Annotated in this window: 63 protein-coding genes and 1 pseudogene (1 of these 64 running past the window's edge); 2 read left to right on the forward strand and 62 right to left on the reverse strand. The window is 33.2% G+C overall.

Annotated features, from left to right (window positions below; translation table 11 throughout):
* Window positions 1-335: 335 nt before the first annotated feature.
* The 4 genes from AC3B6D_RS08660 to AC3B6D_RS08675 form a co-directional block, all read right to left on the reverse strand.
* On the reverse strand, window positions 336-683 hold the full coding sequence (locus AC3B6D_RS08660; RefSeq protein WP_489775443.1) for a type II toxin-antitoxin system PemK/MazF family toxin: 348 nt from the start codon (window positions 681-683) through the stop codon (window positions 336-338).
* 20 nt (window positions 684-703) lie between these two features.
* Complete coding sequence (locus AC3B6D_RS08665) at window positions 704-973, reverse strand: AbrB/MazE/SpoVT family DNA-binding domain-containing protein (RefSeq protein WP_489775444.1); 270 nt, start codon at window positions 971-973, stop codon at window positions 704-706.
* A gap of 313 nt (window positions 974-1,286) precedes the next feature.
* Window positions 1,287-1,976: a DUF2786 domain-containing protein gene (locus tag AC3B6D_RS08670; protein ID WP_489775445.1), complete on the reverse strand. Its 690-nt coding sequence runs from the start codon at window positions 1,974-1,976 to the stop codon at window positions 1,287-1,289.
* Between the two features lie 59 nt (window positions 1,977-2,035).
* Complete coding sequence (locus AC3B6D_RS08675; RefSeq protein WP_489775446.1) at window positions 2,036-2,662, reverse strand: hypothetical protein; 627 nt, start codon at window positions 2,660-2,662, stop codon at window positions 2,036-2,038.
* A gap of 223 nt (window positions 2,663-2,885) precedes the next feature.
* On the opposite strand from AC3B6D_RS08675, the gene AC3B6D_RS08680 reads away from it, so the two are divergent.
* Window positions 2,886-3,020 (forward strand): hypothetical protein, encoded by a 135-nt coding sequence (locus AC3B6D_RS08680; RefSeq protein ID WP_489775447.1) that lies wholly within the window; start codon window positions 2,886-2,888, stop codon window positions 3,018-3,020.
* Window positions 3,021-4,374: 1,354 nt separating this feature from the next.
* Here AC3B6D_RS08680 and AC3B6D_RS08685 read toward each other — a convergent pair.
* The 32 genes from AC3B6D_RS08685 to AC3B6D_RS08840 all read right to left on the reverse strand — a co-directional run bounded on the left by AC3B6D_RS08685 (window position 4,375) and on the right by AC3B6D_RS08840 (window position 28,006).
* The gene (locus AC3B6D_RS08685) at window positions 4,375-5,577 is read right to left on the reverse strand and encodes a helix-turn-helix domain-containing protein (protein WP_489775448.1); all 1,203 of its coding nucleotides are present in this window, start codon (window positions 5,575-5,577) and stop codon (window positions 4,375-4,377) included.
* Window positions 5,578-5,590: 13 nt separating this feature from the next.
* Window positions 5,591-6,463: a P63C domain-containing protein gene (locus AC3B6D_RS08690; RefSeq protein WP_489775449.1), complete on the reverse strand. Its 873-nt coding sequence runs from the start codon at window positions 6,461-6,463 to the stop codon at window positions 5,591-5,593.
* Window positions 6,464-7,033: 570 nt separating this feature from the next.
* Entirely contained in the window at window positions 7,034-7,504 is a 471-nt protein-coding gene (locus AC3B6D_RS08695; RefSeq protein WP_489775450.1) for an HNH endonuclease, read from the reverse strand.
* A 73-nt stretch (window positions 7,505-7,577) separates the two neighbouring features.
* Window positions 7,578-8,210 carry a KwaA family protein gene (locus AC3B6D_RS08700; RefSeq protein ID WP_489775451.1) on the reverse strand — a complete coding sequence of 211 codons (633 nt, stop codon included), beginning with the start codon at window positions 8,208-8,210 and terminating at the stop codon, window positions 7,578-7,580.
* Window positions 8,211-8,229: 19 nt separating this feature from the next.
* Entirely contained in the window at window positions 8,230-8,610 is a 381-nt protein-coding gene (locus AC3B6D_RS08705) for a hypothetical protein (protein WP_489775452.1), read from the reverse strand.
* Entirely contained in the window at window positions 8,600-8,782 is a 183-nt protein-coding gene (locus AC3B6D_RS08710) for a hypothetical protein (RefSeq protein WP_489775453.1), read from the reverse strand. The genes AC3B6D_RS08705 and AC3B6D_RS08710 overlap by 11 nt, the downstream gene beginning before the upstream one ends.
* 32 nt (window positions 8,783-8,814) lie before the next feature.
* A complete protein-coding gene (locus tag AC3B6D_RS08715; protein ID WP_489775454.1) occupies window positions 8,815-9,960 on the reverse strand; it encodes an ImmA/IrrE family metallo-endopeptidase in 1,146 nt (381 codons plus the stop codon).
* Window positions 9,961-9,969: 9 nt separating this feature from the next.
* Window positions 9,970-10,569, reverse strand: coding sequence for a hypothetical protein (locus AC3B6D_RS08720; protein ID WP_489775455.1), 600 nt, complete (start codon window positions 10,567-10,569; stop codon window positions 9,970-9,972).
* A gap of 252 nt (window positions 10,570-10,821) precedes the next feature.
* Window positions 10,822-11,742, reverse strand: coding sequence for a primosomal protein DnaI (gene dnaI, locus AC3B6D_RS08725; RefSeq protein WP_489775456.1), 921 nt, complete (start codon window positions 11,740-11,742; stop codon window positions 10,822-10,824).
* A gap of 43 nt (window positions 11,743-11,785) precedes the next feature.
* Complete coding sequence (locus AC3B6D_RS08730; protein WP_489775457.1) at window positions 11,786-11,953, reverse strand: hypothetical protein; 168 nt, start codon at window positions 11,951-11,953, stop codon at window positions 11,786-11,788.
* 37 nt (window positions 11,954-11,990) lie between these two features.
* Entirely contained in the window at window positions 11,991-12,212 is a 222-nt protein-coding gene (locus AC3B6D_RS08735; protein WP_489775458.1) for a hypothetical protein, read from the reverse strand.
* Window positions 12,213-12,296: 84 nt separating this feature from the next.
* The gene (locus AC3B6D_RS08740) at window positions 12,297-12,758 is read right to left on the reverse strand and encodes a hypothetical protein (protein WP_489775459.1); all 462 of its coding nucleotides are present in this window, start codon (window positions 12,756-12,758) and stop codon (window positions 12,297-12,299) included.
* 28 nt (window positions 12,759-12,786) lie between these two features.
* The gene (locus AC3B6D_RS08745; RefSeq protein ID WP_489775460.1) at window positions 12,787-13,377 is read right to left on the reverse strand and encodes a DUF3850 domain-containing protein; all 591 of its coding nucleotides are present in this window, start codon (window positions 13,375-13,377) and stop codon (window positions 12,787-12,789) included.
* Window positions 13,374-14,018 carry a hypothetical protein gene (locus AC3B6D_RS08750; protein ID WP_489775461.1) on the reverse strand — a complete coding sequence of 215 codons (645 nt, stop codon included), beginning with the start codon at window positions 14,016-14,018 and terminating at the stop codon, window positions 13,374-13,376. Before AC3B6D_RS08750 ends, AC3B6D_RS08745 begins: the two co-directional genes overlap by 4 nt.
* 98 nt (window positions 14,019-14,116) lie before the next feature.
* Window positions 14,117-14,524: a hypothetical protein gene (locus tag AC3B6D_RS08755; protein WP_489775462.1), complete on the reverse strand. Its 408-nt coding sequence runs from the start codon at window positions 14,522-14,524 to the stop codon at window positions 14,117-14,119.
* Between the two features lie 52 nt (window positions 14,525-14,576).
* The gene (gene ssb, locus AC3B6D_RS08760; protein ID WP_489775463.1) at window positions 14,577-15,077 is read right to left on the reverse strand and encodes a single-stranded DNA-binding protein; all 501 of its coding nucleotides are present in this window, start codon (window positions 15,075-15,077) and stop codon (window positions 14,577-14,579) included.
* Window positions 15,070-15,414: a hypothetical protein gene (locus AC3B6D_RS08765; protein WP_489775464.1), complete on the reverse strand. Its 345-nt coding sequence runs from the start codon at window positions 15,412-15,414 to the stop codon at window positions 15,070-15,072. The genes ssb and AC3B6D_RS08765 overlap by 8 nt, the downstream gene beginning before the upstream one ends.
* A 17-nt stretch (window positions 15,415-15,431) precedes the next feature.
* Window positions 15,432-15,980, reverse strand: coding sequence for a hypothetical protein (locus tag AC3B6D_RS08770; RefSeq protein WP_489775465.1), 549 nt, complete (start codon window positions 15,978-15,980; stop codon window positions 15,432-15,434).
* Window positions 15,981-16,167: 187 nt separating this feature from the next.
* On the reverse strand, window positions 16,168-16,980 hold the full coding sequence (locus AC3B6D_RS08775; protein WP_489775466.1) for a hypothetical protein: 813 nt from the start codon (window positions 16,978-16,980) through the stop codon (window positions 16,168-16,170).
* 339 nt (window positions 16,981-17,319) lie between these two features.
* On the reverse strand, window positions 17,320-17,706 hold the full coding sequence (locus AC3B6D_RS08780) for a hypothetical protein (RefSeq protein WP_489775467.1): 387 nt from the start codon (window positions 17,704-17,706) through the stop codon (window positions 17,320-17,322).
* Window positions 17,707-17,808: 102 nt separating this feature from the next.
* Window positions 17,809-18,324 (reverse strand): IbrB-like domain-containing protein, encoded by a 516-nt coding sequence (locus tag AC3B6D_RS08785; RefSeq protein ID WP_489775468.1) that lies wholly within the window; start codon window positions 18,322-18,324, stop codon window positions 17,809-17,811.
* Between the two features lie 20 nt (window positions 18,325-18,344).
* Complete coding sequence (locus tag AC3B6D_RS08790) at window positions 18,345-19,595, reverse strand: DUF3440 domain-containing protein (RefSeq protein ID WP_489775469.1); 1,251 nt, start codon at window positions 19,593-19,595, stop codon at window positions 18,345-18,347.
* Window positions 19,596-20,792, reverse strand: a complete 1,197-nt coding sequence (locus AC3B6D_RS08795) for an SNF2-related protein (protein WP_489775470.1) — start codon at window positions 20,790-20,792, stop codon at window positions 19,596-19,598.
* Window positions 20,773-21,126 (reverse strand): hypothetical protein, encoded by a 354-nt coding sequence (locus AC3B6D_RS08800; protein ID WP_489775471.1) that lies wholly within the window; start codon window positions 21,124-21,126, stop codon window positions 20,773-20,775. Before AC3B6D_RS08800 ends, AC3B6D_RS08795 begins: the two co-directional genes overlap by 20 nt.
* 12 nt (window positions 21,127-21,138) lie before the next feature.
* Window positions 21,139-21,642 (reverse strand): hypothetical protein, encoded by a 504-nt coding sequence (locus AC3B6D_RS08805; protein ID WP_489775472.1) that lies wholly within the window; start codon window positions 21,640-21,642, stop codon window positions 21,139-21,141.
* A 53-nt stretch (window positions 21,643-21,695) separates the two neighbouring features.
* Window positions 21,696-22,469, reverse strand: a complete 774-nt coding sequence (locus AC3B6D_RS08810; protein ID WP_489775473.1) for a hypothetical protein — start codon at window positions 22,467-22,469, stop codon at window positions 21,696-21,698.
* A 30-nt stretch (window positions 22,470-22,499) separates the two neighbouring features.
* Entirely contained in the window at window positions 22,500-23,981 is a 1,482-nt protein-coding gene (locus AC3B6D_RS08815) for a hypothetical protein (protein ID WP_489775474.1), read from the reverse strand.
* The gene (locus tag AC3B6D_RS08820; protein ID WP_489775475.1) at window positions 23,971-24,612 is read right to left on the reverse strand and encodes a hypothetical protein; all 642 of its coding nucleotides are present in this window, start codon (window positions 24,610-24,612) and stop codon (window positions 23,971-23,973) included. The genes AC3B6D_RS08815 and AC3B6D_RS08820 overlap by 11 nt, the downstream gene beginning before the upstream one ends.
* A gap of 34 nt (window positions 24,613-24,646) precedes the next feature.
* The gene (locus tag AC3B6D_RS08825; protein ID WP_489775477.1) at window positions 24,647-25,327 is read right to left on the reverse strand and encodes a hypothetical protein; all 681 of its coding nucleotides are present in this window, start codon (window positions 25,325-25,327) and stop codon (window positions 24,647-24,649) included.
* A 186-nt stretch (window positions 25,328-25,513) separates the two neighbouring features.
* Window positions 25,514-25,918 carry a hypothetical protein gene (locus tag AC3B6D_RS08830; RefSeq protein ID WP_489775478.1) on the reverse strand — a complete coding sequence of 135 codons (405 nt, stop codon included), beginning with the start codon at window positions 25,916-25,918 and terminating at the stop codon, window positions 25,514-25,516.
* Between the two features lie 124 nt (window positions 25,919-26,042).
* Window positions 26,043-26,816 (reverse strand): hypothetical protein, encoded by a 774-nt coding sequence (locus AC3B6D_RS08835; protein WP_489775479.1) that lies wholly within the window; start codon window positions 26,814-26,816, stop codon window positions 26,043-26,045.
* 248 nt (window positions 26,817-27,064) lie between these two features.
* A complete protein-coding gene (locus AC3B6D_RS08840) occupies window positions 27,065-28,006 on the reverse strand; it encodes a DNA/RNA non-specific endonuclease (protein ID WP_489775480.1) in 942 nt (313 codons plus the stop codon).
* Between the two features lie 671 nt (window positions 28,007-28,677).
* Here AC3B6D_RS08840 and AC3B6D_RS08845 point away from each other — a divergent pair.
* A complete protein-coding gene (locus AC3B6D_RS08845) occupies window positions 28,678-29,841 on the forward strand; it encodes an RNA-guided endonuclease TnpB family protein (protein ID WP_489775481.1) in 1,164 nt (387 codons plus the stop codon).
* A gap of 1,312 nt (window positions 29,842-31,153) precedes the next feature.
* Here AC3B6D_RS08845 and AC3B6D_RS08850 read toward each other — a convergent pair.
* The 26 genes and pseudogenes from AC3B6D_RS08850 to AC3B6D_RS08975 all read right to left on the reverse strand — a co-directional run.
* Window positions 31,154-31,504, reverse strand: a complete 351-nt coding sequence (locus tag AC3B6D_RS08850; RefSeq protein ID WP_489775482.1) for a hypothetical protein — start codon at window positions 31,502-31,504, stop codon at window positions 31,154-31,156.
* 25 nt (window positions 31,505-31,529) lie between these two features.
* Window positions 31,530-32,489, reverse strand: a complete 960-nt coding sequence (locus tag AC3B6D_RS08855; protein WP_489775483.1) for a hypothetical protein — start codon at window positions 32,487-32,489, stop codon at window positions 31,530-31,532.
* A complete protein-coding gene (locus AC3B6D_RS08860) occupies window positions 32,479-32,925 on the reverse strand; it encodes a RusA family crossover junction endodeoxyribonuclease (RefSeq protein ID WP_489775484.1) in 447 nt (148 codons plus the stop codon). The genes AC3B6D_RS08855 and AC3B6D_RS08860 overlap by 11 nt, the downstream gene beginning before the upstream one ends.
* Window positions 32,918-33,433 carry a hypothetical protein gene (locus AC3B6D_RS08865; RefSeq protein ID WP_489775485.1) on the reverse strand — a complete coding sequence of 172 codons (516 nt, stop codon included), beginning with the start codon at window positions 33,431-33,433 and terminating at the stop codon, window positions 32,918-32,920. The genes AC3B6D_RS08860 and AC3B6D_RS08865 overlap by 8 nt, the downstream gene beginning before the upstream one ends.
* 90 nt (window positions 33,434-33,523) lie before the next feature.
* A complete protein-coding gene (locus AC3B6D_RS08870) occupies window positions 33,524-33,979 on the reverse strand; it encodes a DUF5839 family protein (protein WP_489775486.1) in 456 nt (151 codons plus the stop codon).
* 82 nt (window positions 33,980-34,061) lie between these two features.
* Window positions 34,062-34,733: a CPBP family intramembrane glutamic endopeptidase gene (locus tag AC3B6D_RS08875; protein ID WP_489775487.1), complete on the reverse strand. Its 672-nt coding sequence runs from the start codon at window positions 34,731-34,733 to the stop codon at window positions 34,062-34,064.
* A gap of 922 nt (window positions 34,734-35,655) precedes the next feature.
* Window positions 35,656-35,733: a putative holin-like toxin gene (locus AC3B6D_RS08880; RefSeq protein ID WP_489775542.1), complete on the reverse strand. Its 78-nt coding sequence runs from the start codon at window positions 35,731-35,733 to the stop codon at window positions 35,656-35,658.
* A gap of 263 nt (window positions 35,734-35,996) precedes the next feature.
* Window positions 35,997-42,251 (reverse strand): isopeptide-forming domain-containing fimbrial protein, encoded by a 6,255-nt coding sequence (locus AC3B6D_RS08885; RefSeq protein WP_489775488.1) that lies wholly within the window; start codon window positions 42,249-42,251, stop codon window positions 35,997-35,999.
* Between the two features lie 171 nt (window positions 42,252-42,422).
* Window positions 42,423-43,922: a CAP domain-containing protein gene (locus tag AC3B6D_RS08890; RefSeq protein WP_489775489.1), complete on the reverse strand. Its 1,500-nt coding sequence runs from the start codon at window positions 43,920-43,922 to the stop codon at window positions 42,423-42,425.
* Window positions 43,923-43,947: 25 nt separating this feature from the next.
* A complete protein-coding gene (locus tag AC3B6D_RS08895; RefSeq protein ID WP_489775490.1) occupies window positions 43,948-44,178 on the reverse strand; it encodes a hypothetical protein in 231 nt (76 codons plus the stop codon).
* Between the two features lie 200 nt (window positions 44,179-44,378).
* On the reverse strand, window positions 44,379-44,600 hold the full coding sequence (locus AC3B6D_RS08900; protein ID WP_489775491.1) for a hypothetical protein: 222 nt from the start codon (window positions 44,598-44,600) through the stop codon (window positions 44,379-44,381).
* A gap of 14 nt (window positions 44,601-44,614) precedes the next feature.
* Complete coding sequence (locus tag AC3B6D_RS08905) at window positions 44,615-45,193, reverse strand: DUF3990 domain-containing protein (protein WP_489775492.1); 579 nt, start codon at window positions 45,191-45,193, stop codon at window positions 44,615-44,617.
* Window positions 45,194-45,720: 527 nt separating this feature from the next.
* Window positions 45,721-46,077 carry a type II toxin-antitoxin system PemK/MazF family toxin gene (locus AC3B6D_RS08910; protein ID WP_489775493.1) on the reverse strand — a complete coding sequence of 119 codons (357 nt, stop codon included), beginning with the start codon at window positions 46,075-46,077 and terminating at the stop codon, window positions 45,721-45,723.
* Entirely contained in the window at window positions 46,074-46,292 is a 219-nt protein-coding gene (locus AC3B6D_RS08915) for a type II toxin-antitoxin system PemI/MazE family antitoxin (RefSeq protein WP_489775494.1), read from the reverse strand. The genes AC3B6D_RS08910 and AC3B6D_RS08915 overlap by 4 nt, the downstream gene beginning before the upstream one ends.
* A 464-nt stretch (window positions 46,293-46,756) precedes the next feature.
* A complete protein-coding gene (locus AC3B6D_RS08920) occupies window positions 46,757-47,341 on the reverse strand; it encodes a hypothetical protein (protein ID WP_489775495.1) in 585 nt (194 codons plus the stop codon).
* 184 nt (window positions 47,342-47,525) lie between these two features.
* A complete protein-coding gene (locus AC3B6D_RS08925; RefSeq protein ID WP_489775496.1) occupies window positions 47,526-47,684 on the reverse strand; it encodes a hypothetical protein in 159 nt (52 codons plus the stop codon).
* 208 nt (window positions 47,685-47,892) lie between these two features.
* On the reverse strand, window positions 47,893-48,069 hold the full coding sequence (locus AC3B6D_RS08930) for a hypothetical protein (RefSeq protein WP_489775497.1): 177 nt from the start codon (window positions 48,067-48,069) through the stop codon (window positions 47,893-47,895).
* Between the two features lie 161 nt (window positions 48,070-48,230).
* Window positions 48,231-48,833, reverse strand: coding sequence for a DUF5052 family protein (locus AC3B6D_RS08935; protein WP_489775498.1), 603 nt, complete (start codon window positions 48,831-48,833; stop codon window positions 48,231-48,233).
* Window positions 48,834-49,310: 477 nt separating this feature from the next.
* Window positions 49,311-50,030, reverse strand: a complete 720-nt coding sequence (locus tag AC3B6D_RS08940; RefSeq protein ID WP_489775499.1) for a hypothetical protein — start codon at window positions 50,028-50,030, stop codon at window positions 49,311-49,313.
* A gap of 20 nt (window positions 50,031-50,050) precedes the next feature.
* Window positions 50,051-50,833 carry a class A sortase gene (locus tag AC3B6D_RS08945; RefSeq protein ID WP_489775500.1) on the reverse strand — a complete coding sequence of 261 codons (783 nt, stop codon included), beginning with the start codon at window positions 50,831-50,833 and terminating at the stop codon, window positions 50,051-50,053.
* A 35-nt stretch (window positions 50,834-50,868) separates the two neighbouring features.
* Window positions 50,869-51,033 carry a hypothetical protein gene (locus AC3B6D_RS08950; protein ID WP_489775501.1) on the reverse strand — a complete coding sequence of 55 codons (165 nt, stop codon included), beginning with the start codon at window positions 51,031-51,033 and terminating at the stop codon, window positions 50,869-50,871.
* Between the two features lie 463 nt (window positions 51,034-51,496).
* A pseudogene (locus AC3B6D_RS08955) lies at window positions 51,497-52,649 on the reverse strand (RNA-guided endonuclease TnpB family protein).
* Between the two features lie 178 nt (window positions 52,650-52,827).
* Window positions 52,828-53,328 carry a hypothetical protein gene (locus tag AC3B6D_RS08960; RefSeq protein WP_489775502.1) on the reverse strand — a complete coding sequence of 167 codons (501 nt, stop codon included), beginning with the start codon at window positions 53,326-53,328 and terminating at the stop codon, window positions 52,828-52,830.
* A gap of 1 nt (window position 53,329) precedes the next feature.
* A complete protein-coding gene (locus AC3B6D_RS08965) occupies window positions 53,330-54,178 on the reverse strand; it encodes a hypothetical protein (protein WP_489775503.1) in 849 nt (282 codons plus the stop codon).
* Window positions 54,179-54,181: 3 nt separating this feature from the next.
* The gene (locus AC3B6D_RS08970) at window positions 54,182-56,944 is read right to left on the reverse strand and encodes an FtsK/SpoIIIE domain-containing protein (protein WP_489775504.1); all 2,763 of its coding nucleotides are present in this window, start codon (window positions 56,942-56,944) and stop codon (window positions 54,182-54,184) included.
* Window positions 56,945-56,959: 15 nt separating this feature from the next.
* Window positions 56,960-57,671: the 3' portion of a hypothetical protein gene (locus tag AC3B6D_RS08975; protein WP_489775505.1), read on the reverse strand. 227 nt of this gene lie beyond the right edge of the window; only the last 712 of its 939 coding nucleotides appear in the window; its start codon lies off the right edge, out of view; its stop codon occupies window positions 56,960-56,962.

Here is a 57,671-nt window from a genome sequence, read left to right on the forward strand (position 1 = left end):
TAGCTCATAGGACTCTGTACGTGGGTATTATTTTGACACCTATTTTACTAATTATTTTACTGGTACTATTTTGACACTGCACATATTCGTCCTATTTCGCTATCAATTTTCAACATTTTTTTAAATTTTCCATTCAATTTTTATTACTCTTTCAAGTGGTTCAGGCGCAAGCGCCTAAATTCGCTCTAAAACCACCGTCATTTGATTTTTACTTGTTCTAATGTAATTATTCGTATTTGCAATTTAAACGGCTTAAATGCGCCATTTTTTAAGCTAAATAAAAAGCCTGCTATAAATTAGCAAGCCTTTCGTTGATAATTCTTACCATTTTTTACTTAAAACATGTCGGAAACAACACTAGAAACTTGCTCTCTAAGTTCTTCAGGCAAGTGATATAGTGCTTGAGAATGATTTCTAGCACTCAAATCTAAAGTTCTAACATGTTGTAGCAAAATAGTACCTTTTACATATTCATTTTGAGGTAATTCCAAATAAAATGGGCTATTTCTAAAGTAAAATTTTTGGTATTTTGGGGAACTTGATATTGGTGCTATTACGACAGTATTAAAATAATCATTATACAGATTATTACTTACTATAACGCAAGGTCTTGTTTTTCCCTGTTCGTGTCCTTTTACCGGATCTAGGTTAACAAACAACACGTCGCCTTGATGACAATTCATCTATCATTTAACTCCTTTAATTAATCTAAGATTTCTTCTCCAACGTCATTTCCCCAATCCACTTCAGAAGTTCCATAATTCATCGGAATATTACTTAACTCTCGTGCTTCTTTTTCTAAACTCCAAGTATCCTTACGCTCTTTTTCCAGCTTAATTTCATTGCCATCTACTTTAAATACAATTTCCGAATTAGCACTAACATTTAACAAATCTCTGATTACTTTAGGGACGGTGACTTGTCCTTTTTCACTTACCTTAGCTTTAGCTTCTAACGGCATCTTGTTAGCCATCTTCAAATTTCTCCTTTCATTTTCCTACATTTATTATACCATAAATTCATACTTTTTCTTTACTTTTTCTTTACTTTTTCTTTACTTTTTCTTTACTTTTTCTTTACTTCTGCATTACTTTCTTCAGTAACATGATACTTCTACTTTAAATATACGGTTTTCTAAATACGGTTTAAAATAGCCGTCATTCAATTCTTATTTCTTAATATGCAATTACACTCATTTATAATTTAAATAGCTAAAACCCGCCATTTTTCAAGTTAAATAAAAAGCCTGCCACTTTTAGGTGACAAACTTTACATAGTTATTCATTCTAATCAATCGAACTCTGGGTCAAATCTGTTTGGTAACCTGCTTTCTTTCCGCCGGCGTATGCTACTGCGTTTTTGACGTTTGGATCAATTCTATGCTCTTTAACATCCTTATTCTCGTCAAAATCACTTTGAACATTTTTATCAACTTTAATCATCAATTCAAACTTACTTGACTGTTCCTTAAAGCGCTTGTTCAAACCAGACAAGAACCCAATCAAATAGCTATTCTTAACTGCCATTGTTGTAGCACGATTGCGGGTTATTCCAGATTCAGCATAATATTCATCAGTGAATCTTTTAACTCTATACAGCATGATATTAACAGCCAATTGATACATACTTTTAGCCAATTCAACATCTTGTTCATATCCAAAATAAATTAAGCTAGTGTTGTAGCCAACTTTATGGTAGTAACTAATAACTTTAAAATTATCAGCTATCAAATTAGCTAATAGTTTTTTCCAGACGCTAACTCTCATGCCGCCATCAATAACAGTTTCAACAATTTTCTTAACATCTTGTTCAAGATCAGCTCCATCAACTTCTGATTTATCAATATTGTATTTAACCATTAATTTTTGCGCCATAAGAAAAGCCGACTGGCTTTCGTCATCTTGCTTCTGGTCTTTAGCAATCGCCAACAGTCCCTTAATTTTACTTACGATTTTATCATTTTTTGAATACTTCATTTTTCCTGCTCCCTTATTATTCGTTAAATTGAATTGCTAATTCGTTTTGAATTAATTATCTATTTTCTTGCTGCTTGAAACTGTTTTTGAACTGCTGCCAAGTAATCTAAAATGTCTTGAGAGTTCAAGTTATTCTTGGTTCTCTGTTGATACTCAACGTTCAACTTTTCCAACGTATTTAAAGCATTAAATTGACTATCGTTTAGATTACGTTCTGGAATATCTTGCGTAACTTTAAGAAACTCTCTCAAACTAATGCTGCTCATTGAACCATCAAAAAAATCAATCGTTGCTTTTCGAAACTCTGGTGCAAACAGATCAGTTAGTTGTCCTTGAGAATTAACCGTGTAAGTTACTAATCCAAATACTCCGACTTTGCTTTCAATAAAACTAACCACGTCTTGAATTGACTGTTCCGTAATAGCCAATGCAACTTCTTGACTGGCGGCGCTTGAAGCTATGCCGATTTTGAATTTCTTTAAACTATCTGGTGTATCAGAAACTCCTTCAATAAATTCCATACTTTGTTCAAGAGTCCCCCAATTACATACGCCAACCATCTTTGAAGTATTAGCAATATCTTGTAACACTAAATTGTTAAATTCTTGATTGTATTCGAACAAAGTTCCTGCTACATATTCTCTATCTAGTTTTACGGCTGTTGCCATCATAATTTTCTTAGTCATAATCTCAATTCTCCATTTTCTGCTTGTGTTTTATTGTTTTTATTGTTTGTTTGAATTACTTTTCATAAGGTTCATTCCAAAGCTATCAAGGGTAATCAAATAGCAAGTTCATACAAAAACTATTCAAATTAACACCACCTTTCAGTTGCTAATCAGTTGCCCGCCACGCCATGCCAAAAAGCTTTTTTCGCTTTTGACGCAAAGCATTAAACCACCAAAGAGGGTGATTGCAAGTGTTGCGCTAGCGCAAGGTTCAGTTTTTGGTGCAGCCAAAAAGTTAACCGGCACTTGCAATCACTTGGAACCCGTTGCTGGCTTTGCTTTAGGCGCGTTAGCGTGGTTCCTGAAGCAAAGATAGGCTACGGGTTCCCTTTGGTGGTTAAAGCCCAACCGCTAGGGTGGGCGTATGCGGGGCGCAAAAGTGAAAAAATGTGGGTTATGAACTTGCTTTTGAACTTGGGTTTGGGTTGATGTCCTGATTAGAATAGGAGCTTTTTTGCGTTTGAGTTTGCATTAAACAGTTAAAGAAAAAAATTGCAACGTGGGGCGCTCTAGCGCCTAGAATTAGTCTTTGTCTTGCAAAAAAGACTAATTCGCCACTTGTAATTTATTTAGAAGCTGTTGATGTCCGTATTTTCCGTATTTGCGGGTTTCAAATAAGGATATTTACAGCTTCTCTTTAACTATTTAGCCCGCTGTAGCGGGGGCGTAATGCTTACTCAATGCAAAAAAGGATACTTAAACTAATGAAGCAGCAAAGTTCGACAACTCGGTGATGCAAGCGGGGTGATGCTAGTAAGCCAACAAATGCTGGCTAAAAATAACAACAGAAAGCAAAACTATATGTACTGGAGCAAGCTAAAACTAAATAACAGAAAAAACCAAAGATAGTAAATTCGGCATTGTTGATGTCTTTTGTTGCGTTGATGCTAGCTAGTTAATGTACGTAAACTAAACAATAATATTGGCTAAGCGGGTGAGAAGCTTCGACTTAATGTCGGGCTTTTTCATTTGGAATTAATTAGCTTGATTGCTTTATATTTACGAACATTATTTTTTGGCCAGCATTAAATTGTTAGCTTTTATATTTTTAAATAGCCTTGCCCAAACTTAAAATCTACGTTATTTAACGTATTTTGCTAACATTTATCATCTCCTACTAAATTGTTAAAATATTTAGTTGCCACGCCAGAACCAAAAGAGCAGTTTTTTCAAAAAAATCACCTGGCACTTGCATTCTGCTAGCTGCTCTTTTGTGATTAAAGCCCAACCAACAGGTTGGGCACTGCGTGGCGAAAAAGCAAAAATGATTGAACTGTTATTGCTGATGAAATGAAACTTATACTAAAAAAACCGCATGATCCTTTTAACGAAGGACATGCGGTTTATATGAATCTTTAACATTAACTTTGAGTACTATTATCAGCAAAGGAACCATGGTTCCTACTTTGAAATCAAATCAACCTTTGCTTTCTTTTCGGAACTTCATATAATTTCTTAGAACTCTCGCCGATTCCAGTATGCGATTTTTTAGGACTCTTAGAGGTTCCAGCCACATTACACCAAACACTGATTGAAAGCTAAGTTCAAATACATAGGATACTAACCAAATACTGCAAACTATGCATAATATAAAAATAAGAATAGTAATTAAAACAAACAATATATTTTGAATCAGCATCAACACGATTACCTCTTTTTAGATAACACACCTAATCCAACTTCATCTCAACGACATTATTTCTAACGTCATTCGAAAAAACTTTATGATTATTTGAAATACCACATATTGACTCTATTAAACTTATTGGATACTTTATTCCATAATTTTTCTGTATTTGATCAGCAATTTCATTTAAATTCAATACATCATTATTTTGTAAAATCATTACAGCTTGGTTTAAAGTGGCTGGTTGAATCATTTTAAAGTCTGGATCCTTTTCGTATTCCTCAATACCTTTGTTGCTCTTTTTATACTCATCTAATTGCGACATTAATTGAGTTAGGGTACTTTGTGTACTAAATTGAAAACTTCTAGAACGCAAAATAATTTTTTCAGCTGATACTTTCCATTTCTGCTTCATACGAAAGACATCATCTATTGACCTAATATTGTTCATCTCTTTTTGAACTTGAGTAGTCGGTGGTAATAACAAAGCATCTGCAAACTCCTCTGCTTGTTTTCTTAAGTCAAATAGCTCCATGCTATCTAATTCTAAAGGATTGTAATTTCCCATATGCAAGAGCATGTGTCCTAGACCTTTTGATAAAGCCCATTGCTGATCAAAAACTGAAATATTTGAGCCAGTGGCAAGTAAGTAATACTTGACTTTATTACCCAAATTAATATCTTGAACTGATCTACATGTCGCCATTCCTGAAGTATCTTTATATGGATTACTTATCCAAGATGGTAAGGTAACTACTAAGTAACCGTTATGCTGTAACTTGTACAGTAAATTATCAGCAGGATCTGAGCCTAATCCCCATTCCATTCTTAAAGCCATTGCAGCGTCAACTGGTTTCATTTCTGATAAGTAACCAAGGTCACTATTTAAGCTTGAAAAGTTTAAGTAGTTTTCGAAATAGTCTCTCAGTATACAGACTACTTTTAAGTAGAAATCAACAGGTGCCTTTACTGAAGCAACATCAACATTATTATTGGAACTATAAAATGTACTCTCATCATTGACGATCACTTTGTCAGTTCCATAAAAGAAATCCTTATCTAACCCAAGTTCTTTCATTAGCACAAATATTTTGTCCTCGTTGGGCATCAAAATATCATTCTCGTACTGACTCAATATCTTATTTGAAACTGATAGAAGACTTGCTAATTCACTAATTGTCATTCCTTTGTAATGCCTAGCTTCTGTTAACCTTTTTCCATTAAATAAACCATTGTTTTTCGACATTTCATTCATCCAATTAACAATTCTTTCTCTCTAACTCTTTGGCAAATACTTTTTTAAACTTCTTATCGAAATCTTCCTTGTTATCAGATAATTGCATAACACCTATTAGTTTAGCCAAATGCTGATCAAGTTGTGGTAGCCCTATATTTTCCGTTAAAAATTGAAAGTTTATGTGTCCCCCATAGACCGTACCATTTGAAGATGTAGTTAAAGGAGTCTTCTTTCTTATTTCTTCCACTACTTCATAAGAAAATATGCCATATAAATACTTATTAGTAAAATAACCTATCAATTGAGGGTATTTTGTATTTGTAGGATCAAATGTTTCTAAAATACCATATAATCTATATATTTCCTCATAATATTCTTTTGGGAAATATGGCATATATTTCAGTAAATCTTCCGAAACATATGATTGTAATAATTGTAAAAGAGCCTGGCTTTCACGATCGTACTGATAGTCAGTAGCTTCATCAATTAAAGCCACCATACCTACTTTAGCCAAAGATCTAACGATTATTAAAGACTTTATATACACTTTTTCTTGTGTTTTAGTTAATGAACCTTTTTCGTGTGCTTCTATATATAAATCAGCTATTTCTGGAATCACCGATACATCATATGCTTCTGATATTTTACCATTTTTAGCTTTATATTTAATTGGAAGAAGCTTTTGTCTCAAGTCTTCTGAAATAAACTGAATTAAATTTTCTGCACCTATGAAAGCCGGATAATCAGATAATAATTTACTTCCTCTTTTTGATCCACCCACAGCCCTAAATACATTAGATGCCGTAACTAGTCGTTTACCACTTTTAGTTACCATACAGTTTAAAATAACATTACCTAATTCTACTTTTCTTAAATGTGTGATTATTTCAACCATTTTAATCTCCTTATAAGGATAATAGCTACATTATAGGTATAATTTTTTCCGTATTACCAATATTCGGATAAAGCTTTGCATCATTAGAAACTAAAACACCATAGAAAAGATGATAATCAAATAAACTAACTATTAATAGTAAACTATTATTGGATAAGATCTTTGGAGCTATTTGATGCATATGATAATTGTTTGGTAATTTGTATCTCAATAAATTGGTATATTCATTGCAATTAGGTGTATCTATATTGCTAACATACTTAGAAAGATCAACTTCAATATTCTGATTCTTCTTTATTCTATTCTTACTCAAATTTAAAATATCTCTAAATTTACGACCGATAGGATCATCAAAATAAGATTCATAACATTCGTTCATAAATTCATATGCAATTTTCAAAATTTCTAAAGGAATTGTTGAAAAATCTGTTTGGAATTCTAAATAGATTTGATGTTCATCTTTTTTGTTTTTGTCTACTTTTATATGTCCCTCATTACGTCCTTTATTAAAAATTTCATTAGCCTGTTTACAAATTTGCTCCTTTGAAGTGCCTTTTGGATAATTTTTTTTTAATATTCTACATAATTTTTTTTATATTCTTTCTCCGCTGTTGGTTCATCTTTTGCATTAACACTAATATGCTGAATATCTTTTCCTTTTACTTCAGTAACAATTTTCGGATCACTATTTTTATCAAGCATATACCTATGAATAACAGTAGGCTTTTTTAACGAATTATTTTCATTAGTAAGTTCAGTAAGTTCGCTTTTATCAACGGTTACAAATTGATCAATAATAGGAGGTACTTTTCCTTTATGTCCTTTTAAGAAAAATTTTTGTCTATATTGAAGAATTTTCCTGTCATTATTAAAATTTCCATCAATTGTTTCACCAAATTGATTATTACATTCCCTGCAAACCTTATGAGTAATCAATGAACCATCTTTTCCAGGGCCACTAATAGCTTTAGGAATAATATGCTCCAAACTTGGGTCTTTTTCTTGTCCACAGAAAATACATTTAATTTTAGGTATAATCATTTAGCCTCCTATAATTAACAAAAAAATTCAGAAATCGTTTACTACGATTAGTATACAATATTCTCCGGACGAATTATTTACACTCATCTTCTCCGTAAAAGAGAACTCCTACTGTATTGTCAAAGCCAATATCTCCTAACTCAATCGCTAAAACTTCATCATCGCCATCGCCTAATTTCAACATATTGTCTATATCTTTAGTTTTTCCAAAAACATATTTGATTCCTGTCTCAGATTGAACATCAAAGAGTGAATATCCCAGCATAACCATAGCAATGTTTGGATATGCATCAGATGAATTTGAGTAAGTTAAATAAGCTAATATTTGAAATGTAATTAACAACGTTATTATTGAAAGAGGTCTTTCATCTACCAAGAATACACATATCATTGGTATCATGTACATTGATATATTCTTAATATAACCTGAATTATAAGTCCTTTTTAGTTTGCACTTTGTTGTCCCCAATGTCTTTGAAAATTTAAGTGTACCTTTAATAGCTAATATAGCCTCAAATAGTGCGGCTATTGAAGCTACAAATAGAATGATTGCTACGCAAAACGTAATATTCCATCCAGAATTTCCCAGCTTGGAATTATTTTCAAGATACGATAAACCCATATACAAAACTAGACAAAGATAAAGTGGAAGATAGGACGATAAATAATAGCATTGTCTAAACATCCTTTTTGACGATCTAAACATATAATGTAACGCCTCCCAGCTATTTTTTCTTACGTTGTTTTTCTAAAATGTAATCAACAAATACAGAAAATGCAGACAACACCAGTAGAATTAAAGTAACCATTATTCCATAAACTGAATGAATTACTCTTTCTGCAATAAGATCAAAAACAGCCGCTGCAAATAGAAGTGCTGTACTCCAAGAATTCAGAATCATCCTTGTTTTATTAGAAATTGCCTTGAATTTTGGTAAGTCAATACAAATCAAGGAAATAACCACAAATATCGTACCCATTAAATAAAAAATCATTGAAGAGTAAGTTCCATCAACATCTAGAATTTCGTGAACCAAAAAGTAAATATTAAGTACCAATATCAGTACTTGTATTAAATAAGTTAATTTCACAAATTTATGACTCATTATTTATTCCTCCATCCTTTGCATCCAATTTATCAGCAATATCTATCAACGTATTCAAAGACTTAACATAAGCTTCCTTCTTTTGCTGACTCATCTTTTCAAGAGGTGGTAAGTCAAACCAAGTACCTAATATTTCTTGTCTTTCATCATCTTGAGATTGTTCCATATTCATCTTCCCGTTACTCCCTCCAAGCGTTAAATCAATCAAAATTTATCAATCAAACTCTTAACGTTATTAAATTCAACCATCAGTTCTTCAGTAAATCCAAATAGTTCTTGAAAGAATTCTTTTTCGACCATAAATTCATCAACAAATTGATTGAAAGGCATAATACATACATTGATCATTTTCATGAGTGCTTGTATTTTTCTATTCTTAATAACAGGAATCTCTGAGTCTAATGGCTCACTGTGTGTGTAATTCTTTTCTTTCATATTAGTCCAACACTTATAGTGATCATCATTACTGATCAAACCTATATCAAACAGTCTGCGCTCAATATTTGCTATTGAAACCCGATACAGCTTCTTTCCAATATCATATTGGTCAGGATCAGTATAATCGGATATTGTCAGTGTTATTCCTTGCATTTGCTTTCTTGGAATTAAAACTGCTCTTGCAAAATCATCAGCCTCTTGATCATAAGATCTTAAATCATCTCTTGATAAAACACCAAAATTAACGTCTGAATGAAGTATCAAATGTCCTAATTCGTGTGCAACCTCAAATGCTATCTGGACAGAACTCTTATTTTTAGTGTCTAGAACGATCCATGGACGTTTTAAGGTATTATCTTGTTTTCTAGTCCAAACGCTATAAGTTCCAATATTTTCATCTTGTTGATCCAAAACATACACGCCTGCTCTTTCTACATACATCAAAAAATATCTATTTTGAGATATTTCAAATAATTTTCTGATCATTTCTGCAGTTAGCTCAATTACTTCTTTACGATCGGTTTGTTGAATTTCTATCTTTTTACGTTCTTGCAATGCAGTTTGAAAAACAATAGTCGGTATATTAAAGAAAGATTCACCTGTTTGAACTATAGAATCAGCAAAATTCAACCTCATTGATTCCCTATGACTCTGTAAGCGATTCTCTCTATTAATTACTCTGAAAGACATAAAATCTTCAGGAACAGTTTTTTGAACAAAGGATTTACTAAATAAGAAGCCATTCTTAATTTTGAATAGCTTAATTATTTTAAGTATTTCTGACATATTAGGAGTAGCAACATCCCCCTCATACAGCCTAACAGTTGCTTCTGGAACGTTTAAAATATCTCCCAACTCTTTTACAGACAATCCTTTAAACTCTCTCAAAAGCTTTATATTTTCTCCATACATGTGAATTACTTATCCTCCTGCATCATTATTACTGTTTTTAACCACATTCTTTTGACTATATATCATGTAGAAACCTATCGCTAAGATTATTAAAAAAGCAAAGGTTGCTATGATCAGCAATGGCACACTAACTAATTTTCTTACCATTCCATGAGAAACTCCCTGATTTAAATAAATAGTACCGTAAATTATAAGTACTTGAACAAGAGCGTGAAGTAAAGTTGCTAACGTTCCAATTACACCTACAGCAGATAAGCAATACCCAAATAATCTTTTACCATTTTTACCAACAGCATTGTACTTGTTAGACACAAACTCTTTATCATAAATTACATTTTCTTTAGATCTTTTATCAGTACTTTCTATTGCTTGTCTCAATGGAAAAGATGCCAAAATACATAAAATTGCAGAACCTATCAAACCAACTAATCCTTGCATCAGATTTAAAGCCACATCCGATCCATTGGTTAATAACAAAATTTTAAAAACTAAATAGAAACAGTACAATGCTGAACATAAAATTAACAGTGTCCCCAATATAGAAACAAACTTGCTGATTTTCAATAAACCCTGATCATTATTTTCGGGTACGAATTTCTTAAGGTTCAAATTAGTAACCTCCCTTTTGAATTTTTACCGAAAATACTAGTGTTTTCTGCCGCCTATCTTAACATCACTAATAATTCTTCTTTATTCACTTACTTTTCTTTTTCAAAAAAACATTTTTAATGTGTTCCTTACACTCCAAGGAATCTGTTTTCTCCTTTAAAAGACTAATATACGGATTGAGATTTTAAAGTTAGTCACTGTAATTTGATAGCCTTTGTTTAGACATACTTTCTATTCCCTTTATTTAAATAATCAATAACTACCTTTTAATCGTCTGTTGTCTCCCACCATTATTACTTCATCTGATAAATACTTAATTCGTTCCATGATTCTAGCAGCTTTGATTGGTTCAACGTCTCCACGTTGATTAACGGATAAATGTTTTTGAAGATCATTCATTTTAAAGTTAGAAGAAAAGAACGTCGTCAGCTGTTCTTGCATTCTGTACTGAAGAATAACACCTAATACTTCATCACGAATCCATGAACTCAATGATTCTGCACCAACATCATCCAACATCAATACTGGTACAGTTTTAATCTCGTCAATCTTCTTCATTACAGAATTATCACCAATTGCACTTTTCATTTGAACAGCAAAAGTTGGAAAGTGCATCATCAAAACCTGAGTATGATTTCTAACTAGTTCATTAGCGATTGCTCCTAACAAGTAAGTTTTGCCAATTCCAAAGTCTCCAGCTAAGTAAAGTCCGGGAACGAACTCATCGTTCTTGGAAAAATTCAGAATAAATTTCATGGCTGCCATTAAAGCCGACTGTCTTTTCTTAGATCCTTTACCAAAGTCTTCTAAACTAGCCGTTCTTATATCACTGGCCATGTTCATTAACTGAAATTCTTGCTGATACTGCTGCTGTTTTTGTTTGGCAATTCTACTTTCATCTGGAACATATGCTACATAAATCATCTCATTCTTAAATTCAAGCTTAGGAACATATCCTTGAGTCATCTTTTTAGTAGCTTTTTTAGCTTGAACATATTCATAAATTTCTGGCGCGGCATTAGCTATAATTGTTTTGTTCAATTTATCTTTATTAGTTCTTACAAAATATTGCACATCAGGATCATTCATCGCATTAACTAAAAGTTCTCTATATCGGACATCAACATTACGATCCTTCATAATTTTCTCAATTACTTTTCCTATTTTTTCCAATTAAATAACCCCAATATCAGTTCATTCACATTAAACACAATTCCTAAATGGCGTTATGCTTACCAGCTTTAATTTTGTTCTGAGCAGACAATTCAAAGGGTGTTTGTAAAACTTTTACGGAATTATCTTGATTATCTCTGTGTTCTTGAGAGTGCTTTTTCATTCTACGTAACTTCTTTTTAACTTCTAATCTTTTTTTCTTTCTGTGCATACCATTTCCTCCATTAACTCAGCAACTCAGCGTATAGTTAATATTTATTAATACGTGGTTGTTTCAATAAAATATCTTGTACTGCTGTTTCTTTAACATCATCAATATTTCTAATAACCTTTGGTACTTCTTCGCTGTAGTCTATCAAAACCCAATCGAAATGATCTGTTAAAACTAATTCGTAGCAAAATGGTTTTATTAAACAATTAATTGCCTTAGTAGAAGCTTTAGTATTATTTATAATTCCATCAATTCCCATTTTTATTCTCCTATATTAATCATTCATTTAAGCCCTTTAGCTTTAGAGCTTTTTTATTATGACCAGAAATACAAAAAGTACATCTTACTTAAAAGCGATCGATTGCAGTTGATCACAAGCAGACTTAGCTATACTTTCTAGGATTTGAGTCTTAGCGCTAATTGATACTTGCTTTTTAGATGGATTTCTAATGGTCTTTACAGTACTTTCTTTAAGATTGCAGGTTATTACTCCTACTCCACTAAAAACTAAAGTGTGATATTCAGGATCGCTCTGCAATTCTTCAAATAATCTTGAAGTTACAACTAAATAATTATAATCTCCCCAAAAACTCAAATTAGCTTTGCTGTGAAAATCGGATTTAGTTACTTTTATTTCATAGCAGCGAACAATTCCTCTATTATCAAAAGTCACAAAGTCTACCCGCTCTTTATTCGTTTCATAAACTGGATTTCTGAGAGTCACTTCGTTGCAACCATAAACACCCTTTTTTAGGGTATATTGCCTTAACATAAATTCAACTTTATTAGTTTCAATAGTTTTCATACTTTTACCTGATAATTAAATTACATTTTTAACTCAGTTGCTTTAAGGTTGAATGCTGATTAAAAAGACATCGCATCTTTTCATAAGTTCCAATTGCTAAAATATCACCATCATGGTGCTCATATTGTTCATCAGAAATTTTATTTGACCATTTGTTAATATTTGGTTCTTCTCTATAGCCAAATACTATATAATCCCCTACATTAATGATTTTCATCAATATAGAATCATCACTATCTGAAACAGCTACAATTGCAGAAACAGGCCCAGTATATTTTTTAAATCCTATATAGCCATAGCTGTATTCATCAAGAAAAGTTTCTTTAACCTTAAAAATGTAATTACTATCTTCAATCAACTTATTATGTTCTTTAACGTCATTAATTAATTTGATACCCATGACCACGTAATTATCACGTTGTTCAAAATTAGTAATATACGTAACTTTTGTTAAAGCAAAATTTCCCGTATACAAATTGTTTTTTGAATCAAATTCACGTAACTTCAAAGTATCTCCTACCTGAAAATTACGATCATTTCTCCTAATTTCAAACGTCTTTTTGCAACTCATTACATCTTCAAAGTATTTCTTATTTATTTTTAACTCATGAACAGTCATTCGTTACCTCCTAGGGTAAGTAGTTGAAATACATACTCACCACTTAATTTCAGAACTTTAGCAATCTCTACTGGCTTGAATCCTTCATCAAATAATTCATTTACTTGCTTGAATCGATACTTTCCCTCTGATGATTCAACTTCTTTTAATAAGGGAACAATGACATCTAATTGTTGCGAACGAGAAACATTTAAGGAACTCATATGACATTCTTCGATCTTCCAGCCTTTTACTCTCTTTTTCTTTAAGATGAAGTTATTAACGACCTTATCAGATGAACCTAAAAATTTTGCAATATCCTTAACGCCTTCACTGTAATAAATTTTGTCTCCTTTAATTATCATAAATTGATAATCTTTAGGTGGAATAGATCCATGCCTAAAATAGATACCCTCAATCTTTTGAACACCTGTCTTAAAGCGATTGGCTGCCTCTTTAAGAGAAGCATTATTTTTCTTAATATAAGAATTTATTTTCTGAAGTCGTAAACAACCTTTTGTCTGTTCATCTGGTGTAAAATCACTGGCAACATGTTTTTGGACAATTTCTAAACGAGGATCATCATCCGGAACATTAGATATATTGCCAAATTCGTAATCCAACTCCTTTAAAGTTGGTAAAACATCCTTAACTTTATCCATTATTCAATCACTTTCCCTTTAATAAAATTTTCAATTATACAAGTAACCAGAGATACTGTAATTTTTAGTTTTACTATTTTTATTTTCCATAAACTTACTCAAATAGGATTACATTCGTAATAAACTACTTGATCGACTAATTTCTTAAGTTCTTTAGTAACAAATTCAATGTTTTTGTACGTTCTATTATTAGGTAAAGAATCAATTATTTTTCTTAGCTGTTTGTCAGCAGCTGGTAAATAGTCATCAGAATGACAGCAATCAAATCCTATCTTCCAATCACCATCTGGAAAAATTTGTGAAAATGTTATTCCACCATGAACATTTAATGAACATAGTGCACCGTTCAAATCAAAAGTATCTGTTTGACCATATAAATCATTTGAACGTGTTATTGTTACATAACCGCATAGGTATCCTAACTCTTGACGAACAATCTCACATTTATATTCCTTATAATACAAGCTCTTATAATCAGGTTCTGATTTCCACTCATTCTTACCCATCAAGACTATCCTTAACATTTAAAATTTAATTAATCATCGTCATATCAAATTACTAAAATGGTAAATCATCATCTGTATGAATATCCAAGTCTAACTCTTTGGCATCTTCATTAAATGGATCACTATCTTGTATGGATTGATCCCACGTACTAGGTGATACATTAGTAGAACTGTTTTGATTCTTAGAAATATTATTTACATTCGTATTGGAATTATTAGTCGAATGACTCTTACTTTTTGATTCTAGTAACGAAAAATTCTCAACCACTAATTCAGTTACGTAAATACGTTGTCCTTGCTGATTCTCATAATTTCGGGTTTGAATTCGCCCTTCAACCCCCAACAAAGAACCCTTAGAAACAAACTTAACTAAGTTTTCAGCTGCTTTTCTCCAAATCACGCAATTGATAAAATCAGCCTCTCTCTCGCCAGACGAATTCGTGAATTGGCGATTCACTGCCAAAGTAAAGTTAGCAACTGCTGTTCCGCTTTGAGTGTATTTAACTTCAATATCCTTAGTTAGTCTGCCAACTAATATGCTTCGATTAATCATTGAAATGACCTCTATAATTTCTATAATTTATTACTGGTTCAATTGAAGTTTTATTAATGGCATTAGCTAAATTCTTTTTAAACTGATCAAAATTTTTATTGCCATAGCCAACAATAGGTGGCTCAAAAGTTACTCTAATGGTATCCGATTCCATAGTTTTCCATGCAATTTCGGACAAAAGCTGAAGATTCCCCATCAGTTTATGAAAATACTTTTCGTCTTCTTTTGAATTAGCTCGTTTAGCAGCTTGTTCTGCTTTAAATACCTGAGCTTGTAAAAAGTTTATAGAAGCCACTACTGTTTCTTTGTTAATGATTGCTTGACGTATTTCTTTCATACTATTGCACCCCTAAACTAATTTTTTCTAAAATCATCTAAATTAATTACTTTCAAAGGTTTTGTAAAAGATGATTTATCTTGAAAATTAGGACTCCTGTACTTTTTAACAGCATCTCTCACGTCAGCAGGTAACCATTCTTTTACTTTCTTAACCTCTATATCAACCTTTATGTCTACAAAGTCATAGTAAATTTTCATTACTTTGGACACTTTATAGATGGCTGCGGTTTGTTCGTGTTCTACAATCTCTCCACAATAATCTCCTATATCAAAATGAGAACTAGAAAGTTTAAAAAAGGTATCAAGATCAGGTAATTGATTATCATAGTTTTGACCAGAAATAACAGAATTTAACTGTTGGCCAACAAAATAAATTTTTTTATCATCAGCAGTAACTGGTCTTCTAACTGTTCCATCGTCGTCTATTGTGAAATCATCACTATTCAAACTTTCTACGTTACCAAGATCAATGATTAAATATTTATTATGGTTTTTACTAATAATATCGCCAATACTAAAACCATGACTGTAATTAAGATATCCGGTAAACAATTTAACCGTCATACGTTCTAAATTCTCCTTTATTACGTTCTTATAAAGAGTTTTAGCATAATTGATTCAAGACACTAATTCTTGTCATTAATTAACTGTTAGTTACTATCCATTTAGTAGCAAAAAACTTAGCATATCCTTCTACTCGTTCTCGGCACCTCACATATTCTTCAACAGTTGTAGTCAAATCACATTGATATCACCCAGTTATTAATACGCAAATAAAAAGTAGTGTCACCATTACGGTCACCATTACGCCAATAAATGTATAGCACATCTTAATTGTTCTATTGATACACGCAACTCTTTTATTTTTCACTGAAATTAAAAAAGTGTTCAAAATTTGGTAAACATCCTTATTTAAAATATTCTTATAATCTTGGGAACTATTCTTTAAATCATCATTAACTTGATTTAATCGCTTCTTTGAAACATGATACTTGTTTCTGTCAGTTTTTACGTATAGTTGATTATTGTTTTGATTGTAAACAACTAACATATGACCATCCCATGTATCATTAGAACCAAATAACTCATAAAATTCGTCATTAATATGAACTTTATTATTGTTTTTAGAACGAACCTCAAAGGCAGCACAATCGCCATAATTACTATGTCCCTTACTCAGAAGCTTTAGTAACCTTTTATTTGCTATTGCTTTAACAGCCTTTTGTTGCTTATTTAGTTTAAAGTATTTAGGAGAATTAGCATCCTTGCTATAAAACAAGTACCAAATCATATAGTTATAGGCGGGATTAACAGAACTCTTACTTTCAGAGGCTTTATTAATCTCTGCATTTGAAGGAGCATAGTAATTAATAGGTTTTGAGGCCGAAGACTGTTTGACACTTTTAGATTCTATTTCAGAATTCGTTACATCATTTGATTTAGAGACAACTACAGCATGATCACTTCTCCAAACAGAACTGTCTGCATTAACTGTCGTAATACTCTCTATAGCAAACACAGATGCAGCAGCACATATTAAAGCATTAAGTTTAAACCTGTACATAATATTCTCCTTTATCATGTCGTTTTAACATAAACTAAGGTTAAAAACACGCTCTTTGTTGTTCAAGACACTGATTTTTGTCCTTCGCCTGTTAAATTGACATCAGCCAATTCTACTTTATAAATTATGCTCACTTTTATCTCCTCTATAATGTTGTGTAAGTACTAATTTAATAGGATTCATCAAGTTACAGGCACAGTATATTGCAATCTTTATTTTAAGTCAATTAAAGATTGCAATATTACTCAAAAAAATACGTTGACACCTTGAATATCAACGTAAATTATATCGGAAGTTTAATTCGTTAAACTTTCAAAATTTCAGAGCTAATTTACCTAATTATTTTAAAAAATAAGCACTAACTTCGGTCAAGAGTAACGCAGTATTAAACCTTATATTAGTACTGTTATTTTTATACTTAATAATATTTGTTCTGGATACTCCTGTTTTCTTTGAAATATCTGTAATACTTGCTTTAGAATTAAGCATTTTTCTAATCTTTCTACTATCTGCTATATGATCTCCTTTATTTGATTTAAAGCCAACTTTATTAGCATAATTAGTGAGCTCTATAGCAGTATTAAAATGCATCATTTTGACATCAGATTTCTTAGTCTTCAAGTTAGAAATAGTTTGATTAGAAACTCTGGTATCTTTTCCTATTCTATAAACAGATAAATCAGAATCTAACAGCCTCTGAATTAACTCAACGTTCGCAATAGCCAATTTTCCTACTCCTAAATCAATGTCAAGATTATATCCAACCCGTAGTTGAGTTACATTAGTCGAACTAATTCTAACACAGCGAACATTTATACAACAATAAATTCAATCCCAGCTTCTAGAAAACTCCTTGCCCTCAAAAACTTTTGCAACACCGCCAATTTGCTTTAGTCTCAAAAGTTCATCAGCATCAACACCCAGATTCTTCATAATCCATGCATCAGTTTTACCGTCATTTATCATAGTCGATACTATTTCAGTCATGGGGGTAATTTCATGAACCCCACGTGCACGATTATGTCTAATAGTTGACGCCATTCGCTCATCTAATGGTTTATGAATTACACTAACAGGTAACAGACCTTTTTCTCTATCATATATATTCTTATGTTTCTTCATGATTAAATATCTATGATAACCATCAACAATCTCATACTTATCTTTAGATGACAAATAATAGCAAACTATAGGCATTGTATAACCATCAGCTTTAATAGACTGATAAAGCAATTTCATTTCTGAGTTTGCCACATGATTAGGATTATATGGATTAGGAATTATCTTTTTTAAAGGCACAGCTTTAACATCATACACTGGACTCTTAAAGTTACTAGATGACATGATTTCGGCATTCCTTTCATTCAAAACATTTGTTCAAATTTATCAACTGAACGTTTCTTTTTGATGGCTCTATGTTTCAAATCACTTAAGCTTAAATATTTAGCGGTGGTCTCATTTTGCAAAATAGTCTTTAGCATTTGTTTATAAATGTAATTCATATTAATTTCAGAATAAGAATTGATATTTGTTTCAGCACATGTGATTTTAATTCCCATCATATCTAAATATTCTATATCCTTAGCGGGAAAAGTAATCCCAAGAATAGACCAGCTTGAAAAAGTTTTAGAAAATAACCTTTGATACATATTTAAAGTACTTGACGGCAATGATTTCATAATTTTTTCAACATACTCTGGCCAAGTTGAATTTTGGGGCTTTTGAACAGAATTTCTAGCTACAGCTTTAGTATTTCCATAAATTTCGGCAAACTTGACCCCCGGTATTCTATTTAACATTTTGTTCCATAAATCAGGCTCAATCCTCTGGTAGTATTTCAAATCCGGTATTGCTTGATAAGTAAACGGTGAGGCTATTCGCATATCTTGAATTGGCATACCAGCTTTATAAAACTGATCATACATAGAATTATATGGATAATTAAATTTGTAATTAGCAATCCAAACGTCCCTATATTGCCAATCGTAAATAGGGTAAGCCTTAAAATATCCATCCTCTGGTACTGAATTAATATAATTAGAATTCTTATAACTGTTGACCTTACCTTGAGACTTAATAGCTTGATATCTATATAGTGATTCATCTGCCCTTAATCCTAGCAAAATAACAGTTTTACCATCATTTTTATTGGACAAACATTTGTCAAAATAAGACTCAAAAGCATGATCTAACATACCCTTAGTAAAGTCAAATGGAACGTTATCTTCGTTAATTACATAATCCATTTTAGGAATTGAACGTACCCACAATTTTTGATTATCACGATCCCACGGAATCCAATAATTGCCATTTACAGTAGTAGCTGTTCTTACTTTTATCGGTAAACAAATCCAATATTTCTTTACATTCATCCTTTCGAAAGTCGCTTGAACATAATCTATCGTATGCTGATATTGAACCTCGCAATCATTAAAGTTTATAGATACTTTGTTTAAGCAGCTACGAGCGTTTGCATACTCATAAACCATGTTAAGCAAAACGCCACTATCCTTACCACCAGAAAAAGCTACATGAATATGATCAAACTCATTAAACAAATAAGTTAACCTATTCTGTGTAGCTTCATAAACATTCATATTTAAATAATTTTTCATTTATAAAACCTTATTCCAATCAGCCTTACCATCGTTAATTAATTGTTTGAAATGTTCTAACAAATTTCCCTTTTTAAAGACATTACTGTCTATAGTTTTTTCCAAATTAACGTCACCGGTTAAATCATAAAAGTATACGTCTTTTTCTTGTCCCATACGGTAAACTCGGTGTTCGGCTTGATCTCTTTGCATATAATCAAAAGTTTTATCAAAAAAAATCACCTTATTAAATTGTTGTAAATTTAACCCTAAAGAGCCTTTTCCGTAAGTAAAAACGTGAGCATCGGGATATCTATCTTTTACTGCAGCTTTAGATTTTAAAAATTTAACAAAAACTAAAGTATTTGGATCAATTATTTTTTCAATAGCAGCTAGCTTAGACGGTTCGTCACAATAAGCTTGTTGCATCATCTGTGTGTAAGCTAGAAAAGCATTTGGAATATCTTCTTTTAAACTGCTTATAAACTGGTCTTTATAGTAATTATAGTTATCTAACCCTTTAGTTACGGAATACTCAACCGTTAGATATTGTTTATGTTTATTCAATTTAAGATCAGCATCAAATACATACGGTTCAATCAAAGAATACAAATATTCTACATTATCGTAGCTTTTTATGAACTCATGCTTTCGACCTAATTTACCATTGGCTAAATTATAGCGGTATTCTACATACTCACAAAAAGTATTTTTAAAGTTTTGATAAGACATATTCAATATTTTGGGAGACAAAAACTCCATTTGACTCCATAAATCCAACATATTTTTGGACAACGGAGTACCATTCAATATTAGTCTAAATTCAGATAATTTACCTAAACGTAAAACTCGCTGTGTTCGTTTAGCTTCAGGATTTTTAATTTTTATGGATTCATCCACAATAATGAATGACGATCTAGAATTGTCCAGTTTACTCAATAATCTAACATATAACCGATCTGAGCTAGAAAGTGATTCTACGCCAACTATGTCGTAGTCCTTACCATTATTTTCAAAATTCCACTTATCAAGTTCTTTTTGCAAATTTAATTTAGTTTGAAAGGGGACAATAAATAGTACGTAATCACAATTAGTAGAATTAATTAATTCAATAGCAGTTCTAGTCTTGCCTGTGCCGGGCTCCATAAAAAGTGCTCCAACTTTCAACTGCCGTAACTTAGTTATTGCTGAAGATTGATCATCGCTTAAGGCTATCATCAACCTTCACATCCTTAGCTTTTACTTTCTTAGGAACATGATGAGTATATTGTGCTTTACGCTTCTCAGAAAAGTCCTGTTCAAACATTTCATTCATCGGCTCAAAAGCGTCTATCACTTCTTGAGCAGTTATTCCATTTTTGATTATTTTTTTATGCTTTATTTCTAACGCAAATTTAGCCCCTTCAGGAATATATACGGTATACCCGTATCCTCGATTTTTATATACCAGCTTGTCGGAAATCCAAACGTAGGTATGCCTACCGGGTAGTTTTATTTTCGAGGAATACAATGATTCTCCTACTACTGCATCATCAACGATTTGCAATTTCATTTAGTAATCACCTCAATTTTTTAACGGTAATATTTTTATCAAATCCTCTTTGGAAACTGTTCTAACATACCCCAATCTAGAATTAAGAATGTCAAAGTAAAGACTTTTATTTGGAATTTTAATTATTACATCTCCCTTGTACTTATCTAAATTTTTTCTGGGTATCCATACTTCTTCATTATTTTTTATCGTTAAAAACAGTTTAGCTTTTTGGTTATTTGAAACACAATTTTTAGAAGATATTAGATAAACATTAACTTTCTCTCTATTTAGTAGACGTTTATACAAAGAAAAGGTATCCACTTTTGAATGTAAGTAATGATCTCCAGAATCAAAAATCTTTTCTTCTTCTTCCTCTGGCATCCATATCCTTCTTACTTTAGGATTTGATCCAGCAAAAACCCATGCTTTTGGAATAAACACGTACTGTTTTATGTGCCTTCCACGATTACTATATTTAATTCTGTACGATTTACCTCTTGATTCTAATTCCGTGATATACATTTCAAGGTTCATTTTTTAAATCCACCTAATTATTGATAAGCAACATCAAAGCAACCACACATTTTCTATTCAACTTCATATTTATATTCATCCTTTAGAATTCTTTGAACTTCATTTATATCGCTAATATTTTTTTTATTTAACAACGTATGAAGATATCTAGATGGAACCATGATAGGCAAGTCCTTCATTTCATCATAATGTATATTAAACATCATGATACTATCATCTGGATCCATATTAATTTCAATAGAATTATCTGTTTCTTTAAATTGTGCCCCATCTCGTGCAGTATTGAAGTTAAATTCAACTTGGTTACCTATAAAATGTCCAATTAAACTAATACCTCTGTAGTCATCAATTAACTCATTAGGTATTTTATTACCATTAAACAAAACGTCCTTAGTTTTACATGATTCTAATGTACCATACCCTTTTTTCAATTTATTAATGTCTTTAGTACTTTCTTGAAAAGAAGATAATCCCAGTGAAGCAAACACAGAATCACTCATGCTGAAAAAAGCCTCTGCATTTTGAACAGCTTCAGACTTATTATTGTCATTAACACTTGTATTAACATACTCTTTGTATTTAAAGATGTCTCCGTCAAAAAGATCCGTAAGTCTGTATTGGTTACCTTGATTTCCATCCAAAATATCAATTGGAAGATTTTCATGATTTGTTGTATCAAAAGATAAATTCTCAAAATCTACATAAATTTTACTTTTTGAAATACCAATTATAACAGTATCATTCAACGTTGATTGAGCACTATCAGGTGACGTCTTTACTACGGTTACTTTTTGTCCGACCTTTAGTTCACTAATTTTAGATTCCATTTTTATTTTCCCCTTTACATTTTATATAGGTTAATTTAATTTCTTTTTTGATTCCCTTAAGGATTTAACAGTCTTAGATATCCGGACTTTCAAAGATAAGTCTTTGCTATAACTTTTTACAAAATGAACATTATTTACTTTTATTCTCTTGATATCAATTTGTAATCGGCGAACACTGTCTTCACTCATAGTGTCTCTAAAAATGAAAACGATAGTAGTGTCATTAACAAAATCTTCTAAGTTGTAATCGTACATATCATTTTCAGTCATATATTGAAATGTTCCTGAATGCTGATATACGTACGATTGTAATTCCATCCGAAAATTTGTAGAAAGATTACCTATTATCAAAAAGTTTATATTCTGATATACAGATTTACGCTTGGGTGCAAACGTGTCTGCTGATTTAAAAGAATTAACAGATCTTGTTACTTGACCTTTAAAAGCATCACTTTTAATAGAATTTCTTAGAAAATATATATTACTATGGTTAAAATCAATTTGTAATTGATGTAAACTATCTTGACTGATAGTATCTTTAAAGACCAAAATTATAGTAGATTCATTAGCAATATCTTTCAGATTACAGTCATACATACTCTTTTCATCCAAATATCGAAACGTCCCTGAACGTTGGATTATATAGTTTCGTAAATCCAAAACAAGACCTTTAGAAAGGTTTCCTATAACTAAAAATTTTATATCCTGATATAAAGATTTAATTTTCTTTACACCAGTACTTTTATTTGTAGGTACCTCTTTCTTTCTGCCTGATGATTTTTTAGAGCTTAACTGCTTTTCTTTCCGAACTTTTGATAAATTATCTTTATACATATATCTATTTACGACTCGGGCGGAGCTATCATTACTCACACGTCTGATTTCTTCAACTGGTATTCTATATTTTTTGCTTACACAACCATTAACAGGATTATCAATCCAGAATGAATAGTCAATAATATCTCCTTCTTGAAGATAAAAGTCGTCAATATCATCTTGTTTTAACAAAACAGTAATCAAATCATTAGTGCTACCTTGCTCAGAGAATTCAATAACCAAATTGTCTAGATCATCTTGTTTTACAACTGATAATTTATGCTTAACTATTTTTCTTTTACCGGCAGAAGTAGCCTTTTTAACAATTTTAAAATTGTATTGTTCATTTAAAAAAGCGTCATCTTTAGGAATTGCACTTACCAAATCACCATCTTCTAATCCCAGTTTTTCAACTGAAGATTCAGTAATATATATAATCTGTTCTGAGTTTATTCGACCTCCTCTAAGCGATTGATCAAATGTGCCAGTTATGATTTTAGATTCGTTATTCGATTCAGTATCAATCATTTTATGATCCAAAGGCGCTAATTTACTGTCCATATCACTAAGTCGTTGTAAAAGATCTAATTGCTTTTGTATCAAATTCACCGAATTATCCAAGTCATCGAACGTTATTTTGCTAACTTGATCTATCAACTGTCGTTTAATCAAACCTATAGCTATTTCAGATTCCATCAAATAAACCACCTCGCCTATTGTAAAAATCAGTTAATTGAATTGCGGTTGATAAGTAGATATTTAAAATATCTGCTTTTTTACTTCTTAAATTAGCAATTGAAACTCTTGAGACACCGGTGTTCTGTTCTATTTTATTGGATGACATTTTACTGTTAAGCAGCTTTTGGATGGCCAAACTCGAAGCTCTTTTTATATCATCATCATTCAAAATGACTAATTCATTTTTACGAACAAGTTCTTGTGCATACGTTGTTAGATTTATAGCAGAATTAAAACTTAAGTTCATAATATTAGCTTCTTTATTTTTAAACCGCAGAAGCGATGTATGCATAACTCCTGTATGTTGTTCTATCCTAATTCTGGAAATATCGGAATTAATTAACGATCGAATCAAATTAACATCCGCTACCCCCAATGTTCGATTATGAATTTTATTCAATTCTAGCTGTAATTGAATAAGAAATTCCGAGTATTTAAGTTCCTGATCACTTGAAGAAGTTCTATTTTTTATCTTACGCTGCTCATTTAGCAGCTCTTCATCAACACCAGCTTTCCTTAATGAGGAAATACTATCGTCTGGTTTAACATGAACTATCTCATTACTCTTAAAATTAAAATAACTTGTCAAAATGGTCTCCCTAGTAACCAGTTAGAACGTTGGATTATCCTATTTCAGATAAAATCTGTTCTAACGTTAAGTCTTTATTATTTAACTTTTCTTTATATTCATCCAAATATCGTAAAGTTTGATCCCAAATACCCATAGCTTTAGCAATTTCGCAAACGTCATCAGATTCATTTCTTGGATAAAAATTCAGATAATACTCTGTTTCATCTCCGTAATCACATACCAATAATTGTTTTCCATATTCAAAATGCGCATCTTTTATTTTGTAATTCATTTGTAAACGAGCACGATCTAATGAGTTAGTTCCGATAAGCTTTTTTGCATCAATATCAATAGGATTGGCTTTACCAATTCCATAAAAATCAGTTCCTAACAACCCTAAACTAGCGGATAAATCTCTAATCTTATCTCTATATTTCTTGATTCCACGTTTAATTTGAATATCAAATGTATCATTATTGTGTGAAAAAAATGACGCATGATCACTAAACGAAAGTTCATATAACTGATTTTGATCATCAGAAATGGCTAAATAAACACTATTAGTAGTGTGAGATTCAGTTCGTTGAACGAGACCCGTAAAATTAACGTCTTTAAATTCGGTAACTTTTGATAAATACCCTAATACTTCTCGCTCTTCTTTGGATAAATCTCTCACATAAGAACTTAACTTAGTATTTTTAACATTATCTTGCAATTTACTTGAATATGACATTTTACGTATCCCCTTTATGCTTTAAATAATAGCACTTCAACGGCTTCTTGTAAAGATATATTGCGCAATATATCTTTACAAAAATAAAAAGGCTCATAGAGTATTTAAATAAAATTTATACCTCTGTTTAGTTTCAAAATTTCAATCTAACCCACAGTCCTTTCACTGTTTGTTACAAGATATAATTTACAGTCCTCGTAATCCATGATCTATATAATCTCTAAGCGTCTTGCCATTCACAGATTTAAATTTTCCATCAGGCAGTGCATGACCTGTCATTTCACCATCCCCAAACCAATATCCGCGAATAGTTCCGTCTAGAAAGACTAAGCATTTAATGGCTCCCAATTCTTTCTCTGCGCCCCTTTCTTTACTGTAGTACATCATATATGGACTGATCATATCGTTATCTATCATGTCATTTTCTAATCCATTTTGCTGATCGTTCATCAAAATAGTTGTGTCAACTTTTTCATAGTCATCAGTATTCTTTTTTAAAACTTCCAAGCCTTGAAACATATAATCTTTAATTTGATCTGTGGCCCAAGACCAATCGTTATTCTCTTGTTTTAAATCATTACTTAAATTCATATAATTACGTCTCCCGTCTATATTAATAGTATTTTGCTAACAAATTCATTATACCTTGTAAAGATATATTGCGCAATATATCTTTACAAAAAATCAAAAAAATAGTAGCTTTTAGTCTAAGCTACTATTTAGAAATCCTAGCAATGATTTGAGGTTTCCCATTAATATCTACTTCACTTACATAATTGGGTTCAAATGAACTTTGCCAGCCTTCATTATATAGAAAATCATTTAGCTCTTCTTCCGAATTAGAAAATATATTAGATTCATCATGATCATGATATTTTTCGTAAAATTCCATAGGCGTAACTATCTCTAAATCTTTAGCTTGGCTTCTTGATATATGTGCACGTCTGAAAATATATATTTTTGACAATTCTTCTTTTGAACAAGTTTGAGATACTGGATTATAGTTAATGTATTTCTCAATATATTTACCGTATTTACAAATCAACATTTGATTATCATAAATTAATTTGGCACCGGTAATTGTACAATGTTTTGCAACTTCGTCTGACATACTCCAAGCTCTATCAAGACTTATTTTTCTGAACAGTTTTTTAGGATCTAAGCTATACTTATTTGCTCTTTCTATTGCGAAGCCTTGTAATTGAGACTTGTTATCGCCAAAATTTTGCAAATCTAAATCAGCTAGCAACGTGTACATTTCGCTGTCGTTTAAAAACAAGGAAATATCTTCTTCTAGCTGAAAGTCTAAATAGGTGCTTAAAGACAAGATATACAACTGACCTGTACGATCAAGAACCCATATATTTGACTGATCCATACCAGAATGAATGTCGATTAAATCTGCAATTTCTACTTTTTGATTAAAACTCTTTGAGAATAGTGTGCTTAGAACTTTACAAACCATGCTACCTGATTTATTTCTTATCATTTCTCGGTCACATCCTCTGCCTCTTGTGATAGGAACAATTAAACACTTTATAACTTATAAACTAAAAATGATTCCAATAAATCTGGAAAAGTTAGTTTGATAAATATTATCTTCACAAGATAAATTTCAAAAAATAAGCGGTTAAATACAGTCATAAGCACCATGTTTCCCATGGCTTTAAGATAAAATTAACCATTTTACACATCTAAACAATTTTATTAACCTTGTGAATTATATTTCCGAGTTTTCTAAATCAAATGATGAACAACCTTGCTAACAATGCGCCGTAATGAACTACTATGCTGGTTGGAGTAGTTACTGCTGACAGCTGAAGAATTATCCGTTTGCTCGAACTGACCAGTTTGATAGTTTAATTGTAATCCATTTTGAGTGTTAAATACCCAAGCATTAATATTTAAACCTTTAGGGTTGTTCAATGATTTTACCTGAACGTGAACGCCACGTGGTACTAATTCGGTTCCAGAATATAACGGAGTAGCTTGATAATAGACAGCGTCATCAGGATTAGCTTTTAGATAATTTCTCGTTTTAGTTTCAGAATAAGCCATGCCGCCCGGCAGTTTCTGATTATTAGTTCCAACGTTCTGTGCTCTCGTTCCCCAAATGATGTTGTTACTATTCATGGATCCGCCTAAAGACCATGCTAATAAATGACTCTTATTGTAAACATAACCACGATAACCTGACAATTGAACGATACGATTATTTGAATGAGTCCCTGTCCATCGTTGCTGCTGAGTATTAAAATGTCCGTCTAAATACTCTCCTGATACTTTTGTGCTAGCCGGAAATGATGGCCGCTTCATTACAGCTGACGAATGCTTAACGACATCTTTTTCCCGAACAAAGCTACTAACTGCCTGTGTTCTACCCAAATAGTCAAATCCTTGATAATTAATAATTTGCTGATCATCAGAACTATTTTCATATGACTTTAGCGTCGCAGTTTCCCTTTGAATACTATTCGCAGTATTGGAGTTAAATACAGGCTTATTCCCATTAACAACTGCATAATTTTGTGGATACTTCCATGACTTATATTTCATTGCCAATAATTGACTATCAGAACTTGAAGATGCTTGTACCTTATCAAATTCTGTGTATCCAGACATCAAAGATACTAGTAAAACACTTAGAATTGTTAATTTGCTTTTTTGTAATTTAAACATTATCTTTCCCCCAATATGGTTATTATATTCCAATTACTATTTACTACATGCTTTCTTTTAGCAATACTTAAAAACTTCAAGTTAACAATTAACAGCTGATTCTAAATCAGCTAAAATATAATAAAAATGATACAAATATTTTTCAAAAGGTGTAGTGGATTTTCTATTCAGCATCTCTAAATATATATAGATGCTGAAATGTATCTAACATATTCTACAATTAATTTCCCTTTTAAATTAATTGTAGAATAAATGCCTTTTTCAAACGAGAGAGGATTTTATTCGTGTTAAACGAGAAAATCACTTTGCTAACACTATAGTTGAAGAAAATTATTTGAAGTTTTTTTCCAAAAGTGTAGTGGAATTTATGGCTACGTTATATAATATATTCAACACTAGAATGTATATATATCTTATTTTTATGTATAACTCCTTCTATATTTAATTGAAAAAGCATTCCTTTTTACTTAAAGGAATGTTTTTTTGTTCATTTAAGACAACGTGAAAGCGTTATAATTAATTTGATTTGTAATTTATTTATTTTTTTGAAAGTGGGCAAGGAAACACTTTCTTTTAAGGACGTGATGAATTGCCTAGTATTTAAATCTTAACTACTTTGTAAATATCTATGACTTATAATTAATTTATTAAACCAAAGGTGGTGCAAGATTGTGGTGTTCAAAGCTGTAAAACTAAAAATCTATCCGAACCAAAAACAACGACAACAAATTATTGAAAACTTTGGTGCTGTACGCTTTGTTTGGAATCAAATGTTAGTCATGCAACAAGAACGTCATGATAACGGTGGCAAGCCTGTTAAGACCTTTGGTATGAATTATTTAATCAAGCAGTTAAAGCAAGAATACCAATTCTTAAAGAGCGCTGAAGCTACTAGTTTGTTGAATACTAATAAACATTTAGGAACCGCTTATGAACGTTTCTTTCATAAGCAAGCTCGCTTCCCCAAGTTCAAATCTAAGCATTATGCCAAGCAAAGCTATACTTGCAATAATGTCAATCAAAACATTAGAGTCATGAAGCAACATTATTTAAAACTGCCTAAGCTTGGAGTTGTTAAATATCGTGGTCGTTACACCACTGCCAAGGTTAAATCGGCGACCATTAAACTTAACCCAACAGGTAAATTTTATTGTGTTTTATTGGTTGAGTGTGAAAACCAAACACCTTTCAAGAAAACAAGTCAAACTGTGGGCTTAGATATGGGAGTTGCCGATTTAATGATTAGTTCTGATGGTCAAAAGTTTAAAACGGTTCGGTTTGATAATCAGTTATCAGAGAAAAAATGTCAGTGGCAACGTAAACTAGCTCGCCGGCGTACTTTAGCTAAAACGCGTGTTGCCATGCATAATCAGTTGCATCCGGATAACAAGATTGATCTAAATGATTGTCATAACTATGTGAAAGCTAAGCAGCAAGTGGCCAAGATTTCAGAACAAATTTCCAATCAGCGCCATGATTATCTGAACAAGTTAACAACCCAATTAGTTAAAGACTATGATGTGATTGTGATTGAAGATTTGAAAACCAAAAATCTGCTGAAGAATCACCATTTAGCTAAAGCCATCGCTAATCAAGCGTGGCGGGAAATCCGCCGGCAATTATCATATAAGTGTGCTTGGTATGGTAAAAAATTGATTGTTGTGAACCCTAGAAAAACGAGTCAAATCTGTTCAAATTGTGGCTATGATGACGGGAAACATGAGTTAGATGTCAGACAGTGGCAATGTCCCCAATGTAAACAGCAACATGACCGCGATATCAACGCTGCATTAAATATAAAGCAATTAGGTTTGGAACAAGCCTTGGTAAATTAGGATAAACCGCTACTAAGTTGTCAGACAAAGCTTAGCAAGTTAAGTCTGTTCCCAGAAGCTCGGTACTTTAGTGCCGACGTAGTTCACGAAAATGAATTATCACGTTGCTTATCTATAACTATTAAGCTAATTTCGAACGATAGAAAAGACAGTAAAGAAGCATTTGTTAGTTTCCACGATTGGTCTACAACACTTTGTGCTTGTTCTACAATACTTTGAGCATTTAATCATAGATGGACTCAAAGCTTTGGCCAAATCAGCAATTTCAGGAGTATTCATAATAATACCATAATGCACAAGTACAATACACTTTCAAGACAGACCGCAAAAGACAGCATTATATAACCATTAATATTTATTAATGTACTTTTTTTTACTATTAAAATTCCCCCGATAATTAAATCAATCGCTAATATCAACTGCACTATTCCTAACACATTACTTAATTTTAAAAAAGTAGTAAATATTGTAGAAAATACTGATGACCACGGAAATAAACTACACAACCTAATAACTAAAAAACCAATTATTACCAATGATATTGGCAGGGCAACAAACCATTCAAATAAATCAAAAAAATGCTTTACCTTTTTCATCAAAAAATCCTTTCTTAATTGAGATCATATCTAGTAAACATAGCTACAACAATTACTGATAAACCTGAAGCAGTCTGGTGGTGTTGCTAGTTGTTAAGGGTTTAATTGAGCTTGCTATTAGTAGCCTTAACAATAGCGTTTTTAATATCTTCATCTTCAGTAGATATAATTCTTATAGGTATATATGTCCTTAATATTATTAATAGAGCCCAAGCATTCAAAAATCAATTTTGAAAATAAGACGAATATTTCTTACTATTCTATGAATATCATCCCTACTATAAATGAAATCATAAGCAACACTTGAATAGAGTTATTGCATAGATCCCATTGATGAAATCTATGATTAGGTGCCTTCTTATTAACTAGCATCAAACAGCTTAAAATGATTGAAATAATAACTAATATAAATGACAAAATTAAAATCAAGGCCAACTGATGATGAAACAGAAATAAAATTTGAATATTGAGAATCCAAAATATATCTGAAATCAAATAGATAATTTGAGCAATTTTTGTAGCATTCAATCAAATATCCTCCTAAGTTTTATTTTACGTATCTTCTTATTCAAACAAAACGTACCGCATCAAAGTTTTTAGTAATTTTTGCTGTTAATTTTGGATGTGATAGATTTCTTTGAACACCGTGGTCTTATTGTACTATCTTTGATTTGAAAAAATGCTTAACTTTTGCCATTAAAATCATCCTTTCTCAGCTAAGAATCCGAGCTAAACATCAAAAAAACCAAAACTAAAAAAATTACAAACGCTGAACCGAAGTAAAGAAACATACGTCCACCAAATGAACCTAACATTTTTAATATTATCCAAGCCATTTGAATAACAAGATTACATATTACTAATAGATAGACTTTTTGTTTAGAAAGTTTTATATTAACCAAAATAAAAATGCCTAAAACAACCGATATAATAATCAGTAGAAACTCCAAACTTAATATCCAAGTTAATTGATGATGTACTTTTAATAGTTTTAAAAAATTGTATAACCAAGACACTTCTGTAATTAAGTTAAAAACTTGAACGACTCTTAACACAAATATATCCAACTAATTTTCCTCCTTGATCCTAAACTTAAGGTTTTTCCCCTTCTCTGTGACCGTGATAATTTCTTGGAATGCCACCAGCCTGCGTGTAATGTGCATGATAATAGTCATTTAATGCATTAACTTTGGCAACATAATTTTGCCACGCATTATTTGTTCCTACGTATTTAGCCCGAGAGGTTAAAGCTTTTCTCAAACGCGTAAGTGCCTTATATACCGGCCGTACATAATCTAACGCTTTATATCCACGGTTCATGTACATATTCCGATTACGGATAGAGTGAATTACATCTGCAATAGGATCAGCAGCCGGCATTTTAACTTCCTTTATTTCAGAAAGTTGAGCTGGTAATAATCTCAATTCAGTTAAAACCGAACTGTCAATAGAATTTTCCTCTAATTGGCTAGTTATCATTTTGAGTTTTGAATTAATATCATCTAAATTACCCCTTTTAAACGCTGGGTAGCTTTTTAAGCTACCAATTAATAATTCATTACAATCAAGTTTAATTGCTCTTAATGCCTCAATATTGGCTAATATAGGTGATGCTAATGTACTAAGTTCTTTCAGATTGCTACTTAGTCTTTTAGTATTTAATTCTTTTTCTCTTTGCAACAGCTCAAATAACATATCTACATAATCAGGATCAGCCTTAATACTTTGCAGTTTTACCCCAACTATTTCAACCAAAATTTTTGATTGTTCTTGATGATGATCAAAGTACCGTTCGTTTAATCTCTCAGCTTGCGACTTAATCGTTCTAACAAGGTCTTCCGTTCTCTTTTGCTGCTTAGTTTCTTTTTTAATTAAGTGATTCAGTTCAGTGCTAACTTGGGACAAATAGGTTTTAGCATTTCCAATAACTGACTGTGCTTGAACTTGAGCTTCTTGCCTTTCTTTTAATTGGTTTAAGTAGTCAGGCATTAATTCTTGTAACTTAACATACCCTTTTAACAAATTAAGGATTTTATCGTTATTATTCGCCATCCGTTTCTACCCCAATCAATTTAATCTCAGTCCGTGGATAATTCTTTTCATTTAGCTTTAGCGCATTAATGCCAACTATTCGACTATCTCGTTCTTTTAAACCTTTAAATATACTATCCAAAATAGCCTTTTCTAAATTATCAATATCTGGTGCAGTTTTACGCATTAGACTCTTGATCTTTTTTTGATTTTTGGGAACTTTGATGTAAAAAACAACTTCTGCTAACACACCATAAGGAGCGTGAACGGTATCAAAGAAATCCTTATTGTATAAACCTTCCTCAGTTAAATACTTCTGTACACTTTGCATATAATCGAAATATTTTGTTGGATAGTAGGTAACTGTTCTTTTAGTACTCCCTTTAGATATTTGCTTAAATTGCGGTCTTGGTGTTGCCATCGGTGGTATTGGAATAATTGCTTGCCATTCAGCCATTTTTGACCACCGCCTTTTTATATTCCCTATAATTGGAGCGCTTTTCTTTCGACCAACTAGAAATAATTTGTTGTGCATTAGCTTGATCAGCTTCGTCTCCAGACTCTAATCGCAAACACTTAGCAAAATCTAAGTTATCTCTAGAGACACCCCAGCCTTGTTTCTTGAGCGTATTGTTTAATGTTGACTCCTGCTCTTCAAGATTTAATTTTTGTTTTGATTTATTTTTTTGTGATTTACCATTTCTAAAATCTTCCCAGTCAATGTTGGCCAAGTCAATCATGTTCCTAACATCGTCGATAGAAAATAGCTCTGTAACAGTACTTTTACCAGATTTAAGCATTTTGATATAGCGCAAAACTGTACTCTTGCTTAAGCTAGTATTTTGAACAATTTTTACACGGCTAGCCTTATAAATTATCCATTCAGTTAGATGTTTTTCTGAAATTTCAGTTAATTTAACTTGCGATATTTTTCTTGGCTTATAGCCAGAATTAGGCTCAGGCATGCCTCTAACCTACCTTTTTTTAGTATAGTTAAATTATAATACAAAAAGAGTCAAAAAGACACGATTTTTAATTAATCGTGTCTTTTTGGCTCATTCTTTCCATTCTAGATTTAATCTCTTTAAAAAGTTTTCAAAGCTTTTGATTAAATATGGGGCGTACTGTCTAATACTTGTATTTGTAACTCTCCTAACGATTCGCATCTTCTTTATCATTTTCATAGGAGCGTCGCCGATAGCCTCAAAGTTGTCAATAACAACAGCTGGCTTTCTCCCGTAATTAGTTCCAACGATAACGATATTACCAATGGGAACCATTTTTCCATAAAATTTAGAAGGTTCCTTACCTTCCAACTGCAATTTGGTATTAATACTTATCTGAAACCATTCAGGTTTTGCAGCTAATCTATACCCGCCGGTTGTTTTACTTTTCTTCAAGACAACCGCCCTTACAGCTCTTCTTACTTGTTTCTTTTTGCTACGCTTATGCTTTTTTCTTTTATGTGATGGATCATATTCCCTCTGCTTAGCTTTATTGTTTTCAACCATGTTCTTCCTCTCCTATTTTAAGACATTAGAACATGATTAATTATCAATCATTTTCCAAATTGATAAAACAAAAACAATTTAATTAAACAAACGGAAAGAATATTGGAATAACAAAAGCTGACAAATTATTAAATAAATGAACAATGATGCCAGCTTTAATGTTCCGACATTTTACATAAGTGAATCCAAATATGATTCCTAATAAGATTTTAGATATTAGATATATAGGATCAGATATACCATGGAACAATCCAAATACAATTCCGATAATCAGTACTCCAAAGTATGGATCTTTTTTGAAGAACCAATTAATTAAATATCCTCTAAATAACAATTCCTCTGTAATAGGAGAGATTACTGTTGAATACAATAAAAACATGATCGGCAAAGAACTCGACATCCGCTTCAAAGAACCAACGTTAGAATTACCAGTCGATTTCATAAGCGGAACCATTGCTAAATTAACTACAACAGTTGCTACACAAGCAAGTAAGATTAACTTCCAATTGAATTTATTTTTACTATTTTTTAACCAATCGGATCGTGTTTTGAGATAGACAAAAAGCATGAGAAACACAACTAAAACACAGACAGTAATTGGTAACCCGTAAATTATAGCTTTGTTAACGCCTAATTTATCCATGCTTATTGCCGAATCAAAAGCCATATTAGGCGTTTGTTGAACCAAATATAGTCCAACCCAACAGAATATTTCTAAAAATATTATCAATACTTTCTTTAAATTGACAGGCATTAATCATCTACATCCTTTTCTTAAATTTAAAATTTTACATCAAAAAAGAGCACCCTTTCGGGTACTCTTTAAAATAATTCTCAGGTATTAACTTTGTGGTTTGTCCTATTGATAGTCTTACAGACTAAAACAGTCTGTTAGTTAATTACCCGCTCTTAAAGTAACTAACTAACATTTATTATTATATCACACTTCTAGTATTCTTCGTATAGATCATAAGTTTCACCTTTAAGTCTAATCATCTGTTATTTCCTCCAGCTAATTGACACAACAAGAATATTTAGCTAAACTACATTCAAGCAAGAGCGGTAGTATCTCTACGGGGACTACCGCGGGAAAGGGCTCACCTTTAATTGGTGGGTCTTTTCTTTTAAGATTTAAAGTCCATGCAATAAGACTATCTATGTGGTATTATTTAGATAGAAAAAGAGCCAGCGCTCTAAACACTGACCCTTTGTAAAGTTGCTAAGACGGCAACCATCAGATTTTTTATTAAAAGCTAATAATCGCTAGCCTTGCACGGCTAAGGCGATTATTTTTATTTTTGGCCCTTTTTGATATATTCAAGAACTCACATCACAGCATCAAATATTGCTTTACTGCCTGTAATGATTAGCTCCAGAATCTCAAACAGAGACACCTTGCTACTCCTTTCCTCAGAATTGTGTTTATAGTGTGTTACACCATAAGCAACACCTCGGTTCTGAAATAGCCACCGCCTTAGCATTTAACTTTACCTACATATTTTAACACAAAACATTTTTATGAATTTCAATCAGTGCAATATCTCAGACTCTATGCTATTATTTACATAGAAAAAGAGCCAGCGCTCTAAACACTGACTCTTTTGTAAAGTTGCCAAAGCGGTAGCCAATTAAAATTATTTTAAAAGACCGTTAGCTCTGTGAAAGCTAAGACGGTCTTATTTTTTGTTGATAAACTTTACCAACTCAACAATCAACGCAATTAGGCTAATGGTAAATGTACCGAAGCCCAGCATTAATTGTAAAGCGTCTGAAACAGACACCTTGCTACTCCTTTCCTAGAATGCATGTTTACAGTTGTTACACCATAAGCAACACCTCGGTTCTGGAATAGCCACCGCCTTAGCATTTAACTTTACCTACATATTTTAACACAATTTCTATAACCAATTTTGTGTTCTCGGTGGACTGTGATTAGTCTTCATAAAGCTCTCTCCTTTCATTGAAATTTTATGTATCAAAAAAGACTGACTCTTAATCAGTCTTTTTTATTTACTAACTAAAACATCGCTGCAAAGAAACTCTTAACAGCATTCCAGACGTCGTTAAACCAAATCGGATTATTCGTTGATCCAGTTTGGGCCATCTTCTTATAGGAAGGTGCGTCTTCTGGCATGCCATCGCCTTTATCTTTGTCGTTGCCATTCTTAGTTTGCGGATTAGATTCTAATGGGTTACGAACCTGATTAGTATTTTGAGGATCGTTGCCTAAGTTAACTGTTGCAACATTAAGGATATCATCCTGTTGGCCAGAATCGTCTGCATTTGAATCAGTATCAGATGCTGAACTCTTCGTGTCTACATTGTTGTCGTCCGTATTGTCTGTAGCAGCTGACTTAGTATCTACATTAGAATCGGAATTAGTTGATGTGGAATCACTGGCTTTAGTAGAATCAGTGTCATTTGCTGACTTAGTCGTTGGTGCTGAACTATCGTCGGTAGTATCAGCTGATTTAACTAATCCGTTCGAATCAACATTTGCATCCTTATTAACTTCAACTTTAATGACTAACTCATAAGTTTCACCCTTCAGAGGCATATTCTTTAAGAAGTCACTGGAAGCAGTAAAGGAAACAGTATTGGTTGAATCATCGTAACCCATTTCACTGTCGTCACTGACTTTCTTACCAGTCGACTTGTTGACGACATAAGCATCTTCATAAGTTAAACGCTTGTCCAAAGTATCAGTGATGGTAAACTTCGGATACCGCTGACTAATATCTTTGCCTAATGTCCCGACTCTTTGATCAACATGGTAGTAAAGTGTGTCGCCGGCTTTAACTGTTTGGTTATTAATATCCTTATTGTTCTTATCAACAACAGATTTAGAAGGCTTTGGCGCTTTGCCTTGGTCTTTCAATTCATTGTCAACTACATTGGTCGAACGTGGATCATTATTCAAAGAAACAGAAGCCGTATTTTCAATAACAACTGTGTCGGTTGGACTAGTTTGATCTTCAACGTCAACTTTAGCTTCAATAACTAACTCGTAGGTTTCGCCCTTTAACGGCATCTTCTTCAAGAAGTCATCGGAAGCCTTCCAAGTTACCGTATTATCAGAAGTCGTGATTTCACTTGGATCACTAACTGTCTTACCGGTATCCTTGTTAATGACGTAAGCTTTGTTGAAGTGTAAGTTATGGTCTAGCTTATCAGTGATGCTGAATTCTTTGTAACGTTCAGCTAAGTCTTCATTTAAAGTGCCAACCTTTTGATCAACGCGATAATAAAGAGTATCACCATTAGCTACAGTGGTATGATTGATGTCTTTACCATCGTGATTGACAACAGCTTTCGTTGGATCGTTTGGTTCAGCTGGTTTGTAATGATTATCAACTGTATTGGTGTTTTGCGGTTGATTATCTAAGCTAGCTGTACCAGTATTATCAATCTCAACTGGTTGGCTCTTGTCGTCACCTTGAATGTCAACTTTCACATTGATCACTAAATCGTAGGTTTCGCCTTTCAATGGCATTTGACTTAAGAAGTTGTCGGAAGCTGTAAACTTAACCGTATTAGTATCATCGTCAAAAGTAATGTCATTCGGACTACTTACCTTCTCTTTAGAATCAGCATTTTGTACATAGGCTGATTCAAACTTCAAGTTTGGATCCAATTTATCAAACATCGTAAAGCTCGTGTAACGATGGTCTAATCCTAAGTTTAAAGTGCCAACCTTCTTAGAAACATGATAGGTTAAGCTTTGGCCATCTAACACATTCTTATGATCAATATCCTTGCCGTCAGAATTGTAAACCGTCTTTGTTGGCGCTACATCTGGTGGTGTAACTGGATTATCAACTTCATTAGTCGATTGCGGATTATTATCAATATTTACATTAGCTGTGTTCTTGATTTTATCCTTAACTTTATTAGTATCTTTCAGGTTCACCTTGGTCTTGATTTGCAACTCATAAGTTTCGCCTTTAAGATCCATATTTTGTAAGAATGCGTCTGAAGCCGTCCAAGTTACCATATTGGTATCTTTGTCAAAGGTAATTTCACTTGGATCACTAACAACTTGTTTAGTCTTCTTATTGATAACAGAAGCACTGACATAGTCTAAATCAGGATCCAATTTATCAGTCATAACAAATGATTTATAACGTGAAATTAAATCTCCGCCTAAGGTACCAACTGTTTGATCGACATTATAGTTTAGACTATCACCATTGGAAACTACCTTTTGGTCAATGTCTTTACCATTGTCGTCGGTTACGGTCTTAGTTGGTTTCGGAGCTGGTGCTTGATTCTTCAACTGATTATCAACCACATTAGTTGTCTGTGGCTTATCGTCAAAGGATACTGAAGCCTTGTTTTCAATAATGTCCGTATCGGAAGGATTGATCTGAATTTGAGCTCCTACTTTAGCTTCAATGATTAACTCGTAAGTTTCACCCTTGAGAGGCATTTGCTTTAAGAAATCGTCAGAGGCTTTCCAAGTCACTAAATTATCAGAAACAGTTACTTCGCTAGGAGAACTTACCGTCTTACCAGTATCTTTATTAATCACGTAAGCTTTAACATACTCTAATTGCTTATTCAGTTGGTCAGTAATTCCAAATTCTTTATAACGCTGAGCTAAGTCTTTATTTAATGTTCCAGCCTTTTGGTCAACATGATAATAAAGCGTATCACCAGTAGAAACTACAGTATCGTTAATGTCCGTACCGTTATCATTAACAACGGATTTTGTTGGTGAATCAGGAGAAACTGGGGTGTAATGGTTATCTGTGGTATTAGTCGATTGTGGCTTATTATCCAGCATTACATTACCAGTATTATCAATTTCAACCTTTTGATCCTTGTCAGAATCTTGAATAGCTACTTTAGCTTGTACCACTAAGTCATAAGTTTCACCATTCAATGGCATCTTGCTTAAAAAGTCGCTTGATGCATTAAACTTAACAGTATTTTTGCTACTGTCAAAAGTGATTTCACTTGGTGAACTAACTTCTTCTTTAGTATCCGCATTTTGTACATACGCTGATTCAAATTTTAAGTTAGGGTCTAATTGATCAGTAATCGCAAAGCTATTATAACGATGATCCAAACCACGGTTTAAAATACCAACCTTTTTAGAAACATGGAAGGTTAAAGTTTGACCATCCAAAACATTTTGATGATTGATGTCTTTGCCATCGTTGTCTTGTACAGTCTTAACCGGTGTTGTTTCTGGTGGTGTTAATGGATTATCAACTTCATTAGTTAATTGAGGATTGTCGTCAATGTTTACTGTACCAGTATTCTTGATTTCATCCTTAACGTTGTTAGAGTCTTTGACATTAACTTTAGCCTTAATTTGCAATTCATAAGTTTCGCCTTTAAGAGGCATTTTTTGGAGTGTATCGGCTGATGCAGTCCAAGTTACCATGTTTAAGGTTTTATTGAAGGTAATCTCACTTGGGTCACTTACAACTTGCTTTGTATCCTTATTAACGACTTGCGCACTAACAAAATCAACGTCTTGATCTAATTTATCGGTAATAATAAAGGACTTATAACGTGATACTAAATCTTTACCTAAGGTTCCGACTTTTTGGTCAACTTGGTAATTTAAGCTATCACCATTTTTAATTTCTTTATGATCAATGTCGTTACCGTCGTCATTAGTAACTGATTTAGTTGGTTTCACCGGATCTTTCGGTTTTAACGGATTATCTACTTCGTTAGTTGTCTGTTGATTGTCATTAATAGTGCTTTGGCCAACATTTTTGATGACGATTTGACCATTCACATTATCAACGTTACTGCCGTTAGCCATGTTATCTAACGTATCAGAATCATCGACTTGCGCCTTGATAACTAACTCGTAGGTCTCACCTTTAAGATCCATTCCATTATCTAAGAAGTCTTGACTAGCCTTCCAAGAAACTGTTCTGGTCTTAGCGTCATATTCAGTGGTATTAGTATCACTGATCTTCTTACCAGTATCCTTATTAATTACATAAGAATCCAAGTACTTTAAGTTGCTGTCTAACTTATCAGACAGGCCAAAAGATTTATATGGCTTCAACAAATCTTCTTTTAAATTACCGACCCTTTGATCAACGTGATAGTAAACTGTATCACCATTGGCCACTTCTTTATGGTTGATGTCAGTGCCGTTAGTATCGACAACAGATTTAACTGGTGAAGGGGTTGTGCCATCGTGTGGTACCACTACATTAACTTGATTAGATGTGAAGGTATTATTATCAATAATATCTGAAGCATCGTTTGGAACAATATAGTTACCAGTTTGCGAATCAATCATATCTGAGCTGTACTTGTAATCTTTATTCAGATTAACAGTCAAGTACATATAGACATTCTTATTCCGCAATGATGCTGGATCACTAGCCGTCCATGTTAACTGATGACTAGATGAATCAAGATTTAACTGCCCGTCATTCGTAATATCTTTGCCATCTGTGGTTAAAATCTTTGCTGATTTATAAGTGAAGGCATCGTTGATTTTATCTAACAACGTCACACTATTGAAATCACCGTAAGAACTTAACTTGAACTGAATAGCAAAGTGAATGTCGGTCGTGTCGTCTTTGCCGGTCATTTGTTGCTGATCTTTCAAAGCATCCTTACCGTCATAGTCACTTCCGTCACTATCACGTGTCAATTTCTTCTTTAAAGATTTAGTAGCAACTTTCTTTTGGGCAACTGCGGTATCACTATCAGTATCTGGTGCACTGGCACTGGACTTGAACAAACCGTCCCAATCTTTAACGTTGTCAAATTTGCCAACGAAGATCTTCTTCACTAGCTTGTTACCGGTATCGTCACCTGTTGGGTTTTCGGTCTTATTGGTGTCAGCCTTATCTTTATTGATTTGCGTATGCGCTAAGTTATCAATCTTGATATTTGGCTTTACATCGTTTTTAACCTGAACCGGCAAGTGAACCGTATAAGTTTCACCCTTGTACGGCATCTGGTTTGCCAGATAGTCATTAGAAAACGCATATTTCAAAATGCCATCTTCGTAAGTGAAACTGCCGGCGTCATCCGGCAACCGATCACCGTCACTGTTGGTTACATAGCCGTTCTTTAAATAGTTAACTTCATCGGGTAATTTATCAGTAAACTCGAAGGTGTTGTACTTATTTAAAATCGTGACATTCATTTGGCCCACAGATTGCGAAATCGTATATTCAAATTTCTCATTGGGCTTAACTTCTTTATGGTTAATGGAATGATAGTTGGCCAAGTTAGATGGGTCGTCGGTGTCATTCTGCATAACATCTTTGGTTGGCTTTTCTGGAATAGGATTCCACAAAGTAGCTGAACTAAAGGCCGTCCACTGACTGTTTAAATAACCGTACGTTCCACCGTTGTCTTTGTTATCCTCTGTTGAAGAGGCATAGTTACCAATGACAAATTTCAAGGTACTACCTTGAACTTGGAAACTGGCAGAAGCATTGGTAAAGGTTGGTTGACCTAAAACATCGGCAAAACCAAAGTCCGTATCAACATTATTCTTAACGGAACTAGCACTACGTTGGCCACCAATAACCGGTGTCCCACTCCAAGGCGAAGTGTAATCTTTCAGAATAGAATCACTGGTCTTGTAATAAGGTAAAGAACCCATCTTTTCATAGTTGGCATATTCATTACCTGTGATGATGTGGTTAAAAGATCCGTTAGTAGCTGATGCTGTAGCTTGGTTCAACGAGTTAAGAGTAACAAAAGTATTATTAGTACCTTCACCTACGTCAATCGGATTACCATCTGCATCCGCAAAAGTTAAATCAACATGAAATTGTTGTTCACCATTGGATTGGATTCCGTTATATAACTTGTCGCTAAACTCCCAACTTAGATATTCATCACCATATTGTGGTGGTGTTGGTTGTGCCTTAATATCATGAATTCTTAATTGAGCATAAATAGGTACCTCATTATATTTTCCAACTGCTTTAGCGTACTTAACAGTAATGACAGAATTCTCCATATCACTAGGACTACTAAACGCGACTTGTGTTGCATCGCTATCTGTCATATTAGTTGGTCGTTTATTACCAGTCATCCGACTAATAGTTGGACTTGATCCCGTAACTTGTACATCCACCGCTGATGTATCAACGTTTTTAGCAATAACTAAAGAATTAATTGGATTAATTTTATAATTATCTGGATCAATAGACGTAGCCGCTGCTTGAGCATTTGATACATTCGAACCTATCGAAAACAGCATGACAATAGAACTAAAAATCAGCAGTAATATTGAGCGTGCTTTTTTCAAAGGTACATGATTTTCCATAAAAATCTCTCCTCTTCTTTTGAATTTCAAAACACTAATGAACCGGCATGGGCACCACCTCCTTAATCTGTACCACGATTACATCTCTCAAACACGCTCTTTGTTTTTTATTTTGAATACAAAAAAGGCTCAACACTAGTTGTGTCAAGCCTTTGAGCTTTTTAAATTTTTTTAATTATTAGAACTTTGAGATCCAATGATTATATCAGTATATACACGACCATCATTATACGTATAAGTTACTGCTGAACCCATTTCTTTGGCATCTGGGCTCAAATAGTCATCTGAGTATCCCGGCGTTTCTTTATACATGTCCATCAGAGCTTTCGTCACCTTATCTGGAGTATTATAAAGGCTTCTATCATACAGCCCATCAGATAACATTAAGTTTAGTTCTCTAGCATAGTCCCAATCATAATTGACTTCAGACAATACAGACCACCAACTACTTCCATCAGGACGATTTGGAATATTGCCAGTTTCTTTTTGTGATTCTTCGTTAATTCTAATAGTTGCAGCTTGTGTTAATTTTGAATTAATAGTTAAAGGAGCTAATCCTTTAGAGGATCGTTGAGAATTAATGGAATTCAAAATTGCTTGTTGATATGCAGCATTAGATTGATGTTGAATAGGACGATACCAATCTGCAGCACCATCTTCACCATTAGTATTGAAAGGATGATTGTTGCTAGAACTATTGCTTGATGAATTTGAACTAGAAGAATTGGAGTTAGAGCTACCATTGTTAGAAGAACTATTACTGTTACTGCTATTTGATGAACTGCCAGTATTGGCTGCTGCTCCACCGTTAGTTGATGAACTTCCAGTATTAGAAGCTACTGGTGTAAAGTTGGTTGAGCAGTCGTTGGCGTTTAGCCACTCATTATCTCCAATTTCAAAGAAGAGGCCACCGTTCATTTCGAATGTTCTTAACACGCGCCAATCTGAGTTGGCTGGAACACTGGAACTGGTAGATACTCCATTGTGATCATAAATCTTAGCACCATTACTTCTGATTACCCGAGCTACGTTGTAACTGTAGCCGGTTGGTTTGTTACTGCTATTGGAGCTAGAGCTAGAACTTGGAGCAGTAACAGTGGTTGCTGGCTTACCATTCAAACCAAAGTTTGGCACATCTTTGATGTTATTAGGTGTTACATTCAAGGTCATATCATCATCACGAACATACATATTAGGTGCTACTTGATAGAACAAACGTCCTTGAGAGTTGCGGATAACTTTCCCAACTGTCCATTGTGATTGATAAGCTAAGTTAACACCATCATCGTAAGTGTTGTTGCCTTGGTTGTCGTAAATAGATGTGATTGTACTATTGATTGTGCCAATTAGCTTTTGATTCAACTTACCTGTAGCTGGATCAAAGTTAGCCTTCACATCATTAGCAGCTACCCATTCATCACCGGCTACTTGATAGTAGTAAGTACCATTAACTTGTTTAGTTTTACCAACACGCCAATCAGACTTATTCATGATGACCCGTGGAATTGATTGCATGTTATTGTCATACAATTGTGCGTATGGATCTTTCTTTACGGTAACAACTTTATAGCTATAATCCTTAGCTTGAACATTTTGTTGATTCGTTGTTACTAACGAAATAAGTAATCCCCCAGCAATTAATAACCCACTCAAAACTTTTGATTTTTTCATTTTAAATCCCCCTCAAATAAAAGAACTAATCTTCTTTGAAAAACTTTCTAGCGTACTCACTTAATCTGTAAGACGATATAGCCGAAAGATTTCCAATACGTCTTTTTCCATTTCTAATAGCATTAAATGTCTGTCTGGGTACTCCCGTATCTTTCGATACTTGATACCCACTTATATCAGAATCTACCAACCTTCTAATTAAAGGTATGCTAATATGACTTTTCAAAAAGTCTTCATATTCTTCTTGACGACTCACTATTATCTTCCTTTGCAAAGTAAAGACATTCTTATTTAAACAACCACAACCTCCTTAAATACGGCTTCATTATAGTGGTATATTTTTACACCGTCAAGTGGTTATTTGAAAAAAATTAAATATTAATGGGAAATTGCTAAATCATTAAGGGTACAAAAAAAGCTCAACACTTTTAGTATTAAGCTTTCAAAACAATAACCTTAACCGCCAATCATAACTCTAACGTCTTCAGCTTGAATGATTTGATCGGCAAAATCGATTGGTGCTAAATGAGATCCAGTCACTAAATACCCTTCTAACCACTCATTAAGAACACCGTCATAGTCAAGTAACAATTGATCTGCTTCACTAGTTGTCTTTCCAAACTTTATTAAATAATGTTTAACATCAGAAATTGCTTTTTCTTTTTCTTGAATATTCATGGCGATCACTTCCTTTAATTAAAATCCCAATTATACTTTTCAATGTAAAACATGGAAGAATCTAAAATACTTTGATTTTTAATACAGACTTGATGAACTTTAAATTTATACTCAATTAACTCTCTTGCTTCACTCAAGCTTAACATATTTCTCATATATCGGTCTAAAGAAATGTTCAGTCTTCTACCATCAGCTATTAGTCCAAATACCACATCATAATTATCAAAGTACACACGTGAATTAATCTTCCCGTGGTTAATTCTATTAAACCACAAGTAGTCTAATTGTTCTTTCGTTATTTTTGAACCAAAATCTTTAATGATATAATTATTACTCTTAAAAATATAGTTCCAATTAATATTGGCTTTAATAACCTTCGGCTTCAATATTAGCTTAGGATCATGAGTATTACTAGTATAAATTTTGACTTTTCTTTGAGCCCAATCTTTGGCCTCTTTCAGAGAATTAGTTAGATAAAATCCTTGCCCAAAATCTTTATAAACTTTACTCTTATTAACTTGAGCTTTTTTTAATATAGATTTTTCAAATACATTAATTGTTCCATGATACCAAGTCTTTGTATCTTCGATCATTTACAATTCATCCAATCAAACTTTTTAATACTACATCAATAGTAGCATACATAATTGGCAGAAATTGCTAAATCATTAAGCTTTTACTTAAAATATTAATTTAGCCCTTTTGCAAAACTAAAGAGCGATCAATTTGTAAAGTTTCAAATGCAAAGTTATTACGAGACTAATTCGTCCCAAAAACAAGATAATTTTTGATCCATTTTTCAAGGCTTTTCTTATTTCGTTTTAAAAATTCGTCTGATTGTATAATAAAACTAATACTAAGACCATCAACAATACTACTAAATAAGATAATAGTGTTATTATCAAAAAATTATTTCTTCTCAAAATTAAACCTCCTATTTCAAAGAACAGTGACTAGTCTTTGCTATTCCTAATTCAAATAAGTAATCGGATGACCAGTTTGATTACTGCCGACAACTACTCTACAAAATATTTTAGCAAATATCAGTCCTGTAGTTAGTAAAGACACTCCGTGAACCCATATAGGAACTAAAATAACTAGCATCGATTTCTGTAATACCCTAATTAGATAATGGAAAGCTAAAGTTATATAGAAACAGCTGTGAAATCTGGAAAAAATCAGCATCATCAATATGTTCAATGAATTCTACATTTCTGCCAGAATGTTCAGTAATATCAAATGAATGAACTTGTCTGACAACCACTTGTCCCTTAGTTTGATAACCATTTAACTGATAATATCCGTGCTTGTTATTCCTAACAGTTGAAGTAATGGGGCTTAAAATAATGAAACCAGTATCTTGATTGTAAGCATCTCGACTTAGAATTAAAGCTGGACTCCTTTTCTTAATCTCTCGTCCCCTCTGAGGGTCAAAATTAATCCACACAATGTCTCCTTGACTTGGTTGATACATCATTCTTTACCCTCATCGAATTCTAAATCATCCCATTCATCAGGTTCATATTGATTTTCAAAATCCGGATTTAAATATGGATCTTCAATTTTGGGAACTAACTCATAGCCACCATTATTCTTAGAAACGAGTAACCATTTTTGATCTAACTTAAAATCTTCTTTAGAAACAGGCAAGCACAGGGAGCTACCTCTTTTAACAACAGTTAATAACTTCATCAGCAACACTCCTAACTTATATTTCACTACTAAGAATAGTATTGTTTAACGTGTTAAACAAATAAAATAAAATAACATAATTAATTTGTTTAAACAGCGCAAAAATAATGTTGTGTGTTATAATAGTAATGAAAAAGAGTCGGTGAACCGACACCGACTCTTTTAGTAAAGTTGCCTAAGTGGCGACTACTGTTAATTAATTAACCGATAGCCATCAGCTTCAGCTAGCTAAAATGGCTATTTTTTTGTGTGATCAATTATCACAACAACTAATCCCAATAGATTAACTACCGTGTTAATCATGGTGCAGATTAGTTGAATGTCCACAGCGGACATCAAACTGCTCCTTTCTTTAGATTGTGCGTTGCTTTGGAATTTACACCATTACAACCACCTCTTTTTTAGAGCAGCCGTCATCTTAGCTTTTCACTTTACCATACATATTTTAACATTTATACATGAGGTCAATCACTTAAAACTGACAGATATAACATTATTATATTTTGAAATTCCTTAATGTCATGCTGTAATTGTTTGTTAATAGCATTTCTAATAACAGTTCCATTTTCATCAGATACTTGTTTTTGCCCATCTGCAGTAACCAAGGTTGATTGTGCATGATTCATTTTGCGTAATTCCTTAGCTTGCTTTCCTTTAATTTTACGTCCCTTACTATCAGTAATGGAGACACTAACTGGAGAAGTACTATTAACTTTTGGCGGATTATCTAACATATCAATTGCCTCGTACGCCAAAGATTCAATGTATGCGCGAATTAATATATCCTTACAATCATTACTTTCACTGTTATTGAGTCTCTTCATTGCTCCATCATAGAAAATTACTTTATTTTCATCTTTTAGATATTCAATGGCACCAGTAACCATAAGATCATTAGTAAAATATGTTTCCAGCTTAACTGCATTAACTACAATATTTACTCTTAAATTTTCTGGTACTGACTTAGAAGTATCACAAATTGAAGCCTGATATATTTCACCTATAAACGAACTAAAATCTTCTCTAAAGCTTTGTGTTATATTATCCATTTAAATTACTCCTATCCTATATTTACCTAAAGATCTTCCTCATCATTATCTGACATTAACCATGTAATAGTTTAACCAATGTGTTATCATTGTATTGAAAAAGGGACTGGTGTTCGAGCACCAATCCCTGAGCGATCCGCTTTAAAGGCGGTGACAAATTAAAGAATAATTCTAAATGATCGTCCTATAACTCGCCAAAGTTATTAATAGGACGGTTTTTTATTACTTTTTGTTGTTCATGATTGTGGCAACTAGTGTGCCAAAAGCAATCATCAACATTAATACCTTGTAGGTATCCAAGTAAGACTGTATATCCTTTCTGTTGATTCTTCCGTATTCTCATACGCAAGCACCTCCTTGAGAACAAACAGTCACCGCCCATAAAACTTATCGCACTAACTATTCTAGCACATGAACTAGATTGAACTATTTATCAATTTTGGAAAATGATTTTTTCTAAAGAATATGTTATATTGGTAATGAAAAAGGGACTGGCGTTCAAGCACCAATCCCTTGGCGATCCGCTTTAAAGGCGGTGACTAAGTTATGAACTACTTTAAATAAATCGTCCTATAACTCGTCAAAGTTATGATAGGACGATTTTTTATTACTTTTTGTTGTTCATGATTGTGGCAACTAATGTGCCAAAAGCAATCATTAACATTAATACCTTGTAGGTATCCAAGTAAGACTGTATATCCTTTCTGTTGATTCTTCCGTATTCTCATACGCAAGCACCTCCTTGAGAACAAACAGTCACCGCCCATAAAACTTATCACGCTAACTATTTTAACATATCATTAAACCTAAATTAATCATCGACCCGTTCAAAGCTTAATCCTGCTAACCATCAAAATTGAGAGAATTTGGTTTAGGTGTATTATCCCCATTATTTTTTAAGCAATTTTGTATCAATAATTTGGAAATCAGCTCGATGAATGTATAATGGTTTGCCATCAATCATTATTTTGGTCATCTTAGGCAAGTCATTATCCGTACGCCATCTAACATTTGTTCCCTGAAAAACCTCAATATAGTTACCATTCTGTGACCGGATTACAACTGCTCTTGGTTTTCCAAATAAATTTTTATATCGATTAATTGGAACTGCAAAGAATGTATTTTCACTCAACTGACCAGAATCGTGAGACTTAATCAAGTCTTCAGAAAAATTTTTAACGGGCTTCAAACTTTTATCTGCAAAAATCATCGTTTCACCAGAACTTTCAATTTCTTTACCATCAATGGTAACTGTTAAAACTGACGATGGATTGTAACTGTCACTATTTCCTTGATCGTGACTCGTTAAATTAACTTTATCACCTGAAGTTTGCATTGTTTCTTCACCATTAGCTGTATAAGAGGTAATATTGTACGAATTGCCTTTCGTATTTCCAGCCAAATCAGTAGATACATCATCGTCAAGAGCACAGCCCGTTAATCCAGTTACTGAAATCAAAATTAAAATCAAAATAAAAGTTCTATGTTTCATGTTATTTGTCCCCTATACCTGTAATCACAAAACTCAGCTTCAAATTTTCTAATGTACCCAGAAATGGTTCTATGTGTTACCATGGTAATGAAAAAGGATCAGTGCTGTAACACCGACCCTTTTAAGTAAAGTTGCCAAAGCGGTAGCTATTCGAAATTTATTTAAAAACCTTGAAAGCCATCAGCTCCTGCACAGAGCTAAGACGGCTTCTTTTTTACTTTGAATTACGGTATCTTAGAATATCTATGACTGTACCAACATTTTCATGAATTGCTTTTACAGACCAATAGATAGCTTCTAAAACAACAATCATCAAAGCTAATCAGCTACTCCTTTCGTTAGGATTTGTGTTTACAGTTTTTACACCATAAGCAACACCACATTTCTGGGATAGCTACCGCCTTAGCATTTACTTTACTGATTACTATTTTAAAATATTTCATTTAGCAGAAGCTTACATGTAAAGCTTCTGCTTTTTTAATCCATTTGATCATATCCGTCATAGCTAATAGAACGTACATTTCCAAGCTCATCAATTACTTTCTTATCTTCTATAACATACCCAAACTTGTAAGCTTGAATTACTTTAAGTCTGTTTTTCATCACCCATTGTAAATCATTGGATTTAAGTTGGAATACTGCATCTTTTAATACATCTTCTGCTGATAAATTCTTGTGTTGACAATCCCACAAATAGCTACCAATACTCCAATTAACTTTAACTTTGTTATTTAATTGAGCATTAATAACTATGCCTCCGCTACCGTTGTATATATAAGATTTTAAGGCACATACTTCTTGCTTTAATACTTTACCAGCTTCTGTGTCTTTAATAACCATCCAGTCAACATTTTCTTCTATATTATTTATCAAGCACTTAGCAAAAGTCACAAAATCCATTTCTCCTTGCCTATCCAAAATCTTTTCAATACTATTAATCATTTCTTTAAAGAAAGAGCGGTCAAAATCGTTCTTTTTGTAATTATTTAATAACCATGTATGGAAATCCTTTAAATCACTAAAAATAGCTTTATTAATCAAATTTTGATTAGTTTCCTTAATAGCATCAGCTGCCTTTTCCAGACTAACTTTATAGTCATTATTATCTGTTAGATTAGCTGCTGTCAAAAGTCCCTTTTCAATACTTGCTAAAGTTACTTCTACCTCTTTGTTGTCAATTGCATGTAAATCACACATTTTTAAAGCTCCTTTAAAATTTAATGTCTTGTTTCGTAATCATATTTACCAGTGATAACCCACCGTCTAGTACCGTTATAGTTGCAAGTAAACAGAGTAACTTTCTTTTGTTTTCTATCATTGTACAGCACTGATTCTTTTGTTGGCTTGTCAGTACCCGGATAAACTGGCTGATAAGGTCTGACTAGCTGTTTATCAACGATATAATAGTAATAGTTTTTCTTTTTATCAGTTAAGATAATCTGGCCATGACTGCTAGGATCAAGGTTTGGAACACGTGAAAATAAAACATTCAATGAAGTATTCATATTGTGCCCTGCCAACACATAATTGCCGGCGCCACCCATTTGTACAGTTTCTGGATAATAAGCTGCTGCTCCTAAGGAGAGAGTGTACATATTAACACCATTAATAATTGGTAAATACATGCCGATAGAAGGAATACTAATATAACCGGCATAATTATCACCGTAGCCGGCATTTAATGCTTGCTGGCGATAGGAGCCGAGCTCAAAAGGGTTAATCATATGGACATTAGCAATATCTGATGGATAGACCTTAGCTTGGCCGTTACTATTACTTAATTGAGAAACTTTTACAGCTGAAGGATTACTTGATCTGTCGTAAGAAGCTAATACAGAACCATTTTCTTTTTGATACATAGCTCCAATAATGCCCAAGGTAAATACAATAACTGAGACTGTAATGAAGCTTCGTTTAATCCATTTTTTTTGCTTGTCACTGAGATTATCTATCCAGTCTTTGCAATAATCACTGGCTTGGATTAGTCGCTCTTTAATCAATTTATGCACCTGCATTTCAGAATCATTATCTTTTATTAAATTAGCCCGTCTCTATGAGCTACTGCTGCCTGTACAAGGGTTACTAACTCAGTTAACGATATAGGAGCATCATCCGTTAAAGTGATCTCTTCATCAGTAGCAGTTACTACAAAAGCTTCTGCCATTTCCTTAGAAATCACCTTGTCATCTTTTTCAATCAAAATTAATTGTCCTTTCATCCTTAAATTTTAAATAGCTAAACCCTCGACAAATTAAAAAGGACAAGTCTAAGACTCATCCTTTATTCAATATTTGCCTACTATTTTACCCTCATACCCTTTGGCTATTTAATCCGTAATTAACTAACTAAATCAAGCTGACTCAATATCTGGAAACTTATCTGTAACAAATTTATCTGGATTATTACAATAGTCTATCATCGTAGCAAATGAATCTATCTGGTTAACTTTAGAACGTAAACCATTTTCTATCATCGTTCGGTAAGGATAGCCACCACTACTCAATTCGTCTAACAACTTTTCTTGTAGTTCCTTTTAAGTAGCTTGCTTATCAAACAACATTTGATACTTAGAAGCTGTGAACTGCGTCGGCACTAAAGTACCGAGCTTCTGGGAACAGACTGAACTTGCTAAGCTTTGTCTGACAACTTAGTAGCGGTTTATCCTAATTTACCAAGGCTTGTTCCAAGCCGAATTTCTTTATATTTAACGCAGCATTGATATCGCGGTCATGCTGCGTTTTACATTGTGAACATTGCCACTGTCTGACATTTAAATCATGTTTCCCGTCATCATAGCCACAATTGGAACAGATTTGACTTGTTTTTCTGGGATTAACAACAATCAATTGTTTACCATACCACGAACATTTATATGATAATTGCTGGCGAATTTCCCGCCACGCTTGATTAGCGATAGCTTTAGCCAAATGGTGATTCTTCAGCAGATTTTTGGTTTTTAAATCTTCAATCACAATCACGTCATAATCTTTTACTAATTGGGTTGTTAACTTGTTTAGATAATCATGGCGCTGATTAGCTATTTGTTCTGAAATCTTGGCCACTTGCCTTTTGGCTTTCACATAATTGTGACAATCATTTAGATCAATCTTGTTATCAGGATGCAATTGATTATGCATGGCAACACGCGTCTTAGCTAAAGTTCGACGACGAGCTAGTTTTCGTTGCCACTGACGTTTTTTCTCTGATAACTGATTGTCAAAACGAATCGTTTTAAACTTTTGACCATCAGAACTAATCATTAAATCGGAAACTCCCATATCTAAACCCACAGTTTGCCCCGTTTTTTTGAATGGTGCTTGGTTTTCGCACTCAGTCAATAAAACGCAATAAAATTGACCTGTGGGGTTAAGTTTAATGGTCGCCGATTTAACCTTGGCAGTAGTGTAACGACCACGATATTTAACACCCCCAAGCTTAGGCAGTTTCAAATAATGTTGCTTCATGACTCTAATGTTTTGATTGACATTATTGCAAGTATAGCTTTGCTTGGCATAATGCTTAGACTTAAATTTAGGAAATCGAGCTTGTTTGCGAAAGAAGCGTTCATAAGCAGTTCCTAAGTTTTTATTAACATTCAACAAACTAGTTCTTTAAGAATGTATATTCTCGTTTCAATTGTTTAACCAAATAATTCATGCCAAAGGTCTTGACGAATTGACCACCATTATTGTGACGTTCCTGTTGCATCGCTAACATTTGATTCCAAACAAAGCGCACAGCACCAAAGTTTTCAATAATTTGTTGTCGTTGTTTTGGATTGGGATAGATTTTTAGTTTAACAGCTTTGAACACCACAATCTTGCATCACCCTCGGTTTAATAAATCAATTATAAGCCATAGATATTTACAAAACAGCTAAAATTTAAACATGGAGCAATTCATCACGTCCTTAAAAGAACGTGTTTCCTTGCTCGTTTTCATAAATTTATAATGAATTATCTTACGGCATCGCTATCGCTCCTTTAGAATCAATCTAACTCTCTTCATCAACCTGTGACTCCCAATCCGGTGCTTGCTCTTCAACAAACTCATCTACATGATCCGAATCTGCATACTTAGTCAATAAATTGAGCTTATTCATATGCTGAACTTTATCTCGCCAAAAGCCATGATTAGCATCCCGATATGGTGGCGTATTACAGACCAACTCCAATAAAACATTACGAATGTTGGCCATAGTTGCTTCTTCGTTAAACAGACTAATGAACTTATTGATAAAAAAGCCGCTTTCGTAGTTGGCATTGATATAATCAGACACTTTATCTTCAACGTTATTGTCGTTGGCTTTTTTATTTAATTGCTTAAACTCTTGAATAGCATTGGGAATTAATCCATCTAAAAGAGTATCTGGCATGTGTTCTGGGTAAATCTTAAACTTCTGTAAATGCCGTTCCGATAGAAAAATGTCATAAGCTTCAAAAACCTTTGGTGTTAGTTGGCCACGTAGCAACTTTTCAATAATTGCATCATTCATTTTAATCACCTCCTTTCTCTAAATTCGTATCATTAATTGAACTGTATAGATTGTGCCGACTTAAATAATCTTGATCCGAGTCGTAATACCACAAATAAGTCCAACAGTCATCGACCCATTCACCTTGCTTCAACAAGTTAAAATTGGCATCAAAAAAGAGATATTGCCAATGCAAATTATCTCTTCCAGTTATTGGGTCTATTTTTCTAAAAATATTGACATCCCAGATAATATCTTGCTGCTTAGTTTGATTTAAAGCCCAACGTTCAGCTTTTTTTAATGGCTTACGATTCAATCGGCCGTCAAAATCAATTAGTAAGCCCCTATGATTTTCAATGCCGGTAACTTGTTCACTGATTAAATGTGTTTTATCCGTCTGGCCATTAATTATTTCTCCCAAAATCTGACTATCTGGATTACGTGGTTCATTAGTATCCCGCACAATGTAACTAGCTTGTTGCGTCCTAATATTATCCACTCGGCTATACTTCATAGATGGAAAATAGCCTTTCTCGTGATCCCCGTTTCTTTGATACCACAATTTCCTAAAAGCATGTTCTTCAGCATTTCCCGTTGTAATGATATTTAAAACGCTGCGGCGATACCAAAAACCGGTACCTTTTGGAATATAAATAGCTGCTGTATGCCATCTATCAGTATGCTGCCAAAGTACCGTTCGCTTTGGGACAGTTGCTATACCTTTCTTAAGACCATCAAGATTATTAATTCGATAATTTTTTACCTCACGTACCTCTGTAGGATGATTTTGAGCATGGTCTAATTCATCTAATACCTGTTGCCAAGCGTTTTCGTACGTAATATATGATTTACCGCTTCTTTTCTTACTCAATGTTTATATTGATTTACCATCCTTTCCTCGGCTAAGCATCTCTCCTACGTGCTTATGTTTAGTAGAAGCTGTCTGAGCTCTCACCGTATCCTTAGCACGACTAATTGCATCCTTTAACGCACTCTGCATCTTTTTAGTCTGTTTGGGTGTTGCTGCCAAAAAGTCCTTATTTTGTTGAATTACTGGTTTATCAGCATTTTGAATTGTCCATTCAGGATGATCCTTCATGTAAACTAATAAGTCTGGAAAAGACATATTCTTGATACTGTCTTCAGCATCCTTAACTTGAGAATCCAATCCTTTCATCATCTGATCTTCTATCTCATCCTCACCAGTTTCTTTTGCGAACTCTTTCATCACTTCATCTCTCGTAATTACATAGTCATGGTGGCCAAACTTCTTCTCTAAAGCATCATTTAAATTTTCCATTGTCTCGTCATTTAGATATGGACTATTTCCGTGTTCTGGATTATTGGCGCCTTTCATCAAAGAATAAAACTCACCTTTTTGCGAAATTAAATCAACGTGTATTTTTGTTTCTGGTAAAGCAATATCACTTTCGATTCGTTCAGTCATACCTAAGCTGACACGGCCACCAATGTTAGCGGTAATTTTTCCGGGAATTTTTTCTTTACGTGCTGTTTGATTGGCTAATACCATTCGAATTCCAGTAGACCGAGACATTTTAGCCAGATATTCGATCCGATCGGTGACATTTTTAACAGCGAAATCGCTGGCTGACAATTTATTATCTTGATCAATAATTGAAGATACTTCATCGCAAATTAACAAGACGGTATACAATGGCTTGTCTGGAAATTTTTTGTTGTAGTCTTCAATTTTACTGACACCAGCTTTTTTGAATAAATCAATCCGATCACGTGTTAATTTTTCAGCATGTGCAAATAACGCTCTAGCATACTCTATATCACCAGATGCGTCTGCCGGCTGAGCATACGTATATGGATTAGGGTGGTAATCCGGACTATCTGGATTATCAGTTCTCATATTTTCAAAGGAATTTCCTTTACCATCGATGTAGATAATCTTTAACTCATCTGGACTAACAGAATCCATAACAGAGTAAATCATATTCATTAACAGAACAGTTTTACCAGTACCTGTTTTACCAAAAACAATCATATGCGGGATACCATTGCCTAATTCGAATTCAATTGGGTGTCCTAACGCATCGACTCCAATCAATCCCGCAATAACATCTTTCGTTCTTTTCGAACGATTTCTAATCATATCCCTAAAATCAGTTGGAATGTTAACTCCCGTATTTAGAGACACACTTAAAACACCGGCTTGCATAGTTATCATCGGCGTATCGTTCACGTGCAATAGGTTAGAAATACCTCTTGACAACCGATCAAAATCATTTGGTAAATTAGGAGATTGCGGTAACGTATATTCGTAAACCGCTGTATTACCGCCAACTAAGACTTGCTTAAAAGTCCCATGAATTTTGAAACTATTTAAGACGCTAGTTAAATCATTAATCCGTTTGGTAGCCACTGACTTAGCTAATTTTCTTTGAGTTGCAATATTAGCACCAGTCACTGGATCTAAGGGTTCTGGAATTAGTGATAAATCTAAGTTATGCTCCACTTTGTGCAACGACTTGTTACTAGCTGGCTCACGATAAAATTTAATTGCATCTCTCTTGCGCGCACGTTCATAAAAAGCAGCCGGCGTAAGATGTACAAAATAGCTTAGAACGTTATAACAGTTATTCCAAAACATCCTAAACATTCCTTGACCGTTACTACCCAAATGTTCATTATTACTATCGTCTTCGCCACTACTTTCTTCATCGTTATCATTACTGTTATTATTGCTGTCATCATAGTGATTATTGAAATTATCTTCCCAAGTTCCTAAAGCATCTACAGTACTGTAAGGCACACTGCTAGACAATACATAACCACCTCGTTCAACTGAAAAAGTAGGATCTTCAGGAAAACGAATACTGGTTGAAGCTATTCTTAGACCAAAGCCATTCAATGATTGCTCTATTGCTCTATCGGTCTCTGTTTCACGACTTTTACGAACAAATATTTCAGCCTTCCGAACGCCATTTTTGGTAACTATCTTAACTTTGGAATGACGCATGGCCAAAGCTCTAGCTTTAACTCGTTGTGTTTGAGCAGTACCACCGACACCATTCTCAAATTTCTGGCCACGATCGTCATATCCAGATAATGCATCAAAGTCACTGTCATTTAAATTTTCTTTTAATTTAGCTTTGTACAATATTTGGTGAACGAAATCAAAATAAGGTGTCTGGTTACCCAATAAATATTTAAAAGTTAACCACGGTGATATCACTAATGTTGGAATAATGATATTAGCTGAACGAGCAAAACTAACCTGCCAATAAAGCCCTTGGATAGCAATATACCCGCAAGGAATCCAGACCAAAATAATAAACTTCAAATATATATGTCCCCAATACAAAATCCAAAGTAAAAATTGCCTTAGTCTAAATAAAAATAATTGCCAGATATTAGATTGCTGCACTTTAGTAGCTCCGTACAATAACCAATATTTCATTCGCCCATAATAAGGTGACGTTACAATACAAAAAATTAAAATGGTTACTATTCCAACCAGAATTCCTATTTTAATAGCTGAAGGTAAAAATTTATCAAAATCAGTACGTTCATAAAGAACATGAAGAAATCTTATCAAAATAAAGAAACTCAATAGCGCAAAGATAAAGGGCATCACATATTGAAACATTAAATCAAATTTATTCATTCAATTCACGCTCCTTTATTCTTGCCTTTGAGCAATCTCTTTATAGTGCTTCAAAAATGGCACAATCTCTACTCGCTTGTCATCAAAATAAACTAATGGCGTTATTCTCTTACCTTTGGAATCAAAAGTATCCTCATCCAAAGGCGCAATATCAATACCTGCTTTTGAAAAAATTTTCTTTAGTTCTGTTTCACCTTGATTATTTAAATACAAAGCTACTGTTTTATTGCCATCGTTGGCCATTTGTAATCCATGTTTAGCTGCCATATACATTTGTTTAAGCCCTACAGTGCTATTAACATCGTAGTGACCAACCGGCCAAACATTTGATTTAGTTTTAGTAGGCTTTTTGACGACTTTTTTCTGTGAAGGTTTTGGCTTGGCCGACTTAGGCTTAGCATTAGACTTCTTAACAATTTTATGAGCCTTGTCTTCAACGGTCTCAGTCCTAGGCTGTTCTTTAGATTCCGAGGTTACTTCCTCAATCTCTGGTTTTCTGTCAGCTGATCCTAAATCGTCAGCTTCAACTTCTACAGATTGATCTTCAGACTCTGATTGATCTTCTGCTAACTGTTCTTTAGCTTGATCAGCAGCTTTAGCAGCGTCAAATTTCTTCTTAGTTTTTGTACTTTGAACCGTTGATAAAATAAATACCAATATCCAAATGGCAATTATTGGTAACAAGAAATAAGCAAAAACCCATACTGGAATAGATTTAATAATCAAA

It is taken from the genome of Bombilactobacillus sp. ESL1097 (genome assembly GCF_058107205.1).

Bases quoted from the DNA above. Each gene is read 5' to 3' on its own strand.
- AC3B6D_RS08660 (WP_489775443.1), bottom strand. From the start codon at position 683: ATGAATTGTCATCAAGGCGACGTGTTGTTTGTTAACCTAGATCCGGTA.
- AC3B6D_RS08665 (WP_489775444.1), bottom strand. From the start codon at position 973: ATGGCTAACAAGATGCCGTTAGAAGCTAAAGCTAAGGTAAGTGAAAAA.
- AC3B6D_RS08670 (WP_489775445.1), bottom strand. From the start codon at position 1,976: ATGAAGTATTCAAAAAATGATAAAATCGTAAGTAAAATTAAGGGACTG.
- AC3B6D_RS08675 (WP_489775446.1), bottom strand. From the start codon at position 2,662: ATGACTAAGAAAATTATGATGGCAACAGCCGTAAAACTAGATAGAGAA.
- AC3B6D_RS08685 (WP_489775448.1), bottom strand. From the start codon at position 5,577: ATGTCGAAAAACAATGGTTTATTTAATGGAAAAAGGTTAACAGAAGCT.
- AC3B6D_RS08690 (WP_489775449.1), bottom strand. From the start codon at position 6,463: ATGGTTGAAATAATCACACATTTAAGAAAAGTAGAATTAGGTAATGTT.
- AC3B6D_RS08695 (WP_489775450.1), bottom strand. From the start codon at position 7,504: ATGATTATACCTAAAATTAAATGTATTTTCTGTGGACAAGAAAAAGAC.
- AC3B6D_RS08700 (WP_489775451.1), bottom strand. From the start codon at position 8,210: ATGTTTAGATCGTCAAAAAGGATGTTTAGACAATGCTATTATTTATCG.
- AC3B6D_RS08705 (WP_489775452.1), bottom strand. From the start codon at position 8,610: ATGAGTCATAAATTTGTGAAATTAACTTATTTAATACAAGTACTGATA.
- AC3B6D_RS08710 (WP_489775453.1), bottom strand. From the start codon at position 8,782: ATGAATATGGAACAATCTCAAGATGATGAAAGACAAGAAATATTAGGT.
- AC3B6D_RS08715 (WP_489775454.1), bottom strand. From the start codon at position 9,960: ATGTATGGAGAAAATATAAAGCTTTTGAGAGAGTTTAAAGGATTGTCT.
- AC3B6D_RS08730 (WP_489775457.1), bottom strand. From the start codon at position 11,953: ATGCACAGAAAGAAAAAAAGATTAGAAGTTAAAAAGAAGTTACGTAGA.
- AC3B6D_RS08735 (WP_489775458.1), bottom strand. From the start codon at position 12,212: ATGGGAATTGATGGAATTATAAATAATACTAAAGCTTCTACTAAGGCA.
- AC3B6D_RS08740 (WP_489775459.1), bottom strand. From the start codon at position 12,758: ATGAAAACTATTGAAACTAATAAAGTTGAATTTATGTTAAGGCAATAT.
- AC3B6D_RS08745 (WP_489775460.1), bottom strand. From the start codon at position 13,377: ATGACTGTTCATGAGTTAAAAATAAATAAGAAATACTTTGAAGATGTA.
- AC3B6D_RS08750 (WP_489775461.1), bottom strand. From the start codon at position 14,018: ATGGATAAAGTTAAGGATGTTTTACCAACTTTAAAGGAGTTGGATTAC.
- AC3B6D_RS08755 (WP_489775462.1), bottom strand. From the start codon at position 14,524: ATGGGTAAGAATGAGTGGAAATCAGAACCTGATTATAAGAGCTTGTAT.
- ssb (WP_489775463.1), bottom strand. From the start codon at position 15,077: ATGATTAATCGAAGCATATTAGTTGGCAGACTAACTAAGGATATTGAA.
- AC3B6D_RS08765 (WP_489775464.1), bottom strand. From the start codon at position 15,414: ATGAAAGAAATACGTCAAGCAATCATTAACAAAGAAACAGTAGTGGCT.
- AC3B6D_RS08770 (WP_489775465.1), bottom strand. From the start codon at position 15,980: ATGACGGTTAAATTGTTTACCGGATATCTTAATTACAGTCATGGTTTT.
- AC3B6D_RS08775 (WP_489775466.1), bottom strand. From the start codon at position 16,980: ATGTACAGGTTTAAACTTAATGCTTTAATATGTGCTGCTGCATCTGTG.
- AC3B6D_RS08785 (WP_489775468.1), bottom strand. From the start codon at position 18,324: ATGTCATCTAGTAACTTTAAGAGTCCAGTGTATGATGTTAAAGCTGTG.
- AC3B6D_RS08790 (WP_489775469.1), bottom strand. From the start codon at position 19,595: ATGAAAAATTATTTAAATATGAATGTTTATGAAGCTACACAGAATAGG.
- AC3B6D_RS08795 (WP_489775470.1), bottom strand. From the start codon at position 20,792: ATGATAGCCTTAAGCGATGATCAATCTTCAGCAATAACTAAGTTACGG.
- AC3B6D_RS08800 (WP_489775471.1), bottom strand. From the start codon at position 21,126: ATGAAATTGCAAATCGTTGATGATGCAGTAGTAGGAGAATCATTGTAT.
- AC3B6D_RS08805 (WP_489775472.1), bottom strand. From the start codon at position 21,642: ATGAACCTTGAAATGTATATCACGGAATTAGAATCAAGAGGTAAATCG.
- AC3B6D_RS08810 (WP_489775473.1), bottom strand. From the start codon at position 22,469: ATGGAATCTAAAATTAGTGAACTAAAGGTCGGACAAAAAGTAACCGTA.
- AC3B6D_RS08815 (WP_489775474.1), bottom strand. From the start codon at position 23,981: ATGGAATCTGAAATAGCTATAGGTTTGATTAAACGACAGTTGATAGAT.
- AC3B6D_RS08825 (WP_489775477.1), bottom strand. From the start codon at position 25,327: ATGTCATATTCAAGTAAATTGCAAGATAATGTTAAAAATACTAAGTTA.
- AC3B6D_RS08830 (WP_489775478.1), bottom strand. From the start codon at position 25,918: ATGAATTTAAGTAATGATTTAAAACAAGAGAATAACGATTGGTCTTGG.
- AC3B6D_RS08835 (WP_489775479.1), bottom strand. From the start codon at position 26,816: ATGATAAGAAATAAATCAGGTAGCATGGTTTGTAAAGTTCTAAGCACA.
- AC3B6D_RS08840 (WP_489775480.1), bottom strand. From the start codon at position 28,006: ATGTTTAAATTACAAAAAAGCAAATTAACAATTCTAAGTGTTTTACTA.
- AC3B6D_RS08855 (WP_489775483.1), bottom strand. From the start codon at position 32,489: ATGGCGAATAATAACGATAAAATCCTTAATTTGTTAAAAGGGTATGTT.
- AC3B6D_RS08860 (WP_489775484.1), bottom strand. From the start codon at position 32,925: ATGGCTGAATGGCAAGCAATTATTCCAATACCACCGATGGCAACACCA.
- AC3B6D_RS08865 (WP_489775485.1), bottom strand. From the start codon at position 33,433: ATGCCTGAGCCTAATTCTGGCTATAAGCCAAGAAAAATATCGCAAGTT.
- AC3B6D_RS08870 (WP_489775486.1), bottom strand. From the start codon at position 33,979: ATGGTTGAAAACAATAAAGCTAAGCAGAGGGAATATGATCCATCACAT.
- AC3B6D_RS08875 (WP_489775487.1), bottom strand. From the start codon at position 34,733: ATGCCTGTCAATTTAAAGAAAGTATTGATAATATTTTTAGAAATATTC.
- AC3B6D_RS08880 (WP_489775542.1), bottom strand. From the start codon at position 35,733: ATGCTGGGCTTCGGTACATTTACCATTAGCCTAATTGCGTTGATTGTT.
- AC3B6D_RS08885 (WP_489775488.1), bottom strand. From the start codon at position 42,251: ATGGAAAATCATGTACCTTTGAAAAAAGCACGCTCAATATTACTGCTG.
- AC3B6D_RS08890 (WP_489775489.1), bottom strand. From the start codon at position 43,922: ATGAAAAAATCAAAAGTTTTGAGTGGGTTATTAATTGCTGGGGGATTA.
- AC3B6D_RS08900 (WP_489775491.1), bottom strand. From the start codon at position 44,600: ATGAATATTCAAGAAAAAGAAAAAGCAATTTCTGATGTTAAACATTAT.
- AC3B6D_RS08905 (WP_489775492.1), bottom strand. From the start codon at position 45,193: ATGATCGAAGATACAAAGACTTGGTATCATGGAACAATTAATGTATTT.
- AC3B6D_RS08910 (WP_489775493.1), bottom strand. From the start codon at position 46,077: ATGATGTATCAACCAAGTCAAGGAGACATTGTGTGGATTAATTTTGAC.
- AC3B6D_RS08915 (WP_489775494.1), bottom strand. From the start codon at position 46,292: ATGAAGTTATTAACTGTTGTTAAAAGAGGTAGCTCCCTGTGCTTGCCT.
- AC3B6D_RS08920 (WP_489775495.1), bottom strand. From the start codon at position 47,341: ATGGATAATATAACACAAAGCTTTAGAGAAGATTTTAGTTCGTTTATA.
- AC3B6D_RS08925 (WP_489775496.1), bottom strand. From the start codon at position 47,684: ATGAGAATACGGAAGAATCAACAGAAAGGATATACAGTCTTACTTGGA.
- AC3B6D_RS08930 (WP_489775497.1), bottom strand. From the start codon at position 48,069: ATGAGAATACGGAAGAATCAACAGAAAGGATATACAGTCTTACTTGGA.
- AC3B6D_RS08935 (WP_489775498.1), bottom strand. From the start codon at position 48,833: ATGAAACATAGAACTTTTATTTTGATTTTAATTTTGATTTCAGTAACT.
- AC3B6D_RS08940 (WP_489775499.1), bottom strand. From the start codon at position 50,030: ATGTGTGATTTACATGCAATTGACAACAAAGAGGTAGAAGTAACTTTA.
- AC3B6D_RS08960 (WP_489775502.1), bottom strand. From the start codon at position 53,328: ATGAATGATGCAATTATTGAAAAGTTGCTACGTGGCCAACTAACACCA.
- AC3B6D_RS08970 (WP_489775504.1), bottom strand. From the start codon at position 56,944: ATGAATAAATTTGATTTAATGTTTCAATATGTGATGCCCTTTATCTTT.